The sequence below is a fragment of the Sphingopyxis microcysteis genome (genome assembly GCF_012274265.1).
GTDB classification, from domain to species: Bacteria; Pseudomonadota; Alphaproteobacteria; order Sphingomonadales; family Sphingomonadaceae; genus Sphingopyxis; species Sphingopyxis microcysteis.
This window is the reverse complement of the sequence record NZ_JAANYY010000002.1, coordinates 287,669-343,313: the sequence shown is the minus strand read 5'-3', so window position 1 is coordinate 343,313 and position 55,645 is coordinate 287,669. Positions and strand designations below refer to the sequence as shown.

At 65.6% G+C, this 55,645-nt stretch carries 59 protein-coding genes; 35 read left to right on the top strand and 24 right to left on the bottom strand.

The features are described 5' to 3' along the window. Nucleotides 1-144 precede the first annotated feature (144 nt). Together G9408_RS01535 and G9408_RS01530 are read left to right on the top strand one after the other, a co-directional pair. Nucleotides 145-603 (top strand): outer membrane protein, encoded by a 459-nt coding sequence (locus tag G9408_RS01535; protein WP_168452405.1) that lies wholly within the window; start codon nt 145-147, stop codon nt 601-603. 422 nt (nt 604-1,025) lie between these two features. Continuing rightward, nucleotides 1,026-1,349: a YnfA family protein gene (locus tag G9408_RS01530; RefSeq protein WP_168452404.1), complete on the top strand. Its 324-nt coding sequence runs from the start codon at nt 1,026-1,028 to the stop codon at nt 1,347-1,349. A 125-nt stretch (nt 1,350-1,474) separates the two neighbouring features. Here G9408_RS01530 and G9408_RS01525 read toward each other — a convergent pair whose 3' ends face one another. After that, nucleotides 1,475-2,194, bottom strand: a complete 720-nt coding sequence (locus G9408_RS01525) for an arylesterase (protein WP_168452403.1) — start codon at nt 2,192-2,194, stop codon at nt 1,475-1,477. Between the two features lie 51 nt (nt 2,195-2,245). Here G9408_RS01525 and G9408_RS01520 point away from each other — a divergent pair, with 51 nt between their 5' ends. Further along, entirely contained in the window at nt 2,246-2,917 is a 672-nt protein-coding gene (locus G9408_RS01520; RefSeq protein ID WP_168452402.1) for an ABC transporter ATP-binding protein, read from the top strand. A gap of 160 nt (nt 2,918-3,077) precedes the next feature. Then, a complete protein-coding gene (locus G9408_RS01515; RefSeq protein ID WP_168452401.1) occupies nt 3,078-5,579 on the top strand; it encodes an ABC transporter permease in 2,502 nt (833 codons plus the stop codon). Here the strand turns inward: G9408_RS01515 and G9408_RS01510 are convergent. The 5 genes from G9408_RS01510 to thrS all read right to left on the bottom strand — a co-directional run bounded on the left by G9408_RS01510 (nt 5,576) and on the right by thrS (nt 11,169). Further along, nucleotides 5,576-6,337: a sulfite exporter TauE/SafE family protein gene (locus tag G9408_RS01510; RefSeq protein ID WP_168452400.1), complete on the bottom strand. Its 762-nt coding sequence runs from the start codon at nt 6,335-6,337 to the stop codon at nt 5,576-5,578. The two genes, G9408_RS01515 and G9408_RS01510, sit on opposite strands and share 4 nt — an antisense overlap. Before the next feature lie 121 nt (nt 6,338-6,458). Then, nucleotides 6,459-7,598: a hypothetical protein gene (locus G9408_RS01505; RefSeq protein ID WP_168452399.1), complete on the bottom strand. Its 1,140-nt coding sequence runs from the start codon at nt 7,596-7,598 to the stop codon at nt 6,459-6,461. A 9-nt stretch (nt 7,599-7,607) separates the two neighbouring features. Continuing rightward, entirely contained in the window at nt 7,608-8,294 is a 687-nt protein-coding gene (locus tag G9408_RS01500) for a helix-turn-helix domain-containing protein (RefSeq protein WP_168452398.1), read from the bottom strand. Then, the gene (locus tag G9408_RS01495; RefSeq protein WP_210423157.1) at nt 8,291-9,172 is read right to left on the bottom strand and encodes a metallophosphoesterase; all 882 of its coding nucleotides are present in this window, start codon (nt 9,170-9,172) and stop codon (nt 8,291-8,293) included. The genes G9408_RS01500 and G9408_RS01495 overlap by 4 nt, the downstream gene beginning before the upstream one ends. Next, nucleotides 9,169-11,169 carry a threonine--tRNA ligase gene (thrS, locus tag G9408_RS01490; protein WP_168452397.1) on the bottom strand — a complete coding sequence of 667 codons (2,001 nt, stop codon included), beginning with the start codon at nt 11,167-11,169 and terminating at the stop codon, nt 9,169-9,171. Before thrS ends, G9408_RS01495 begins: the two co-directional genes overlap by 4 nt. Nucleotides 11,170-11,318: 149 nt before the next feature. Here thrS and G9408_RS01485 point away from each other — a divergent pair, with 149 nt between their 5' ends. From G9408_RS01485 to G9408_RS01435, 11 genes are all read left to right on the top strand, one after another. Continuing rightward, complete coding sequence (locus G9408_RS01485) at nt 11,319-11,735, top strand: MerC domain-containing protein (RefSeq protein WP_168452396.1); 417 nt, start codon at nt 11,319-11,321, stop codon at nt 11,733-11,735. 129 nt (nt 11,736-11,864) lie between these two features. Further along, nucleotides 11,865-12,038, top strand: a complete 174-nt coding sequence (locus G9408_RS01480) for a hypothetical protein (RefSeq protein WP_168452395.1) — start codon at nt 11,865-11,867, stop codon at nt 12,036-12,038. 3 nt (nt 12,039-12,041) lie between these two features. Then, complete coding sequence (locus G9408_RS01475) at nt 12,042-12,455, top strand: hypothetical protein (protein ID WP_168452394.1); 414 nt, start codon at nt 12,042-12,044, stop codon at nt 12,453-12,455. Continuing rightward, the gene (locus G9408_RS01470; RefSeq protein WP_053556040.1) at nt 12,452-12,643 is read left to right on the top strand and encodes a helix-turn-helix transcriptional regulator; all 192 of its coding nucleotides are present in this window, start codon (nt 12,452-12,454) and stop codon (nt 12,641-12,643) included. The genes G9408_RS01475 and G9408_RS01470 overlap by 4 nt, the downstream gene beginning before the upstream one ends. A 5-nt stretch (nt 12,644-12,648) precedes the next feature. After that, nucleotides 12,649-13,575: an alpha/beta fold hydrolase gene (locus G9408_RS01465; RefSeq protein ID WP_168452393.1), complete on the top strand. Its 927-nt coding sequence runs from the start codon at nt 12,649-12,651 to the stop codon at nt 13,573-13,575. Nucleotides 13,576-13,652: 77 nt separating this feature from the next. Next, a complete protein-coding gene (locus G9408_RS01460) occupies nt 13,653-13,907 on the top strand; it encodes a DUF6356 family protein (RefSeq protein WP_039572425.1) in 255 nt (84 codons plus the stop codon). Between the two features lie 58 nt (nt 13,908-13,965). Further along, nucleotides 13,966-14,730, top strand: coding sequence for an alpha/beta fold hydrolase (locus G9408_RS01455; RefSeq protein ID WP_168452392.1), 765 nt, complete (start codon nt 13,966-13,968; stop codon nt 14,728-14,730). Between the two features lie 128 nt (nt 14,731-14,858). Next, the gene (locus G9408_RS01450; protein WP_168452391.1) at nt 14,859-15,296 is read left to right on the top strand and encodes an acyl-CoA thioesterase; all 438 of its coding nucleotides are present in this window, start codon (nt 14,859-14,861) and stop codon (nt 15,294-15,296) included. Between the two features lie 9 nt (nt 15,297-15,305). Further along, complete coding sequence (locus G9408_RS01445; protein ID WP_168452390.1) at nt 15,306-15,743, top strand: VOC family protein; 438 nt, start codon at nt 15,306-15,308, stop codon at nt 15,741-15,743. Between the two features lie 74 nt (nt 15,744-15,817). Then, on the top strand, nt 15,818-16,546 hold the full coding sequence (gene gloB / locus G9408_RS01440) for a hydroxyacylglutathione hydrolase (protein WP_168452389.1): 729 nt from the start codon (nt 15,818-15,820) through the stop codon (nt 16,544-16,546). A gap of 64 nt (nt 16,547-16,610) precedes the next feature. Then, entirely contained in the window at nt 16,611-17,057 is a 447-nt protein-coding gene (locus G9408_RS01435; protein WP_137870275.1) for a hypothetical protein, read from the top strand. 86 nt (nt 17,058-17,143) lie between these two features. Here the strand turns inward: G9408_RS01435 and G9408_RS01430 are convergent, their stop codons facing one another. Further along, nucleotides 17,144-17,653, bottom strand: a complete 510-nt coding sequence (locus tag G9408_RS01430) for a winged helix-turn-helix transcriptional regulator (RefSeq protein WP_168452388.1) — start codon at nt 17,651-17,653, stop codon at nt 17,144-17,146. A 195-nt stretch (nt 17,654-17,848) separates the two neighbouring features. On the opposite strand from G9408_RS01430, the gene G9408_RS01425 reads away from it, so the two are divergent. Beyond that, nucleotides 17,849-18,580, top strand: coding sequence for an SDR family oxidoreductase (locus G9408_RS01425; protein ID WP_168452387.1), 732 nt, complete (start codon nt 17,849-17,851; stop codon nt 18,578-18,580). Further along, entirely contained in the window at nt 18,574-19,179 is a 606-nt protein-coding gene (locus G9408_RS01420; protein WP_168452386.1) for a 2-hydroxychromene-2-carboxylate isomerase, read from the top strand. The genes G9408_RS01425 and G9408_RS01420 overlap by 7 nt, the downstream gene beginning before the upstream one ends. A 118-nt stretch (nt 19,180-19,297) precedes the next feature. On the opposite strand, the gene G9408_RS01415 is transcribed toward G9408_RS01420, so the two are convergent. Next, nucleotides 19,298-20,278, bottom strand: coding sequence for a DUF3011 domain-containing protein (locus G9408_RS01415; RefSeq protein WP_168452385.1), 981 nt, complete (start codon nt 20,276-20,278; stop codon nt 19,298-19,300). A 146-nt stretch (nt 20,279-20,424) separates the two neighbouring features. Between G9408_RS01415 and murA the strand changes: the two genes are divergently transcribed. Further along, the gene (gene murA, locus G9408_RS01410) at nt 20,425-21,711 is read left to right on the top strand and encodes a UDP-N-acetylglucosamine 1-carboxyvinyltransferase (RefSeq protein ID WP_168452384.1); all 1,287 of its coding nucleotides are present in this window, start codon (nt 20,425-20,427) and stop codon (nt 21,709-21,711) included. On the opposite strand, the gene G9408_RS01405 is transcribed toward murA, so the two are convergent. From G9408_RS01405 to G9408_RS01390, 4 genes are all read right to left on the bottom strand, one after another. Beyond that, nucleotides 21,698-22,975, bottom strand: coding sequence for an alpha/beta hydrolase family protein (locus tag G9408_RS01405; protein WP_168452383.1), 1,278 nt, complete (start codon nt 22,973-22,975; stop codon nt 21,698-21,700). The two genes, murA and G9408_RS01405, sit on opposite strands and share 14 nt — an antisense overlap. Before the next feature lie 50 nt (nt 22,976-23,025). Further along, nucleotides 23,026-23,982 (bottom strand): DMT family transporter, encoded by a 957-nt coding sequence (locus G9408_RS01400; protein WP_168452382.1) that lies wholly within the window; start codon nt 23,980-23,982, stop codon nt 23,026-23,028. Next, nucleotides 23,979-24,989 (bottom strand): threonine aldolase family protein, encoded by a 1,011-nt coding sequence (locus G9408_RS01395; protein WP_168452381.1) that lies wholly within the window; start codon nt 24,987-24,989, stop codon nt 23,979-23,981. Before G9408_RS01395 ends, G9408_RS01400 begins: the two co-directional genes overlap by 4 nt. A gap of 108 nt (nt 24,990-25,097) precedes the next feature. Continuing rightward, a complete protein-coding gene (locus tag G9408_RS01390) occupies nt 25,098-26,315 on the bottom strand; it encodes an argininosuccinate synthase (protein ID WP_168452380.1) in 1,218 nt (405 codons plus the stop codon). A gap of 153 nt (nt 26,316-26,468) precedes the next feature. Here G9408_RS01390 and G9408_RS01385 point away from each other — a divergent pair, with 153 nt between their 5' ends. Further along, nucleotides 26,469-28,538, top strand: a complete 2,070-nt coding sequence (locus G9408_RS01385; RefSeq protein WP_168452379.1) for a S46 family peptidase — start codon at nt 26,469-26,471, stop codon at nt 28,536-28,538. A gap of 59 nt (nt 28,539-28,597) precedes the next feature. Here G9408_RS01385 and G9408_RS01380 read toward each other — a convergent pair whose 3' ends face one another. Next, on the bottom strand, nt 28,598-29,095 hold the full coding sequence (locus tag G9408_RS01380; RefSeq protein WP_168452378.1) for a DUF1579 domain-containing protein: 498 nt from the start codon (nt 29,093-29,095) through the stop codon (nt 28,598-28,600). Nucleotides 29,096-29,319: 224 nt separating this feature from the next. On the opposite strand from G9408_RS01380, the gene G9408_RS01375 reads away from it, so the two are divergent. Next, on the top strand, nt 29,320-30,279 hold the full coding sequence (locus G9408_RS01375; protein ID WP_168452377.1) for a helix-turn-helix transcriptional regulator: 960 nt from the start codon (nt 29,320-29,322) through the stop codon (nt 30,277-30,279). A 47-nt stretch (nt 30,280-30,326) separates the two neighbouring features. Continuing rightward, the gene (locus G9408_RS01370) at nt 30,327-30,764 is read left to right on the top strand and encodes a DUF1801 domain-containing protein (protein WP_168452376.1); all 438 of its coding nucleotides are present in this window, start codon (nt 30,327-30,329) and stop codon (nt 30,762-30,764) included. A gap of 197 nt (nt 30,765-30,961) precedes the next feature. On the opposite strand, the gene G9408_RS01365 is transcribed toward G9408_RS01370, so the two are convergent. The 3 genes from G9408_RS01365 to G9408_RS01355 form a co-directional block, all read right to left on the bottom strand. Then, complete coding sequence (locus tag G9408_RS01365; protein ID WP_168452375.1) at nt 30,962-31,732, bottom strand: molybdopterin-dependent oxidoreductase; 771 nt, start codon at nt 31,730-31,732, stop codon at nt 30,962-30,964. After that, complete coding sequence (locus G9408_RS01360; protein WP_168452374.1) at nt 31,729-32,562, bottom strand: cytochrome b/b6 domain-containing protein; 834 nt, start codon at nt 32,560-32,562, stop codon at nt 31,729-31,731. Before G9408_RS01360 ends, G9408_RS01365 begins: the two co-directional genes overlap by 4 nt. 151 nt (nt 32,563-32,713) lie before the next feature. Further along, complete coding sequence (locus G9408_RS01355; protein ID WP_168452373.1) at nt 32,714-34,417, bottom strand: class I adenylate-forming enzyme family protein; 1,704 nt, start codon at nt 34,415-34,417, stop codon at nt 32,714-32,716. A gap of 77 nt (nt 34,418-34,494) precedes the next feature. Between G9408_RS01355 and lgt the strand changes: the two genes are divergently transcribed. From lgt to G9408_RS01325, 6 genes are all read left to right on the top strand, one after another. Further along, nucleotides 34,495-35,370, top strand: a complete 876-nt coding sequence (lgt, locus tag G9408_RS01350; RefSeq protein ID WP_168452372.1) for a prolipoprotein diacylglyceryl transferase — start codon at nt 34,495-34,497, stop codon at nt 35,368-35,370. Continuing rightward, the gene (locus G9408_RS01345; protein ID WP_235957431.1) at nt 35,363-36,427 is read left to right on the top strand and encodes a class I SAM-dependent methyltransferase; all 1,065 of its coding nucleotides are present in this window, start codon (nt 35,363-35,365) and stop codon (nt 36,425-36,427) included. Before lgt ends, G9408_RS01345 begins: the two co-directional genes overlap by 8 nt. Further along, complete coding sequence (locus tag G9408_RS01340; RefSeq protein ID WP_168452371.1) at nt 36,424-36,942, top strand: GNAT family N-acetyltransferase; 519 nt, start codon at nt 36,424-36,426, stop codon at nt 36,940-36,942. Before G9408_RS01345 ends, G9408_RS01340 begins: the two co-directional genes overlap by 4 nt. Next, the gene (gene pgeF, locus G9408_RS01335) at nt 36,939-37,700 is read left to right on the top strand and encodes a peptidoglycan editing factor PgeF (RefSeq protein WP_168452370.1); all 762 of its coding nucleotides are present in this window, start codon (nt 36,939-36,941) and stop codon (nt 37,698-37,700) included. The genes G9408_RS01340 and pgeF overlap by 4 nt, the downstream gene beginning before the upstream one ends. A 119-nt stretch (nt 37,701-37,819) precedes the next feature. After that, nucleotides 37,820-39,226, top strand: coding sequence for an SLC13 family permease (locus G9408_RS01330; protein WP_168452369.1), 1,407 nt, complete (start codon nt 37,820-37,822; stop codon nt 39,224-39,226). Nucleotides 39,227-39,407: 181 nt separating this feature from the next. Next, nucleotides 39,408-40,733 (top strand): cystathionine gamma-synthase family protein, encoded by a 1,326-nt coding sequence (locus tag G9408_RS01325; protein WP_137870294.1) that lies wholly within the window; start codon nt 39,408-39,410, stop codon nt 40,731-40,733. 123 nt (nt 40,734-40,856) lie between these two features. On the opposite strand, the gene G9408_RS01320 is transcribed toward G9408_RS01325, so the two are convergent. Next, nucleotides 40,857-41,576, bottom strand: coding sequence for an HAD family hydrolase (locus G9408_RS01320; protein ID WP_168452368.1), 720 nt, complete (start codon nt 41,574-41,576; stop codon nt 40,857-40,859). A gap of 89 nt (nt 41,577-41,665) precedes the next feature. On the opposite strand from G9408_RS01320, the gene G9408_RS01315 reads away from it, so the two are divergent. From G9408_RS01315 to G9408_RS01290, 6 genes are all read left to right on the top strand, one after another. Further along, nucleotides 41,666-42,772 carry an ABC transporter permease gene (locus G9408_RS01315; RefSeq protein ID WP_168452367.1) on the top strand — a complete coding sequence of 369 codons (1,107 nt, stop codon included), beginning with the start codon at nt 41,666-41,668 and terminating at the stop codon, nt 42,770-42,772. Next, entirely contained in the window at nt 42,772-43,638 is an 867-nt protein-coding gene (locus tag G9408_RS01310) for an ABC transporter ATP-binding protein (RefSeq protein WP_168452366.1), read from the top strand. Before G9408_RS01315 ends, G9408_RS01310 begins: the two co-directional genes overlap by 1 nt. Next, on the top strand, nt 43,638-44,579 hold the full coding sequence (locus tag G9408_RS01305) for an MlaD family protein (RefSeq protein ID WP_120215577.1): 942 nt from the start codon (nt 43,638-43,640) through the stop codon (nt 44,577-44,579). The genes G9408_RS01310 and G9408_RS01305 overlap by 1 nt, the downstream gene beginning before the upstream one ends. An 8-nt stretch (nt 44,580-44,587) precedes the next feature. After that, nucleotides 44,588-45,187, top strand: coding sequence for an ABC-type transport auxiliary lipoprotein family protein (locus G9408_RS01300; protein ID WP_168452365.1), 600 nt, complete (start codon nt 44,588-44,590; stop codon nt 45,185-45,187). A 376-nt stretch (nt 45,188-45,563) separates the two neighbouring features. Further along, nucleotides 45,564-45,803 (top strand): hypothetical protein, encoded by a 240-nt coding sequence (locus G9408_RS01295; protein ID WP_120216892.1) that lies wholly within the window; start codon nt 45,564-45,566, stop codon nt 45,801-45,803. Nucleotides 45,804-45,851: 48 nt separating this feature from the next. Continuing rightward, on the top strand, nt 45,852-46,607 hold the full coding sequence (locus tag G9408_RS01290; RefSeq protein ID WP_168452364.1) for an alpha/beta fold hydrolase: 756 nt from the start codon (nt 45,852-45,854) through the stop codon (nt 46,605-46,607). On the opposite strand, the gene G9408_RS01285 is transcribed toward G9408_RS01290, so the two are convergent. The 7 genes from G9408_RS01285 to G9408_RS01255 form a co-directional block, all read right to left on the bottom strand. Next, nucleotides 46,558-47,598: an alpha/beta fold hydrolase gene (locus G9408_RS01285; protein WP_235957430.1), complete on the bottom strand. Its 1,041-nt coding sequence runs from the start codon at nt 47,596-47,598 to the stop codon at nt 46,558-46,560. The two genes, G9408_RS01290 and G9408_RS01285, sit on opposite strands and share 50 nt — an antisense overlap. Before the next feature lie 59 nt (nt 47,599-47,657). Next, nucleotides 47,658-49,322, bottom strand: coding sequence for an MFS transporter (locus G9408_RS01280; protein ID WP_168452363.1), 1,665 nt, complete (start codon nt 49,320-49,322; stop codon nt 47,658-47,660). Nucleotides 49,323-49,440: 118 nt separating this feature from the next. Then, nucleotides 49,441-50,832, bottom strand: a complete 1,392-nt coding sequence (locus G9408_RS01275) for a DEAD/DEAH box helicase (RefSeq protein ID WP_168452362.1) — start codon at nt 50,830-50,832, stop codon at nt 49,441-49,443. Between the two features lie 234 nt (nt 50,833-51,066). Continuing rightward, a complete protein-coding gene (locus G9408_RS01270) occupies nt 51,067-51,822 on the bottom strand; it encodes a sulfite exporter TauE/SafE family protein (RefSeq protein ID WP_168452361.1) in 756 nt (251 codons plus the stop codon). Next, entirely contained in the window at nt 51,822-52,253 is a 432-nt protein-coding gene (locus tag G9408_RS01265; protein WP_168452360.1) for a DoxX family membrane protein, read from the bottom strand. Before G9408_RS01265 ends, G9408_RS01270 begins: the two co-directional genes overlap by 1 nt. 1 nt (nt 52,254) lies before the next feature. Further along, nucleotides 52,255-52,788 carry a rhodanese family protein gene (locus G9408_RS01260; RefSeq protein ID WP_168452359.1) on the bottom strand — a complete coding sequence of 178 codons (534 nt, stop codon included), beginning with the start codon at nt 52,786-52,788 and terminating at the stop codon, nt 52,255-52,257. Next, entirely contained in the window at nt 52,788-53,117 is a 330-nt protein-coding gene (locus G9408_RS01255) for an ArsR/SmtB family transcription factor (protein ID WP_210423156.1), read from the bottom strand. Before G9408_RS01255 ends, G9408_RS01260 begins: the two co-directional genes overlap by 1 nt. 64 nt (nt 53,118-53,181) lie before the next feature. On the opposite strand from G9408_RS01255, the gene G9408_RS01250 reads away from it, so the two are divergent. Then, nucleotides 53,182-54,048, top strand: a complete 867-nt coding sequence (locus tag G9408_RS01250) for an MBL fold metallo-hydrolase (RefSeq protein WP_168452358.1) — start codon at nt 53,182-53,184, stop codon at nt 54,046-54,048. A gap of 66 nt (nt 54,049-54,114) precedes the next feature. After that, nucleotides 54,115-55,587, top strand: a complete 1,473-nt coding sequence (locus tag G9408_RS01245) for a glycerol kinase (RefSeq protein ID WP_168452357.1) — start codon at nt 54,115-54,117, stop codon at nt 55,585-55,587. Nucleotides 55,588-55,645: the final 58 nt, after the last annotated feature.

Below are 55,645 nucleotides of genomic sequence, written 5' to 3'. Positions count from 1 at the left end.
TATACCGTGTGGTAAAAATAACACAGGTAAGAAAATTGTCACATTCTGAACGATCCGTTCATTGAAGCGACAGCTGCGAACGCCATTTAGGCGGTGGACCGCGACCCAAAGGGCGTGGCCATGTAAAAGCAGAAGGAAAACAAAATGAAGAAATTCGCAGTTGCAGCCGCTCTCCTGACGGCCATCGTTGCAACCCCCACCATGGCAGCCGAAGGCGGCGAAGGCCGCGTCGAACTGCGCGGTGGCCTGATCACCGGCAACGGCATCGACGAAGGCACCATCGGCCTCGCCGCCGGTTATGACTTCGACCTTGGCTCGGCCGCGTTTGTCGGCGCCGAAGTTGCGGGCGACAAGGTGTTGATCGACGGTGCGGACGTCCAGTTCTCGGCCGGCGGCCGCGTCGGCGCCAAGGTTGGCGCGAACGGTAAGGCCTATGTCACCGGTGGTTACACCTTCAGCGACATCGACGATCCCTATGTCGGCGCCGGTTACCAGCACAAGCTGGGCCAGAACCTGTATGCCAAGGCCGAATATCGCCACCAGTTCATCGACAATTTCGGTGACTTCGACACCTTCGTCGCAGGCGTCGGCTTCGCTTTCTGATCCTTCGGACAGCGATGAAACAGGAAGGGGCGGCCTGCGGGTCGCCCCTTTTTTTTGGGGGGAGCGCGATTGGGGCGCGACCGGAAGCAGACCTTCATTATATCGTCATCCCGGCGAAGGCCGGGATCTCGCCGGTGCGGTAAACCGATAGGGTGAGATCGTGTTTCAGAGTCACGTGCCTCTGAACACCCTTCGCCGGGATGACGATGGTGTGGCAATAACCGAAGTAAGACGTCGCCCCCGCGAAGGCGGGGGCCGCTGTCGGTTTGCGCAGCGACGCGGGAAAAGGCCGACGGCGGCCCCCGCCTTCGCGGGGGCGACGGTTTGGGTATATCCGCTCACAGCCCCAAAGCCGACAACCGCGCGCGCCCTCCCCAAACAATCCCCTTCCCTTTCCACAGGCAACCCGGCACGATCGACCGATGACCGCCTTTGCCTATATCGCCGCCGCGCTCGCCGAAATCGCCGGCTGCTTCGCCTTCTGGGCATGGCTCAGGCTCGACAAGCCAATTTGGTGGCTGGTTCCCGGAATGGTGTCGCTGGCGCTATTCGCTTATCTGCTGACTTTGGTCGATGCCGAGCATGCGGGGCGCACGTACGCCGCCTATGGCGGGGTTTACATTGTCGCGGCGCTGCTATGGCTATGGGCGGTCGAGGGCGCCAAGCCCGACCGATGGGACCTGATCGGCGCCGCGGTGTGCCTGGGCGGCGCGGCGATCATCCTGTTCGGGCCGCGGGGCGGTTGAGCCCTTGTTCCTCCCTGCGGCGAAGCCATGGGGAGGTGGCAGCGCGGAGCGCTGACGGAGGGGCTTTGGCGCTACCGTCGCGGCCCCTCCACCATCCCCATGGCTTCGCCACAGGGAGGATAGGCCTACCCCGCATCCGGCAGCGCCTGCTCGACCAGCGGCGCTAGCGCTTCCGCCACCACCGTCACCCCTTTCGCATTGGGGTGCAGATTGTCGCCCAGCATCAGCGTTTTGTCGGTGACGACATTGTCGAGGATGAAAGGATAGAAGCTGGCATCATATTTGGCGGCAAGTTCCGAATAGATCGGATTGAATTTTTTCGCATAATCGCTGCCCAGATTGGGCGCCGCCATCATCCCCGTCAGCAGCACCGGAATCTCGCGCTTTTTGAGCTCGGCGAGCATCGCGTCGAGGTTGGCGCGCGTCTGGTCGGGGCCGATGCCGCGCAGCATGTCGTTGCCGCCCAGGCCCAGCAGCACCAGCGCCGGTTTCACCTTCGCATTGTCAAGGACATAGGTCAGCCGCTGGCGTCCCGCCGCGGTCGTGTCGCCCGACACCCCGGCGTTTTGTACCCGCGCGACAACGCTGTCTGCGGCCAGCGCCGCCTGCAATTGCGGCGCCAAGCCCTCCTTCGGCCCAAGCTGGTAGCCCGCGTAAAGGCTGTCGCCGAACGCGATCACGAGCGGAGCGTCGGCAGGGATTGCCGCCGTTGCCTGGGCCGCAACCTTGTCGTTGGTCGAAGCCGCCGGGGTTTCCGCCGATCCGCACGCGGCAAGCGGTTGGCAAAGCGCCAGCGCGCAACCATATATGGCGTAAGAGCGCCATCCGGCCGTTCGTTTTTCCAAAGGGTTCTCTCCTTGCCCGACACTCGACCCCCGCAGGCCGTGGCGCCTGATATGGCGATCGCCGCCCATAATGTGACGCTGACCCTTGGCACCGACAAGTCCCCGGTGGAAATTTTGCGCGGCGTCGATCTGGAAGTACCGGCAGGGGCGTCGGTCGCGCTGCTCGGGCCGTCTGGTTCGGGCAAAAGCTCGCTGATGGCGGTGCTCGCGGGGCTGGAGCGCGCCAATGGCGGCAGCATCCGCGTTGCCGGGCTCGATTTTGCCACGATGGACGAAGACGAGCTGGCGCGCGCGCGGCGCGGGCGGATCGGCATCGTGCTCCAGGCGTTCCACCTGCTGCCGACGATGACGGCGCTGGAAAATGTCGCGGTGCCGCTCGAACTGGCGGGGATCACCGACCCGTTCGGGCGCGCCGCCGCCGAACTCGAGGCCGTCGGGCTTGGCCACCGCCTGACCCATTATCCGGCGCAGCTGTCGGGCGGCGAGCAGCAGCGCGTCGCGATCGCGCGCGCGATGGCGAGCGAACCCGCAATCATCTTTGCCGATGAGCCCACCGGCAACCTCGACACCGCGACGGGCCATGCGATCATCGACTTGATCTTCGCGCGCCGCGAGGCGCTCGGTGCCACCCTGCTCATCATCACCCATGACCCCGAACTCGCCGAGCATTGCGACCGTGTTGTCGTGATGCACGATGGGCGGATCGAGGAACGGGCGGCGTGAAGTCGAGGCTCACCAAATCCTCCCTGTGGCGTAGCCATGGGGAGGTGGCAGCGGCGGAGCCGCTGACGGAGGGGCTTTGCCGCAATCGTCGCGGCCCCTCCACCATCTGCTTCGCAGACGGTCCCCCTCCCCATCGCTTCGCGACAGGGAGGATCAGCTGATGCTCCCCCTCGCCTCCCTCTGGCGGATCGCGCGCCGCGACCTCGCGACCCGCATCCGCGGGCTGCGCCTGCTCGCCGTCTGCCTGTTCCTCGGCGTCGCAACTCTGGCCGCAATCGGCAGCCTGACGCGCGGCATCACGTCCGAGCTGGAAGTGCGCGGACAGACGATCCTGGGCGGCGACATCGAATTCGGTATCCCGCAACGCGAAGCGACCGCCGAAGAAATGGCGGCATTCCGCAAGGCAGGAACGACATCGTCCACCGTGCGCATGCGCGCGATGGCCAACGCGCCAGAGGGCGACGCGCTATTGTCCGAACTCAAGGCGGTCGATGACGCCTATCCGCTCTATGGAACCTTGCGGCTGGAAAGCGGCGCGCGCCGCGGCCCACCCCCCGCGGGCAGCATCTGGATCGGTCAAGATCTTGCGTCGCGGCTCGACCTGAAAGTCGGATCGCGCGTAAAGTTTGGCGAAAAAGCGTTCCTGATCGATGGCGTCATCGCCGACGAACCCGACCGGCTGGGCGAAGGCTTCACCCTTGGCCCCGTCGCGATCATCGGTATGGGCGACCTGCCCGCGACGCAGCTGATCCAGCCGGGCAGCCTGTTCGAAAGCAAATATCGTGTCCGCCTGCCCGCCAGCGCCAACGCGCAAGCGGTCGGCGAGGCGCTGACCGCGCAATTCCCCGGCGCCGGCTGGGACATCACCGACAGCAGCAACGGCGCCCCCGGGACCCGGCGCTTCATCGAACGCATGGGGCAATTCCTGTCGCTCGTCGGCCTCGCCGCGCTGGTCATCGCCGGGATCGGCGTCGGCAATGGGGTGGCAAGTTATCTGGCGGGCAAACGCCCCGGCCTGGCGACGCTGAAAGTATTGGGCGCCGACAGCGCGACCGTTCTGCGCATCTATGGCTTGCAGATTTTGGCGGTTGCGGCGGTGTCGATCTTTGCGGGTCTGGTCGTCGGCGCGCTGGCGCCCTTCGCGATCGGGGCGATTGCGGGCGATGTCCTGCCTGTGCGCCCCGGCTTGGCGCTCTATCCGCTGCCGCTTGGCGTCAGCGCCGCCTATGGTCTGCTGATCGCGATCGCCTTCGCGCTGCCCCCGCTCGCGGCGACGAAGCATATCCCGGCGGCAGGGCTGTACCGGGCGACGGTCGACAAGGCGGCGCGGATCGACCGCCCCGCGCTGATCGCTGTCGCGGTCGCGCTGCTCGCCATCGTCGCGCTTGCTGTCGGTACCGCGCGCGAGCCGCTGTTCGCGCTCGGCTTTATCGGTGCGGCGATTGCCTTGCTGCTGATCCTCGTTACGCTAGGCTGGGTGGTGCGCCGAACCGCAAGCCGCCTGCCGCGTCCGCGCCGCCCGTTGCTACGGCTCGCCTTGGCCAATCTGCACCGTCCGGGCGCATCGACCGGCGCGCTGGTCGTCGCGCTCGGGCTGGGGCTGACCCTGTTCGTCACTCTCGCCGCGATCCAGACCAGCATCACCAACGAGATCGCGCGCACCGTGCCGCAGCGCGCGCCGAGCTTTTTCGTGCTCGACGTGCCGCGCGAAGGCGCCGCGCAGTTCCGATCGATGGTCACCAACGCCGCCCCCGACGCGCAGATTAACATGATCCCGGCGCTGCGCGGCAGCGTCACCGAATTTCGAGGGGTACGCGTCGACGAGCTCGCCGAACTGCCGGAAGGTGCGTGGGTGCTGCGCGGCGATCGCGGGCTGACCTATAGCGCCGCGCCGCCGAATGGCAGCGAGCTGGTGGGCGGCAAATGGTGGGCCGCCGACTATAAGGGACCGCCGCTGGTCAGCGTCGAGCAGGAGGTTGCGACCTCGCTGGACCTCAAGATCGGCGATACGCTGAGCGTGAATGTGTTGGGCGTCGACGTGCAGGCGAAGGTCGCGTCGTTCCGCACCGTCAATTGGGACAATTTCGGGCTGAATTATGTGATGGTCTTTTCGCCCGGCACCTTCGACGCGGCGCCGCACAATATGGTCGCGACGGTGGCGGTCGACGACAGGGCCGAAACCGAGCTAGCGCGCAGCATCCCGCGCGCTTTCCCCTCGGCGTCGCTGATCGCGGTACGCGATGTGGTGTCGCAGGTGACGATTTTGCTGACCCAGATGAGCCAGGCGATCGCCGCGGCGGCGAGCATCGCAATTCTCGCGGGCATTGCAGTGCTGATCGGCGCGATCGCCGCCAGCCGCGAACGGCGCGTGTACGACAGCGTGATCCTGAAACTGCTCGGCGCGACGCGCCGCCAGATATTGGGGGCGCAGGCGATGGAATATGCGGTGCTCGCGGCAGTGCTGGCGGTGCTCGCGCTCGGGCTGGGGCTGATCGCGGCACGCTATGTCGTCGTCAGCCTGTTCGATTTCACCTTCGCCCCCGACCCGCTGATCGTCGGCGCGACGCTGGTCGGCGGCGCTGGATTGTCGTTCCTGATCGGGATTGCGGGCAGCTGGCCGCTGTTGTCGGCGAAACCGGCGCAGGCGCTGCGGAGCCTTTAATTCAGGATCCGCACCACCGCTGCGACCGCCGCGACGCCCAGCACAACCGCGACCATCGCCTGCCAGACATGCGGCGCGACGCTGCCGAAATGGCGTCCGCCGATGCGGTTGCCGAGCCACATCGGCGCGAACAGCAGCAGCGACAGGATGAACAGGCGTCCGGAGGCGATCCCGACCCACAGCGCGGCGAGAGTCCCGGCGATCGCGGTCGCAAAGAAGATCAGCATCATCGATGCCCGCGCGACGCTGGGGGGCAGCGAGCGGCGGAGATAAAAGGGAACGACCGGCGGTCCCGGCATTGCGGCAAAGCCGGTCAATATGCCCGATGCGATCCCGGTACCGCCAACCGCTACGCGGCCCGGTCGATGCCCTTCCGGCTGCTTGGGAAGCAGCACCGCGACAAAGGCGCCCACGGCCACCAACGTGATCAACAGCCGCGCGACATCGGGCGTTGTCGCATCGAGCGCGATCATCCCGATCGGGGTGGTCACCATCGCGATCAGCGCGATCGGCACCGCGGTCGACCGGTCGGCGTCGGCAAGGATCACCTTCAGCCCGACCGGCCCGATCAGCAGTTGCAGCAGGATGCCAAGCACCACCGCCTCCCCCGGTGCGATGATCAGCCCCAGCAACGGCACGAGGATGATCGCCATGCCGAAGCCGGTGAGCCCGCGCACATAGGCGGCGCCAAAGGTCATCGCCGCCGCGCCAACCAGCGTGAGCGGCGCAATCCCCGTCAGACTTTGCAGATCATTCATCGGGCTGCGGCCGCGCCGTACGGGATAGAGCAATTAGGCAGTGGAGTCCTCCGCGCGCCCGAACGGGCTGCGTTGGCCGATAGGGCATCAAAGCGATGCCGCCTAGCCCCTGGCGATCGGTTCAGGCCAGCGGCCACAGCCCCGTCACCGGGCGCTCGAGCACCTGCGCGGCGACGGCGTGCAGGTGGCCCGGGGCAAATCGTCCGCCGCGCACCGCGTCGGCCAGCCAATCTTCGATCGACCCGCCAGTGTCGATCCACCGGTCGCGGCGCAACATGCCATAGATGGCACCCGCAAGGACGTGGATGCCATCGTCGGCCTTGCGCCAGCGGTCCGCGGGATTACGCGCGACGCCCAGCGCCTCGGCAATCAGCTGATCGAGCGCCTGAGCAATATCCTCGTTGAGCAGGCCTTCAAGCGTGGTGTAGCCCCATTTCGGGTCGTGGTCGGCGACTATGCGCGGGATCAACGGGTCGCGAGCCAGCACCGCCAGCGCAGCCTGCGCCGCGGCACCATCCATCGGTACCGGCGGATGGAGCATTTCATGGGCGGCGTTGCGCACCGTGGTCGGCGTGTTCCAGTCCGCTGCCTGCAGAAAGGTCTGCCCCTGCACCTTGATCCCATGCGGTTTGCAGAACTGCAGCAACACCACTTCAATCAGCGGATCGAAAACGCGCCCGGTGAGCTTTTCGTGCCAGCGAATGACGTCATAGTCAGCAAGATCGCGGTCGAGTTCGGCGATACGTCGTGCGATACCCCCGGCCCGCTCGTCGCGAAAGGCAGCAAAGCCGGCGGCCTGCATTGCTTCGAACACCGTGCGCAGCCGGGGACCAGCCGCCATGAACCAGCGCCAGTCCTTCTCGTTCCAATAGGGGCTGGCGCGGTAGGCCGGCAGCAGCCGTGCCTGGGGCGCGGACATATTCGCAATCAGACTCGCCAGATCGCCGTCCGCCCCGTTCGAAAACAGCACCGACAAATTGGGTCCGAGCAACCCGAAGCCGCTGCGTTCGGCCTCTTGCGCCAATGCCGGGACATCGGCGCGGACTGCGGCGGCAAGGCGCGGCGCAAAGACGTCCACGTCGGCTTTGTAATAGGGCAGATAAAGCTCGCCGCCCGCCAGCGGACCAAGAAAGGCCAGCGCGTCGAACCCCTCGGAAGCCCGGACTTTCCAGCGCGTGCGCATCGGTGGACGCTGTGCATAGGCAAGCGAGGGAATGGCGAAGCTGCCGAGCGATGCGGCGAGGAAGAATCGGCGATCCATCCAGCCGGATTAACCGGTCTGTTTGCCCCGCGCTTGAACGGACTTTGCCCGTATGACGACGGGCGGCACCCCGGTCATCGCGCCAACCGACCGGGTGAAATGCGCCTGATCGGCAAAGCCCTGATCGGCAGCGAGGTCGACAAGGCTCCCGTGCCAATCGGCGAGCGCAGCGATCGCGCGCCGCGTCCGCGCTTCGAGCCGGAAGCGCTTCGGGCTGACCCCGTATGCGCGCGCAAAGCCGCGGCTAACCGAGGCCGGATCGAGCTTCATATGTCGCGCCCATGGCGCCAGCGGCGTGTCAGGGTCGACTCGGAGCACTGCCGCGAGCAGGTCGGGCCAGTCATTGGATAGGCCGACGTCGGCGTAGCAATGCGCGCGCACATGCTCGGCAGCAGCAACCGGATCGCGTTCGGCGATCCGCGCCACGATGTCGACGTCAGCGATCGTCCCCGCTCCCGGCGCCAGCCCAGGAATGGCGGGCAGGTTGAGCACCCGCGCGCCGCGATTGCCAAAATGGTCGAAATGCGCGGTCCAGCGACCGTGGACGACCACAGTTCCGGGACGAGCAGCAAACCGTCCCTCATCGCCCGCCTCATGATAACCGCCGCTGAGCACGACCGCGATATAGCCGTCGGCGTGGCGGTGCCGCGGCAGGCACTCGTTGGCCGCGTGCACACCGATGCCCATCCCGCTCATCTGGGCATTGTCCCGGCAGCCATTGACGGCGGACCCAGCGTCACCAGCCAAGCATCGGGCGGCGTCAGATAGCGGAGCGGCAACAGGCTGGTCCCGAGCCCTGCCCCGACGAACACGCGCTGCCCCTTGTCGGTCATGTCGCCGCACGCGAAGCGGTCGCCATAACGCGAGACATAGGTCAGCGCGCCGATGAAGGGGAAGCGGATCTGGCCGCAGTGGGTATGCCCGGCGAAGATCGCGGCGACCGGGCGCTCGACGTCGGGGATGATGTCGGGGCTGTGCGTCAGGAGCAACGGCACGCCCGGTCCCGCGCGCTCCATCGCCGCCAGCGTCGCGGGAACGTCGTCATGCCCCGAATAATCGTCATCGACCCCGCCGACAATGAGCGGGCCAAGCTTCACCGCGTCATTCTGCAACACGCGCAGGCCGTGCTTTTCCAGTTCGCCGCGTAGCGCGTCGGGTTTGAACCAATGGTCGTGATTGCCCGGCGCGACCACCACCCCCAGCGGCGCGCGCAGCTTGCCGAGCGGCGCAACAACCTCTGCCGCCGAATAGATATGTGTCGCGCTGCGCTTTTCGCTGACCAGGTCGCCCGCGATCAGCACCAGATCGGGGCGCAACCGGTTGAGCTCGGCGACGATGCGCGTCAACCGTTCAGGGGGCATGTCCGGACCAGCGACGTGGATGTCCGACAGGAGCAGCAATTTCAGCGGCGGCTGCCCCGCGGGCCAATCGGCGACCGCGACCGAGGCGGTGCGGATCACGGGATCGCGCGTCGCATTCCAATAGCCCTTGGCGAGGAGCGCCACCCCGAACAGCGCCAGCAGCAGCAGCCAGCGCCGCCACCGGCGCGGTCGACGTTCAGGCGTGGCGATCAATGGCGCAGGTCGGGCGGGGTCGCTTCGCCCTTGAGCAGCGCAATCGCCTCAGCCAGCGGCATGACGCGCTGGCCTTCCTGCCCGAGGGTGCGGATCGCAACCGTGCCTTCGTCGGCCTCGCGCTTGCCGACGACGAGCAGGTGCGGGACCTTGGCCAGGCTATGCTCACGGACCTTGTAGTTGATCTTTTCGTTGCGCAGGTCGGTTTCGACGCGCACCCCCGCCGCGGTCAGCTGCGCGGTGACATCGCGGGCATAATCGTCGGCATCGCTGACGATCGTCGCGACCACCGCCTGCACCGGCGCCAGCCACACCGGCAGCTTGCCCGCGAAATGCTCGATCAATATGCCGATGAAGCGTTCGTAGCTGCCAAAGATCGCGCGGTGCAGCATCACCGGGCGGTGACGCTCGCCATCCTCGGCGATGTACGACGCATCGAGGCGATCGGGAAGCACGCGGTCGGACTGGATCGTCCCGACCTGCCACGTCCGCCCGATCGCGTCGGTCAGATGCCATTCGAGCTTGGGCGCATAAAAGGCGCCCTCGCCCGGCAATTCTTCCCAGCCATATTCGGCGGTGTTGAGCCCCGCCGCCACCACGGCGGCGCGCAGCTCGGCTTCGGCCATGTCCCACATTTCCTCGGTCCCGAACCGCTTTTCGGGGCGGAGCGCGAGCTTGATAGAATAGGTGAAGCCGAATTCCTTGTAGATCCGATCGGCGAGCGCGCAAAAGGCCTGCACCTCGCTGACGATCTGGTCCTCGCGGCAAAAGATATGCGCGTCGTCCTGGGTAAACTGGCGCACGCGCATCAGCCCGTGCAGCGCGCCATGCGGCTCGTTGCGGTGGCAGCAGCCATTTTCATAGAGGCGCAGCGGCAGGTCGCGGTACGATTTCATGCCTTGGCGGAAAATGAGCACATGCGCCGGGCAGTTCATCGGTTTCAGCGCCATCCAATCGGCGTCGTCCGAAACGATCGGGCCTTCGTCTTCGACATTCGGAACCTCGTCGGGGATGACGAACATATTCTCGCGATATTTGCCCCAATGGCCCGATTGTTCCCACTGGCGCGCGTCCATCACCTGCGGCGTCTTGACCTCGCGGTACCCCGCGCCGTCGATCGCGCGGCGCATATAGGCCTCCAGCTCGCGCCAGATCATATAGCCCTTGGGGTGCCAGAACACCGACCCATGCGCTTCGGCCTGCAGGTGGAACAGGTCCATCTCCTGCCCCAGCTTGCGATGGTCGCGCTTCGCGGCCTCCTCGAGCCGGACGAGATGTTCGGCGAGCTGTTTCTTGTTGAGCCAGCCGGTGCCGTAAATGCGCGAAAGCTGCGCGTTTTTCTGGTCGCCGCGCCAATAGGCGCCCGACACGCGCGTCAGCTTGAACGCGGCGGGGTCGAGCTTGCCCGTCGAGGCAAGGTGCGGGCCGCGGCACATGTCCATCCAGCCGTCTCCCGAACGATAGACGGTCAGTTCCTCGTTCGCGGGCAGTTCGGCGGCCCATTCGGCCTTGAACGTCTCGCCGTCGGCCTGCCATTTGGCGATCAGCTTGTCGCGCTCCCAAACCTCGCGCGCCAGCGGCAGGTCGGCGGCAATGATCCGCCGCATCTCTTCCTCGATCAGCGGCAGCTCCTCGTCGCGGAACGGGCCATGCTCGGCGGTCGGTGCGAAGTCGTAATAGAAGCCGTCGCCGGTCGAGGGACCAAAAGTGATCTGCGTCCCGGGAAACAGCTTCTGCACCGCCTCCGCCAGCACATGCGCAAAGTCGTGGCGCACCAGTTCGAGCGCATCGGCCTCGTCGCGGCTCGTCACCAGCGCGAGGTTCGTGTCTTCCTCCAGCGGACGCATGATGTCGCGCAGTTCGCCATCGATCTTCGCAGCCAGCGCGGCCTTGGCGAGGCCGGGTCCGATCGCGGCGGCAATCTCGGCCGGGGTAGTGCCGCGCACGACTTCTCGGGCAGAGCCATCGGGAAGGGTGACGCGGATCATCTGGGACATCGGGAAAATCAGCCTTTCTGGGCAAAATTGCCGGGTTCCTTTGCCAGCATGCGGTGGGGGCGGCAAGGGGCGGATTCACAATCGGGCTTGCAATGATACATTGTATCACTATCTCGCACCGCAAGCCCCTCCCGCGAAAGTTTCCTGCCATGTGTATCCCCGCCGCGCGCCCGCGCCTTGCCGACCTGCTGGGGATCACGCTGTCATTGACCTGCCTCGTCCATTGCCTCGCGCTGCCGCTGCTGGTCCTGCTAGCGCCCGCGCTCGGCACCTGGTTCGCGATACCCGAATGGGTGCATGCCGCGATCCTGATGCTGGCGCTGCCCGCGGCGACCTTTGCGATGACGGATGGTTGGCGGCGGCACCGGCGGGCGCTGCCGGTGCTGCTTGCCGGAGCGGGGCTTGGCCTGTTGGCGGCAGGGCTGGCGGCGCACGAGGGATGGCTGGCGCTGGCCGACCCCGAAGCCGCCGACCGGTTACTGACGTCGATGGGCGCGATGGTGCTCGCCACCGCGCATGTGCTCAACTGGCGCTGGCGCCACAATTTTCGCGAGCATCTTCGCTGATACCAGCGCGCGCACCGGGGCAACAACGGGTTTGCGTGATTGGCGAGCTTGTCAACTAGTCAATAACACTTGACAGCCGCGAATCATGATGTCAATGTTCCTTTACTGATTAACAAGGGAGCTTGACCAATGCCACCGATGTTGCGCGCCTTGCCTTGGGCAATCGCCATCTTCGCCATCGCCCTGCTCGGCGCGGCCGACCTGATCCCCGCCGACGTGGCAAACACGCTGGTGACGGTGCTGCCGCTGATGATGGTGGCGACAATCACCGGTTCGCGGCGCTGCCGCCCGCTGGAGCGCTGAACCATGGCCCACAACCCCGCCCAGCGCCGCTACATGCGCCGGATGATCCCGCTGTCCCTCGTCTATATCGCCACGGTGATGCTGGCGAGCTGGCTCATTCCCGACGATGCGGCGGCCACGCCGCTGACGGTGGCGATCGCACTCGTTCCCGCGCTGGCAACCTCGGGCTTCATCTGGGCGATGGCGCGCTATGTGGCGGAACTGAAGGACGAATATGTTCGGATGCTGGAAATCCGCAAAATGCTGGTTGCGACCGGCCTCACGCTGGCGCTCGCCAGCGGCTGGGGCATTTTGGAGCTGTTCACCAACGTGCCGAGGGTGCCGCTATTCTATGTATTCCCGGTCTGGTGCCTGGGGCTGGCGGTCGGATCGCTGGTCAACAAGGTCACCATCGGCGACGCGGGACCGTGCGCGTGAAAAACCGCCTGAAAGTCCTCCGCGCCGAGCGCGACTGGAGCCAGGGCGATCTGGCCGAGCGGCTGGAGGTGTCGCGCCAGTCGGTCAACGCGATCGAAACGGGCAAATATGACCCCTCGCTCCCCCTCGCCTTTCGCATCGCCGACCTGTTCGGCCTGCCGATCGAAGAGATTTTTCTGAAAGACTGAAGAACATGAAACAGCGTATCGCCATTTCCGCCGTTTTCGCCGTTCTCGTCGGCCTGATAGCGAGTCCCACCAACGCCGCCGAGCCCTGCCCGACGGGGCTGGTCGAAGGCAAACGGATCACCATACTGATCGAGGGCAACGGCCCCGACGTCGTACTGATCCCCGGTCTGTCGAGCCCGCGCAGCGTGTGGGACGCCACCGCCGACCGGCTGAAAAGCTCGCACCGGCTGCACCGCGTCCAGATCCGCGGTTTCGGCGACGCGGCGGGGGTCAACGCCGATGGGCCGGTGCTCGACCCGATGATGCGCGAGCTTGCCGACTATATCGACGACTGCATCACCGATCGGGGCCGCGCCGCGCCCGCAATCATCGGCCATTCGATGGGCGGCCTTACCGGGCTGATGATCGCGGCGCGCGCACCGGGCGAAGTCGGTCGTCTGATGATCGTCGACGCGCTGCCCTTCATCGGTACCCTGTTCAACCCTGCCGCGACGGCAGAAAGCATGAAGCCGCAGGCCGAGCAGATGGCTGCGATGATGCGCGCGCAATATGGCCAGCCGGTGCCGACAACCCCCGTCACCGATCCCGGCCCGGCCAGCATGGCCGCCAGCATGTCGAACAGCGCCGCCGGACGTACCGCCGTCGCCGGTTGGATGCGTCAGGCCGATCCGCGCGTCACCGCGCAAGTCTTTTACGATGTCATGACCACCGATATGCGCGGCGAAATCGGAGCGGTCGGGGCGCCGGTCGCCTTGCTCTATGCGCAGGACGATGCATTGATGACGCCGGAGCGCGCAAAAGCCGCGTTCGAGCTCCAATATACGGGGCTCGTCCGTTTCTCTGCGCACATGGTACCGGACAGCCGCCATTTCATCATGCTCGACCAACCCGCGGCCTTTGCCCGCGCGATCGATGCTTTTCTCGCCCAATGAGCGCCCACCGGCACCCTGCCCTTGCGAGCCGCTCGACCGCCCGCTAGGGCGGCGACAGCCGTGAAGGAGTCCCGCCCGTGTTCAAGCGCCTGTTCGTCGATCATCCCAAGAGCGTCGATGAAAATTATATCGAACATTTCGGCGTTGCGTCGAAATTCGGGGTGACGATGATCTATGGCGGGCTCTGCGCGCTGGTTCACGCGGTTGTTCCCGGCTGGTGCATCACCACGGGCAGCGACACGATCAAACGGCTCAACCATATCATGGTCGAGCAGCGGCGCGCCAAGGGCCAGGCCGTGATGCAGATGAGCACGATCGACTGGGTCATCTGATCCCGGTGCGCTTCGTCCACGCGCCCCATTTTCCTTTCGCGTCGAGCGGGATTAGAGAATGACCGCGCCCGCCGCCCCCGACTATCTCGACCGCGCGGGCCGCCCGCGGCTCGCTTATCGCCATACGCCGGGCACCGGTCCGACGATCATCTTCCTGCCCGGCTATATGTCCGACATGGCGGGCGGCAAGGCGACCGCGCTGTTCGACTGGGCCGCCGCGGAAGGCCATGCCTGCTTGCTCCTCGACTATGCCGGATGCGGATTGTCGGACGGGTTGTTTGCAGAGCAGGATTTGCTCGACTGGCGCGGTGATATACTCGACGTCATCGATGCAAAGGTCGATGGGCCGGTCGTTATTGTCGGATCGTCGATGGGCGGCTGGTTGATGCTGCTGACCGCGCTCGCGCTGGTCCAGCGCGACGGGCCGAGCCGTGTCGCGGGGCTGGTCGGCATCGCCGCGGCGCCCGATTTCACCGATTGGGGTTTCAGCGACGCGGAGAAAGCGATCATCCTTGCCGAGGGCGCGCTGGTCGAGGAAACCCCATATAGCGACCAGCCCTATGTGACGACGCGCGGGTTTTTCCAGTCGGGCGAGGCGAACCGGTTGCTGAAGGGCGAGATCCCCCTCGCCTGCCCGGTGCGCTTGCTGCACGGACAAGAGGATGGCGACGTGCCAGCCGATATCAGCCTGCGCCTTGCCGCGGCGCTCGCCAGCGACGATGTGCAAGTCACGCTCGTCAAGGGCGGCGACCACCGCCTGTCGCGCGATACCGACATCGCGCTACTCATCGACACGGTGGCGCACTTGGCAACCGCAAACTAAAGTTTGATTGAAAAGACCTTGTTCCCCCGCGAAGGCGGGGGTCCATCACCGGCCGGTGCAACCTTGAACGGGCCGGAGATGGGTTCCCGCGTTCGCGGGGACACAGACGAGGCTATCCAGAGGACAATATGGCCCGCAACGACTTCAAATTTCACGTCACCAAGCGCGTTCGCTACGCCGAGATTGACGCGCAGGCGGTGGTGTTCAACAGCCGCTACCTCGAATATTTCGACATCGGGATCACCGAATATTGGCGCGCCGTGGGGGTCTATGACCGCTGGCCGCAGCGCGACAGCCCCGAATTTCACGTCGCGCGCGCCGAGGTCGATTACAAGGTGCCGATCCTGCTCGACGAAGAGATCGACATTTGCGTGCGCTGTTCGCGCGTGGGCCGAAGCTCGATGACCTTCCTGTTCGAACTGCACGGCGCGGGGCAAGACGATCTGCGCGCGACCGGACTGGAGGTCAGCGTCCATGTCGCCGAAGCGCAAGGCGCGCCGACCCCAGTGCCCGATGAATTCGTAAATCTGTTCGAAGCATTTGAAGGACAGAGCCTGCGCGCGTAGGATGGCCGGATGACCCAATATCTCCACACCATGATCCGCGTCACCGACCCCGACGCGACCGTCGCCTTTTTCAAGCTTGTCGGGCTCGAGGAAGTCCGCCGCTTCGACAGCGAGCAGGGGCGCTTCACGCTGATCTTCCTCGCCTGTCCGGGGCAGGATGGGGTCGCCGAGGTCGAACTGACCTATAATTGGCCGCCCGAAGACGGCAGCGCGCCCGAACAATATGCGGGCGGCCGCAATTTCGGCCATCTGGCGTACCGCGTCGAAGATATCTACGCGACGTGCCAGCGACTGATGGACGCCGGGGTGACGATCAACCGCCCGCCGCGCGACGGCCATATGGCATTCGTCCGGTCGCCCGACGGCATTTCGGTCGAACTCCTCCAAAATGGTCACTTACCGCCGCAGGAACCCTGGTCGTCGATGCCGAACGTCGGTAGCTGGTAAGACGGCGCGACCAAGGCGGCGGCGCGGCGCCTCCGTCTTGCAGGCATGAGGCCGGTGAACGAAAGGAGCGACGCATGACTGCACTCGAAATCGTCCGCATCCCGGTGCTCAGCGACAATTATGTCTGGCTGGTCCACGATTCCGCTAGCGGTGGGACAATGGTCGTCGATCCCGCAGTTGCCGATCCGGTACTAGAAGCCGCGGCCGAGCGCGGCTGGACGATCACCGACATCTGGAACACCCATTGGCATCCCGACCACACCGGCGGCAACGCCGCGATGAAGGAAGCAACCGGCTGCACGATCACCGGTCCCGCCGCCGAATATGCTCGCATCCCGACGCTCGACGTACAGGTACAGGGCGGCGACACGGTGCGACTGGGCAATCACATCGCGAGTGTGTGGGACGTCCCCGCCCACACGGCAGGCCACATCGCCTATCATTTCGCTGACGACGGCGCGATCTTTGTCGGTGACACGATGTTCGCGATGGGCTGCGGTCGCCTGTTCGAAGGCACCGCGGACCAGATGTTCGCGAACATGCAGAAACTCGGCTCGCTTGACGATGCAACGCGCGTCTATTGCGCGCACGAATATACGCTGTCGAACGCGCGCTTTGCGGTGACTGTCGACCCCGACAATGAAGCGCTGGCGGCGCGGCTGGCGGCGGTCGAGGCGGCGCGCGCGGCGGGGGAAGCGACGGTGCCGACGACGATCGGCGCCGAACGCGCGACCAATCCCTTTTTGCGCGCGACGAGCGCCACCGAACTCGGGCGTATCCGCGCGCTGAAGGACGCGGCCTGATGCTGCCGCTTCAGCGCCCGTTCATCTGTCAGTAATATATTCAGCAATCTCAAGGAGCAATGCCATGGCCATGCTGAACCCGATGCGCGCCGTACTGCTGATCGCAGCGGCGCCGCTGGTCGCCAGCTGCGCGCCCGCGGGCACCGCCGAACCGGGCGCCGCGGCGCTGACACCCAAGCAGGCCGAGCGGCTCGACAAACAACTGGCGGGAAAGATTCCGGGCGAACCGATGCGGTGCCTGCCCAATTATCGCAGCAACGACACGATCCGCGTGTCGGACAATATTCTTCTTTATCGGTCGGGCGGCAATCTGGTGTATCGCAACGACCTCAAAAGCAGTTGCCCTGGCCTCGCCCGCGACAGCGATATCATGGTCGTCCGCCAGTTCGGATCCTCGACCTGCGAAGGCGATTTCTTTCATCTGGTCGATCGGTCGAGCGGCATTCGCGGTCCGACCTGCGTTTTTGGCGAATTCGTCCCCTATCGCAAACCGGCGGGGGACGCTGGCTGAACCCGCGGTTCAGCCGCAGGCGGGGACCGGTTTGCGCCGAGCTCTTCGGGTCGCACCCCCGCCTGCCATTAAATTAGCCGCCCGCTTTACCGGCGAGCAGATTCCGATCGACCCCGGCGCGCCTGCTCGGCCCTGAGCTCCGGTGACGGCTCGCCCTTCAAATCGCCATAGCCCAGCGTTTCGCCGCACCCCGGACACACCAACGCGGTCCCCACGTCGCTCCCGCAGGCACGGTGGATATAGCGCATCGCCGATCCGCCGCCGGTTTCGCCGTCGCGATACGCCCAGCGTTCGGCCCAGCCGCGCATCGCATAAAGCACGCCGAACAGATCCTTGCCCTTGGCGGTCAGCCAATATTCGTGGCGGACGGGGCGCTCCTGATACGCGCGCCGCTCGACCACGCCCTCGCTCTCGAGCCGCTTGAGCCGCGCCGATACGAGCTGCGGGCCGAGCCCGGTATTCGCGGCGATGACTTCAAACCGCCGATTGCCGAAAAACAGATCGCGGAGAATGAGCAGCACCGCGCGGTCGCCGAGCAATTCGGCCGAGCGGCCAACGGGGCAGAAGGTGTCGGATAGATCGGTGCGTTTGGGCATCGGGTTAATCTACCTTCCGTCATTGCGAGCGAAGCGAAGCAATCCAGGGGAGCGTAATCCGCTCTGGATTGCTTCGCTTCGCTCGCAATGACAACATTCTTGCGCGCAATCTCAATAGCTCTCTTTGGTGTCCCCAAAAACCTCTTGTCACTATGATTATCATAGTTACTATGAACCGCAAGAGGAGAGTCGCTTATGCCCAATCCTGCAGCCGTCATCATTGGCGCCGGCGACGCCACAGGGGGCGCCATCGCCCGCGCGTTCGCCGCCGAGGGTCTGACCGCCTGCGTCAACCGCCGCGAACGCAACGCCGATCAGCTGGAAACGCTGGCGCAGTCGATCCGCGACGACGGGTGTCAGGCCCGCGCCTTCCCTGCCGACGCGCGCGACGAAGCGGCGATGATCGCGCTGTTCGATCAGGTCGAAACCGAGGTCGGCCCGGTCGAGGTCGCCGTGTTCAACATCGGCGCCAATGTGAACTTCCCGATCGCCGAGACGACGGTGCGCGTTTACACAAAGGTCTGGGAAATGGCGTGCCTCGGCGGTTTCCTGATGGGGCGCGAGGCGGCGAAGCGCATGGCGCCGCGCGGCCGCGGCACGATCATCTTTACCGGCGCCACCGCAAGCCTGCGCGGCGGGTCGGGCTATGCCGCTTTTTCGGGCGCCAAGGGCGCGCTGCGTATGCTTGCGCAGGCGATGGCGCGCGAATTGGGGCCGCAGGGCATCCACGTCGCGCACACCGTCATCGACGGCGCGATCGACACCGACTTCATCAAGGGTCGCCATCCCGATTTCGACAATGCCAAGGCGCAGGATCTGATCCTCAATCCGGCCGCGATCGCCGCCAATTATGTGATGCTCCACAAGCAGCCGAAAAGCGCCTGGACGCACGAACTCGACCTTCGCCCCTGGGGAGAAAAATGGTGACAAGGACCTTAGAACTCATCTTCGATTTCGGCAGCCCCAACGCCTATCTGTCGATGAAGGCGCTGCCCGAACTGCTCGACCGTACCGGCGCCGACCTCGTCATCACCCCCTGCCTGCTCGGTGGCATTTTCAAGGCGACGGGCAACAAGGCGCCGATGATCCAATATGCCGACGCGCCAGCCAAGCTTGCCTATGAAAATCTCGAGATGCGGCGCTTCATCGAAAAACATGGCCTGACCAAATTCCGCCTCAACCCGCACTTCCCGGTCAACACACTGACGATCATGCGCGGCGCGATCGTCGCGGCCGACGAAGGCGTGCTCGACGATTATGTCGACGCGGTGAATCGAGCGATGTGGGAAGAAGGGCTGAAGATGGACGACCCCGACGTCATCGCGACCTTCCTGTCGGCGAACGGCTTCGACGGCCCGGCGCTGCTCGCGCGGACGCAAGAGCCCGAGATCAAGGCCAAGCTGGTCGCTAACACCGAAAACGCGGTCGCGCGCGGCGTGTTCGGCATTCCCACCTTCTTCGTCGGCGAGGCGATGTTTTTCGGCAAGGACCGGCTGGGACAGGTCGAGGAGGCTCTGCTGGCTTAAATCCAGTTCCCGATATCGTCATCCCGGCGAAGGCCGGGATCTCGCCTTCGCGACATGACGCAACGTGGAGATCCCGGCCTTCGCCGGGATGACGGAGAAATAGGGCGCGAAACCCTCGCTACGAAAAATCGAGCTGGATGATGTCGCTTGGCGTCGCTCGGCAGTACATTTCGATGGATTTGGCGCCGTCGGGATAGGTCGCGGTCATCGCGGCGCGGATCCGCCAGCCGCCATTGCCCTGTTCGAGCGAGACGAGCTTGTCGTAGGACAGCTTTGTCCCGCCGGTTATCCCGATCTGGCGCGCCGCGTCGGTCATGCAATTTTGCACCGACGGCCGCGACGCGCTCGGCAGGCCGCTGAGGTTCGCGCTCAGTGTAGCGGGCCCGCGCGGCGGGTGCGTCGTCGCGCTTTCCTCGGTCGTCCCGTCCGCGGCCTTCTTCTTTTTGCTGAGCAGCAGCGCAAGCAGCCCGCCGGCAACGACGACCCCGCCGATGATCAGTCCCGTGCTCGGCCCCTTGTCCTTGTCGGGTCGGGTCGGCTGGACATCGCGGTAACCATAAGCGAATTCGGCGCGGCAGCCCTTGTCGACCCAGATATAATCGCCGGTATAGCCCCATTGGCGCCCCGCGTTGCACTTGCCCGCGATCTTGCGGGTCAGGTCGACGCGATTGTTCGTCGGGACGTTGCACTGCTGATATTTATAGCTCCACGATTCACAGCGGAGCGTCCCGGCATAATCATCGATCGGCTGCGGCAAAGGGGTCGGATAGCCACCATTGTTGGCATAACCATAGCCGAATTCGGCGCGGCAACCGCCCGACACCCAAATCTGGTTCGCAGTGAAACCCCAATCGCGGCCTTTCGAACAACGCCCCCCGATCACCCGGATCAGGTCCACGCGATTGTCGGTGCGGACATTGCAGCGCTGAAGCTTGTTGTTGCGCGACTCGCAGCGCAGCGTACCCGCATAGCCACCGTTATAGGCCGGGTCCGCCGTGGGGGGTGGATAGGGATAGGTCGATTGCGGCATCGCCGGAACGACCAGCTGGCTGGCGATCAACGCCGAAGATGTGATGATCGTGACGAACCTGTTGCGCATGACGCCCTCCCCCGTGAAAGCCGCTTCGGTTCGCCCTGCCCGGATCGATCCGAACTCGTCCAGAATAGTTTCACATTTCTGACCGGAAAGCCACGGCGAAAGGTGCCCGCGCTTGCGCGTCCGCGCCCTTGCGCTAAAGACTGGCCATGGATCAGATCGTCATTCGCGGCGGCCAGCGACTCAAGGGCCGTATCCCCATCTCCGGCGCCAAGAATGCGGCGCTCACGCTGCTGCCCTGCGCGCTGCTCACCGACGAACCGCTGACGCTGCGCAATCTGCCGCGGCTCGCCGACGTCGATGGCTTTGGTCATTTGCTCAACCAGCTCGGCTGCTCGACGACGATCGAAGGATCGCGGCCCGAGGATTTCGGCCGCGTGATGACCGCGCGGACAACGACGCTGACCTCGACCGTCGCGCCCTATGACATTGTTCGCAAGATGCGCGCGTCGATCCTCGTGCTCGGCCCGCTGCTCGCGCGCGCGGGCGAAGCGACCGTCTCGCTCCCCGGCGGCTGTGCGATCGGCAACCGCCCGATCGACCTGCACCTAAAAGCGCTGGAGGCGTTCGGCGCCGAGATCGAACTCGCCTCGGGATATGTCAAGGCGAGCGCACCCGGCCGCGGACGCCTGCCCGGCGGCAAATTTACCTTCCCCGTGGTGTCGGTCGGCGCGACCGAAAATGCGCTGATGGCGGCGGTGCTCGCCAAGGGCACCTGCGTCCTTGAGAACGCCGCACGCGAGCCCGAGATCGTCGACCTGTGCAACTGCCTGGTCGCGATGGGCGCGCATATCGAGGGTATCGGCACCGAAACGCTGACCATCGAGGGCGTCGACCGCCTGCACGGCGCAACCTACCGGGTGATGGCCGACCGTATCGAGGCGGGCAGCTATGCCTGCGCCGCGGTCATCACCGAGGGCGATGTCGAACTGGTGGGCGCGAAAGCCAGCGAAATGGAAGCTACGCTTTCGGCGTTGCGCCAGGCCGGTGCGGCGGTCGAAGAGAGCAAGACCGGCATCCGCGTCGCGATGTCGGGGCGCGCCGAACCCGTCACCCTGTCGACCGCGCCCTACCCGGGCTTTGCGACCGACATGCAGGCGCAGTTCATGGCGATGGCGACCCTCGGCAAGGGCGCCAGCCTGTTCACCGAAACGATCTTCGAAAACCGCTACATGCATGTTCCGGAACTCGCTCGCATGGGCTGCGACATCGAAGTGCGCGGACGCAGCGCGGTGGTACGCGGGGTCGATCATCTGGTCGGTGCGCCGGTGATGGCGACGGACCTCCGCGCATCGATGAGCCTGATCATCGCCGGGCTCGCGGCGCAGGGCCAGACCGAGGTCAACCGCGTCTATCACCTCGATCGCGGTTACGAACGGCTGGAGGAAAAACTCCAGGCGGTCGGCGCCGACATCGAGCGGATCAGCGCGGGCTGACGCTTTTTGTCAAATGCTCGGCGCGGCCATAGGGACCGCGCGCTGTGCCTTTGATCCAGTCGCCGAGCAGCTTCAGATAGCCGTCGGTAATGCGCGTTCCGCTCCGCGACCCATCGGCATTGGTTCGAAATTCGAACATGCCATGGTCGGTGTCGGGAAACAGATAAACGTCGACCGGCCTGCCGCCTTTGGCAAGACCGAGCAGCGCGCCGCGTGTTGTTTCGATCGGTGCCTCGCGATCCTCTCCGGCCAGAACCCACAGCAAGGGCGCATCGAGCTTTTTCAGCGCCGCCAGCGCGTCATAGTCCCAGATCAGCTCCAGATTGTCGAAACGCGCACGGCCCACGCGGCGCAGCTCGTCGTTCGACATGCGCAGCATCGCGCCGCTATGCTCGCCCGCGATCGTCGCGGCCCACGCTTTGCCGGCCATGTCGCGTCGCACCGCGTCGAGCTCGTCATAACCCGCGGTAAAATTGGACAGCAGCAATTTGCCGGTCGCCGACGACAGTCGGTTCACAAGCTGCACCGCCTCATCCCCCTGCCCCGCGGCGCGCACTTCCGACACCAGCTGTTCGCGATCCTCCTCGATCGGCGACGCGACAAGGCCGAAACCGACCGCGACAAAATCGGCCTTCGTCAACGTCGCGGCGCGGGGCGCGACCCACCCGCCCTGACTACCGCCGAAAAATCCCGCGCGGCCGGCCCGGCCCGGCGTCATGCTGCGCGCCTGACCGAGCGCTTGCGCCGCATCGGCGGCGAGCAGTTCGAAATTCTGCGTATATTCGCCTTCCGATGCGCCCGTGCCGCGCTTGTCATAGACGAAGACCGAAATCCCCTGCGCCGCCATCGCATAGCCATAGACCCCGCCGATCGGCGAATTGCGCTCCGACCCATGGACCATGACCACGAGCGGACGTTTGGGATCGGCGGTTGGCGGCTCGATCAGCACCCCCGACAGCTTGGTCCCCACGCTGTTGAATGTCGCAGGCGTTTCGCGAAAAACGATCGGCTTCCACGTCGCCCCGCCGATCATCACGCCGTCGTTGCTGCACGCCAACGGCGCCGTCGCATCCGTGGTGGCGCCACGGCGACCGTCGCGGAACAGGTAGCGCAGCCCCGGCGCCGGGATCGACGGCAAGGGAACGAGGACAACAAAATCGCCATCGGGTGCGGCATAAGTGCCGGGCTGGCAGGAAGTCTGGGCGAGCGCCGGTGCGGACAGGCAGGCGGCGAGCAGGACGAACGGAGTAGCAAGACGTTTCATGTCGCCGTCCTATCGAAACAATACACCCGTGACAACCAAGGGTCGCGAACCTAAGCGTCGCGCTCCACCGGAACCGCGACCATATTGCCGCTGACCGACGGGCGATCGGGCCTTTTCGCCACCGCGATCACCAACCCGATCAGCGCCACCGCACCGCCCGCGATCGACAGCGGCGCCCAGCGATACCCCTCGAACAGCGTCGAAAAGCCCATCGCGATGATCGGGATCAGCACGCTCGACCATGCCGCCTGCCCCGGTCCGACCGCGCGGATGATGTTGAAATAGAGCGGGAAGGTCACCGCGCTGGCGACGACCCCCAGATACAGCACGCCGCCCAGATAGGCCGGTGTCGCCTCGATCACCGGCGGGCCGGTGGTCGCCCACGCAAAGACGGCATCGCCCAGGGCGCCAAACAGCATCGCCCACGCGATCATCACCGCCATCGATTGTTCGCGCGCCACGCTCGATCCCTGCATCACATTCGATGCCGACGCGCTGAGCACGCCGCACAGGGTGAGCGCGGTGCCGATCAGCACTTCGGCGGCCCCGACGTTGGCGGCGCGATATTCGTGCAGGATCATCATCCCCACTCCGACGATCGCGATTCCGGCACCGAGCAGGAAGCGTCCCTCGACTTTCGTCTTCAGGAAGATGCGCCCGAGCAGGGTATTCGGAACAATCAGCAGCGCGAACAGCACCGCAACCAGTCCCGAGGTGATGTGGAGCTCGGCGCGATAGACGAAATTGAAGTTGAGCGCGAACTGAGCGAGCCCGAGCAGCGCCGCAAACCCCCAGCCGAACCCCGAGAGCGTCAATCGTTCGCGACGCCAGGCGGCATAGGCGAACATCGCGGCAGCGCCGACGAAAAAGCGGTAAGCGACCGACCAGCTGGGGGGCACGACGCCGAGTTGCCCGGTAATCACGATCCACGTCGACCCCCAGATCAGGGTGATGAAGAGGAAGGGGAATAGGACGCGCGGGGCCAGCAGGCTGGGCGGCGCGCTCATAGCGCGGCGATCGCGGCTGCAAACGGCGCGACCGCCTGCGCATCCTGATCCCAGCTCGCCACCAACCGCGCCGCGCCTTCGCCCCAATCGTAGAAATCAAAACCGGCGCCGCGCAGTTTGGCGGCCTCGGCAGGCGTCAGCCGGACGAACAATTCATTCGCTTCGACAGGGTGCATCAACCGGTCGCCGCATGCCGCCGCCAGCGTCGCCGCCCCGGCGTTCGCCGCGCGCGCATTGTCGAGCCACAGGTCGTTGGTCAGCATCGCGCGAATCTGCGCCGCCACGAACCGCCCCTTGCTGAGCAAATGGCCGCCGCGTTTTTTCAGCTCGCGGACCCCCGGCCCGCCGCTGCCGCCGAAGAAGACGATCGCCTCGGCCATCATCGCGCCATTCTTGGTGAAGCCGAACGACAGCGCGTCGACCCCGGCGCGCCAGGTCACATCGGCGGGAGCGCAGTCCAGATGGGCGACGGCATTGGCAAAGCGCGCGCCGTCCATATGCAGCTTCATGCCATTGGCGCGCGCGACCTGGCTGATCTCGCCAATCTCGTCGGCGCGCCAGACAAGGCCATATTCGGTCGCGTTGGTGATGCTGATCGCCGCGGGCTGCACCTGATGGACATCCTTGCGGATCCCCGCGATCCGCGCCTTCAGCGCCTCGGCGTCGATCTTGGCGCCGCGCCCCGGCAGCGTCATCAGCTTGGCGCCGCCCGAATAAAAGGTCGGGGCGCCGCATTCGTCGACCTCGATATGCGCTTCCTCGTAACAGAGGATGCCCTGCCACGGCCGCACGAAATGGGCGAGGATGATGCTGTTCGCGGCGGTGCCGGTGGGAATCCACACGACTTCGCAGTCGGTCTCGAACAGCTCCGAAAATGTCGCATCGAGCGACATGCTCAGCGCATCGCCGTCATAGGCGGTGTCGACATGGTTGGCGGCCGCGAGCGCTTCCATCACGGCCGGATGCACCGTTGCCGCATTGTCGGAAAAGAAGCGGGTCGCTGTCACGATTCGCGCCTTAGCGCAGGTCCGCGCGTCATGCTAACCCTTCATTTCCTTCGATATGGTTGCGTTTAATTAACAGGCCAACATTCCTTGTAACGACGCCGTTGCCGATCAACGATCGCGTTTCGCCAGCAGCTTCAGGCGCAGCGCGTTGAGCTTGATGAACCCCGCCGCATCCTTCTGGTCATAAGCACCGGCGTCATCCTCGAACGTCACATGGCGTTCGCTGTACAGGCTGTTCGGCGACTTGCGGCCAACGACGTTGGCGTTGCCCTTGTAGAGCTTGAGCCGCACCGTGCCGCTGACCTTTTCCTGGCTGTGGTCGATCGCCGCCTGCAACATCTCGCGCTCGGGCGCGAACCAGAAGCCGTTGTAGATGAGCTCGGCATATTTCGGCATCAGCTCGTCCTTGAGGTGCGCGGCGCCGCGGTCGAGCGTGATGCTTTCGATGCCGCGATGCGCGCGGGCGTAGATTTCGCCGCCCGGCGTCTCGTACATGCCGCGCGACTTCATGCCGACGAAGCGGTTCTCGACGAGGTCGAGGCGGCCGATGCCATGCTTGCGGCCCAGGTCGTTGAGCGCCGCGAGCAGCGTTGCGGGCGACATCGCTTCGCCGTTCAGCGCCACCCCGTCGCCGCGTTCGAAATCGATCGTGATATATTCGGGGGTGTCGGGCGCATCCTCCGGATTGACCGTACGCGAATAGACATAGTCGGGGGTCTCGTCCCACGGGTTTTCGAGCACCTTGCCTTCCGACGAGGTGTGCAGCAGGTTCGCGTCGGTCGAGAACGGGCTTTCGCCGCGCTTGTCCTTCGGCACCGGAATCTGGTGCTGTTCGGCCCAGGCGATCAGCGCGGTGCGGCTGGTCAGATCCCATTCGCGCCACGGCGCGATGACCTTGATGTCGGGGTTCAGCGCATAGGCCGACAGTTCGAAGCGGACCTGGTCATTGCCCTTGCCCGTCGCGCCATGCGCGACCGCGTCGGCGCCGGTTTCGCGCGCGATTTCGACCAGCCGTTTCGAAATCAGCGGGCGCGCGATCGAGGTGCCGAGCAGATAATCGCCCTCGTAGCGCGCATTGGCGCGCATCATCGGAAAGACGAAGTCGCGGACAAATTCCTCGCGCAGGTCATCGATATAGATATGCTCGGGCTTGATCCCCATCAGCTCGGCCTTGGCGCGCGCGGGCTCCAGTTCCTCGCCCTGCCCCAGGTCGGCGGTGAAGGTCACCACTTCGCAGCCATAGGTGACCTGCAGCCACTTCAGGATGACGCTGGTATCGAGGCCGCCCGAATAGGCAAGGACGACGCGCTTGATGGAATCGGACATGGCGGTACCTTTGGCGAGAGAATATCGCGGGCGCGGCTAGCAGCCTGCCCGCCCCCGCGCAACCGCGATGCGCTACCACAACATTCCCCTTGGCCGCGCGGACCTCGACCGCTAGTATCAGATGATACCATATCTCACGGACGAGGATTTTTGATGCGCCTGACCCTTGCTTTCGCTTCTGCCGCCGCCGCGGCGTTCGCCGTCGCCACCCCCGCTGCTGCCGAGGAAGGGATGTGGACGTTCGACGGCGTTCCCACCGACGCGATTCGGGGCACCTATGGCTGGGCGCCCAACAAGCAATGGCTGGACCGGACGCAGGCGTCGGCGGTGCGGCTGACCGGTGGCTGCTCGGCGTCGTTCGTTTCGGGCGAGGGGCTGATCCTGACCAACCACCATTGCGTCATCAGCTGCCTGCAGAATCTGTCGACCGCCGACAGCGACCTGGTGGCGGGCGGCTTCAACGCCGCCGACCGCGCGCGCGAACGCAAATGCCCGGGGCAGCAGGCGGAAGTCGTCACGTCGATCACCGACGTCACCGGCGATATTCAGGGCGTGATCGGATCGCTGACCGGCGAAGCGCTGGTCAAGGCGCGCGACGCGCGCATCGCCGAACTCGAGTCGGCCGGCTGCACCGACCGCGCCAAGACGCGCTGCCAGGTGGTGACCTTGTTCGGCGGCGGCCAGTACAAGCTGTATCAATATCGCAAGTATAGCGACGTCCGCATCGCGTGGGCGCCCGAGTTTCAGGCGGCCTTCTTTGGCGGCGACCCCGACAATTTCAACTTCCCGCGCTACGCGATGGATGCCGCCTTCCTGCGCGCCTATGAGGATGAGAAGCCGGTCGCGACGCCCACCCACCTTAAATGGAATCCGCGCGCGCCGCAGGATGGCGAGATCACCTTCGTCGTCGGCAACCCCGGTTCGACCCAGCGCCTGCTGACCGAAACGCAGCGCGAATTCCAGCGCGCCGAACGCCTGCCGCTGACGCTCATCCTGTTGTCCGAATTTCGCGGTCGCCTGATTGCCAATATGGAGGGCGATGCCACCAAGACGCGCGAAGGCGGCGACGAGCTGTTCGGATATGAAAACAGCTTCAAGGCGCTGTCGGGGCAGCTGCGCGCGCTCAACGATCCGGCCTTTACCGCCAAGATGGCCGCCGAAGAAGCCGACCTGCGCGCACGGGTCAAAGGCAATGCCGAAATCGGTGATCCCTGGTCCGAAATCGACAAGGCGATGGCCGAGCGCCGCAACACCTATCTCGACAGCGTGTTCCTGCAGAGCGGCCCTGCCAGCTATTCGACGCTGGCCGGGTACGCGATGACGCTGGTGCGCGCCGCCGCCGAACGGGGCAAGCCGAACAGCGAGCGCCTGCCCGGTTTCACCGACTCGGCGCTGCCGCTGACCGAAAAGCGGCTGACCGATCCGGTCCCGACCTATCCCTGGCTGGAAGAACTGGGCGTCAGCTTCTGGGCGAGCAAGGCACGCGAATATCTGGGCGCCGACAATGCCGACGTCAAAATGCTGCTGGGCAAGGAAAGCCCCGAAGCGCTCGGCAAACGGCTCGTCGAAGGGACGAAGCTCGCCGACCCCGCCTATCGCAAGCAACTGTGGGAGGGCGGCGCGGCCGCGATCGCAGCGTCGGACGACCCGATGATCCGTTTCTTTGCCCAGCTCGACCCACGCGCCCGCGCGATCAAGACGGCGTTCGACCGCGACTATGACGCGCCGGTCACCGCGGCGCAGGCACGATTGGCAAAGGCGCGCTTCGCCGCCTATGGCGACAAGCTCTATCCCGACGCGACCTTTACGCTGCGCCTGTCCTATGGCCAGGTGAAGGGATGGACCGAGCGCGGCAAGCCGGTCCCCGCGACCACCGTGATGGGCGGCACATACGACCGCGCGACGGGTCAGCTGCCCTACAAATTGGCCGACGGGTTCGTGAAGGCCGAGTCGCGGATCGACAAGAATATCGTCTATGACTTCGTCACCACCAACGACATCATCGGCGGCAATTCGGGTTCGCCGGTGATCGCCCGCGACGGCAGCGTGATCGGCACCGCGTTCGACGGCAATATCCATTCGCTCGGCGGCAACTTCGGCTATGACGGCACGCTGAACCGCACCGTCGCGGTGTCGACCGCGGCGATCCAGGAAGGGCTAGAGAAAATCTGGCCCGCCCCGGCGCTGGTCGCCGAACTCGCGGGCAAGCGCGCGAAGCGCTGATCGCACGATCGACGCGGTGGGGCCGGGGCCAATCCGCCCTGCCGCGTCAGCCCGAACTCTCAGCCGACGCGCGTCCAGTCCATGAACCAGCTGTCGTCCCATGTCTTGCCACCGTCGCGCGACGTCCCCTGAAACCATCGGCAGCTGGTCGGCGTGATCCGGTCCCACACGCCGCGATAAAGCTCGGGCCCGCTCGCGCCCTCGCCTTCCGACAGGAAGGTGCCGACGCCGCCCTCGAACACGCCGAGCTGGCCCGGCACCGTCACGACCCCCGATTTGGCGTTGACCCAATGGTCGGACCAGATTTTCTTTTCAACGTCGAGCAGGCGCAATCCCATGCCCGAAAAGCCGCGCGCCGGGATGCGCAGTTCCTCGACGCTGGCTATGCCGCCCAGAATCGCGACGACGGTCGCTTCGCCGGGAAATTCGATCCAGGTTTCGCCTTCGCGGAATTTATTGTGGATGCGCCATTCGCCGGTCAGGAAATCGAAATCGCCGGGCTTGCCGACAGGCGCCGGGTTGATCACGGCGGCGGCAGCGGGGATCAGGCTGGACATAATGGCTCCTGTTGCAAAAGTGATCAGGGTTCGCCGGTCAACCGTCGCCTCCGCAAAGGCGGGGGCCGCCTGCAGTGGCGCGCCTTCGGCGCTGCAAAGACCGACAGCGGCCCCCGCCTTCGCGGGGGCGACGGTAAAATCGGACATCGGGCTTTTCCTCCAGCACCATAGGTAGACCCATCATCCTGACATTTTTTGTCAGTTATTTTCTGCTACCGTAAATAATGCGTGCGAGCCGCCTCCTTTCGATCCTGATCCTTCTACAACTGCGGGGGCGGCTCACCGCGGCGGATCTCGCCGCCGAATTCGAGGTGTCCGAACGCACCATCTACCGCGACATCGACGCGCTCTCGGCGGCGGGCGTCCCGGTGTACGGCGACCGCGGCCCCGGCGGCGGGTTCCAGTTGCTCGACGGCTATCGTACCCAGCTCACCGGTCTGTCAGCCGAGGAGGCCGAAGCGATGGCGATGATCGGGCTGCCCGGTCCCGCGAGCGAACTCGGGATCGGGGCGGCGACGAGCGCTGCGCATAACAAGCTGATCGCGGCGCTGCCGGGCGATGGCGGCGCGCTGGCCGACCGGATGGCGACGCGCTTCCACCTCGACGCGGTCGACTGGTATCGCAGCGGTGAAAACTTGCCGCACCTGCCCGCGATCGCCCGCGCCACGCTCGACCAGCGCACCCTGTCGATGCGCTACGACAGCTGGCTGGGGGTGCGCGACTGGACGGTCGATCCGCTCGGCGTCGTCCTGAAAGCCGGGATATGGTATCTGGCGGCGCGCGGCGGCGGCAAGACGCGCATCTTTCGTATCGCAAACATCGACCGGCTGGCGGTGGGCACCACATCCTTCGAGCGCCCGGCCGATTTCCACCTCGCGCGTTGGTGGCATGCCGAACAGGCGCGGTTCGAGGCCGAATTGTTCGCGACGCGCGCCACCGTTCGCGCCTCCCCCGACGGGTGCAAACGGCTGGCGGCGCAATCGCCGCGCGGCGCCGACGCCGTCGCCGCGGCTGACGCCCCGGCCCCCGACGGCTGGCGCGCGATGGAAATGATGGTCGAAGACAGCGACCATGGCGCGCGCGACATGCTCGCGCTCGGCGCCGAGGTCGAGGTTGTCACTCCCGCCAGCTTTCGCCGCCGCATCGCGGGGTTGGCAGCGCAGATCGCGGCGCGCCACCGGTGACTGGATTCTGCGCGCCAAGCCGCTAATCTCACGGGGGGAGACACGTCATGGGCAAAGCCGAGATCAAGACCAAGGCGACCGAGGTGTCGGTCGCCGACTTCATCGCCGCGGTTCCCGAAGCGCGGCGGCGCGAGGAGGCGGCGGTGATCGACGCGATGCACCGCCGCGTCACCGGGCTGGAGCCGAAGATGTGGGGGCCGTCGATCATCGGCTATGGCAGCTATGACTATGTCTATGACAGCGGCCATTCGGGAACGATGTGCCGCGCCGGGTTCAGCCCGCGCAAGGCGGCGCTGACGCTGTATCTGATGGGCCATTACTGCGACCGCCAGCCCGAGGCGGACCTTCTGTTTGCGCAGCTTGGCAAATATAAGGTCGGAAAATCATGCCTTTACGTCAACAAGCTCGCCGATGTCGATTTGGACGTGCTCGAAAAGCTGGTTGTGCTGAGCTGGGACGTCATGAACGAGCGCTATCCGGCGTAACGAAGTTTAACGGCTCGGATTATTGGCTTTCCCATTGCGGATGAAAATAGCGCTTTCCTACAATATTTGGCCATGGAATAAGCTGACGGAAGAGTCGCGTCGCGCCCATCGCAGCGTCCGATTGAGCGCGCCAAGCGGGGATCGCCATTGGGCTGAACTTTACTGAACTTTGCCGTCCTGGCTGGTGACGGCGCGGTTCAAATCCCCGCATACCATTCGTAATCGATGCGATCTTCCCAATAACCGCCCTTGCCCGCGCCGATGCCATCGAGGCTGGCGACCGCTTCGATCGCGTTCACATATTTGGCGTGCTTGTAGCCGAGCTGGCGCTCGATCCTGAGGCGCAGCGGAGCGCCGTTGGCGATCGGCAGCACCGCATCGTTGAGCGCCCAAGCGAGGATCGTCTGCGGATGGCGCGCGTCGACCATGTCGCAGCTTTCATAATAGAGCGCGTCGCCGAGCCGGTCGGCGCAGCGGAACACGATATAGCGCGCGCTGTCGCGGACCCCGGCGGCGGCGAGGATGCGCGACAGCTGGACGCCGGTCCATTGGCCGATTGCGCTCCAACCTTCGACGCAGTCGTGGCGGGTGATCTGGGTGCGCTGCGGCATCGTGCGGATGTCGGCCATCGAAAGCGACAGCGGCCGCGCGACCAGTCCGGTGACCGCCACGCGCCAGTCGGCGAAGCCGCTCGCGGCATGCGCGGCATAGGCGGCGCCCGCGGGCAGCCGCGTGCCATTGGGCCGGAAGTAAGGCGACAGGTCGGCGCGGCTATATTCGCGCGCCAGGGCGTTGCGATCGATGAGCGCGCGCTGGCTCGCGCGGTTCATCTCCTCGCCCATCGACAATATCTTGCGCACCGCAGGCGCGTCGTTGATCGCGTCGCAAGCCGACAGCAGCGGCAATGTTGCAGCAAGCCCCCCTGCGCGGGCGATCAGCTGGCGGCGCGGCAGAATGATCTCGCTCATGCATCCTTCTCCGGCGGCAGGCGGAACCAGCCGGTCACCATCGACCGCACCTCGTTCACCGGCCCGGCGAGCAGCACCATCAGGATATGGACGAGGAAAAACGCCACCAGTGCCCAGGCGGCGATGAAGTGGATCGACCGCGCCGATTGGCGACCACCGAACAGGTCGAGCAGCCACGGCGCGCTGGCGTTCAGTCCCGGCGACATGGTGAGCCCGGTCGCGATCATCAGCGGCAGCAGGATGAAGATGACCCCGATGTAGCTGAGCTTCTGGAGGATGCCGTACCGCGCCTCCGCTTCGCCGCGCGGAAAGCGCAGCCGCGCGTGGTCTTTGATGTCATGCCAGATATGGCGCGGCGACCATTCGTCGCGGCGGACGTGCAGGTCTTTTTTCAAATGCCCGCCGATCGCGGTCCACAGCATGTAGAGCGTCAGCCCGATCGCCATTACCCAGGCAAAGAACAGGTGCCAGCGCCGCCCGTCGGCAAGGCTGTAGCTGGTCGGGATCGTCGCCCAGCCGGGAAAGGCCCAGGTCTTTTCTACCCCCTCGGCATTGGTCCAGCGGCCGAGCACCCCGGTCGTTTCGACCCGCCAGTCACCGATCCGCAAATAGCCTTCGTCCGCGGTCGAGCCGATCACCAGCCAGGCGCGGTCGAAATTGGCGCCATATTCGCCCCAATAGAGCCGTGGATGGGCATTGAAAATCATCAGCCCGCTCATCAGCATGATGAGCAGGGTGCCAGCGTTCAGCCAGTGCCAGATGCGCGTCGGCAGCCGGTGGCGATAGACGCGCGGCGGTGGTGGGACGGGGGCTGGAGTGGCTTCATTCATATGCTCTCCAACTCCCATCCGACCGTCATCCCGGCGAAGGCCGGGATCCCGCCGGTGCTCTCGTCCGCCAGGTCGAGATCCCGGCCTTCGCCGGGATGACGGAAATTTCAACATCGGCCATGATCTGAGTTCGCTCGCCACCAAAAAAAGGTTACGCGACCTCCGCCGCATATTCGTCGCGATATTTGTTGCGCAAGCTGACCTTGTCGATCTTTTCGCTGCCGAGCTTCGGCAGCGCGTCGGCGACCATCCAGATCTTGTACGGCACCTTGTACGGCGCCAGCCGCTGGCTGAGGAACGAGCACATATCCTCGGCGGTGACGCTGCTCCCCGGCTTGGTCCAGATCACCGCGCCGACAACCTCGCCCAGCCGCTCGTCGGGCAGGCCGAACACCGCGCATTCGTTGGTGTCGCCATGTTCGTAGATCGCCGCCTCGACCTCTTGGCAGCTGATATTTTCACCGCCGCGGATGATGATGTCCTTCTTGCGGTCGACGATGAACAAATAGCCGTCTTCGTCGAGATAGCCGAGGTCGCCCGAGCGGAAATAGCCATTGTCGAAAAAGGCCGCCTTCGACGCCGCCTCGTTGTTCCAATAGCCTTCGAAATTGCACACCGAGCGGATGCAGACCTCGCCGACCTTCCCCTGCGCCAGCTCGTTGCCATCGTCGTCGAGGATCGCGAGGTCGACCAGCGGTTTCGACGCGGGGCCGGTCGACAGCGGCTTGGCGAGGTAGTTTTCGTTGATGATGCCGCAGCCGACCGCATTGGTTTCGGTGAGCCCGTAACCGAGAAGCGGCTTGCCCTCGCCCATTTCGGTCGCGAGGCGTTTGACATGCTCGGGCGGCCGCGGCGCGCCGCCGCCGGCGTAGCTTTTGCACGTCGACAGGTCGTAATTCTTACGGTTGGGGTGGATCAGGATTTCATAGCTCATCAGCGGGACGCCGACGAAATAATTGCATTGTTCGTCCTGGATGAGCCGCATGGCTTCCTCGGCGTTCCATTTCGGCATCAGCACCAGTTTACGCCCGAGCGCGAAGCTTTGCAGGAACACCGGGATTTCGGCGGTGACGTGGAACAGCGGGGTGCAGATCAGCGTCGCGGGCTGGATGTCAGACATCAGCCCGTCTTCGGTCAGCAGATGTACGATGCTGGCGGTTTGCGTCACATAGTTGAAGATCGCCTGCACCACCGCTTCGTGGCGCGAGTATGCGCCTTTCGACTGGCCGGTCGAGCCCGAGGTGAACAGGATCGTCGCCAGATCCTGCCCGGTCAGCTTCGGCAGCGCGGTTGCGGCATTGCCGCCCGCGCCGGTGATCGGGGCAATCGCCTGATCGATCGGCTGCGCGATGTCGAGCGTGACGACCTTGGCGCCATGGTCGACCTCTTCGAGCCGCGCCGCGCGCTGGACGTCGGCGATGACCAGTTTGGTTTCGCTGTCCGCGATCGCCGCCGCCAGCTCGCCGCCCTGCCACCAGCCATTGAGCAGCGTCGCACAGCCGCCCGCGAGCAAAATCCCGATGTACGAAACGCACCAGGTGTTGGCGTTGCGCATCGCCAGCCCGACGCGGTCGCCGCGCTGGACGCCATAGCCCTCGATCAGCCCCGCCGCTACCTGCCGCGCCGCCATATAGACCTGTTTGAACGACAGGCGTTCGTCGCCTTCGACCAGAAAGGTCGCGTCACCGTGCTGCATCGCGAAATAGGCGACATAGTCGGCCAGATTCGTCGGCGCGTTGGTGATGAAGGGAAGCTGTCGGCCGAAGCGTTCGACGGACCCGACCTGGATCGGTCCGCCCGGACCGGTGATCAGATTATAGGCGGCTTCCAGGCGCAAATCGAGCGCAGATGGCATCTTGTATCTCTCCTCTTGGTCTCGCTGGCCTAACCCCTTATGGGGAGGCCTCTCCTGGGGAAGGACCGCGCGACTTTATGTTTCTTTTTGCAACCCTAGCCGAAGCAACGCAATATGTGAACTTCCATGACCTAATGGGAGAGAATAGCGAAGTTGCCTTCAGCATCTTCGGCCTGCCGATCCGCTGGTACGCGCTCGCCTATCTCGCCGGGATTTTCGTCGGCTATTGGTATCTGCTCAAGCTGATCGCACAGCCCGGCGCCCCGATGGCACGGCGTCATGCCGACGACATGATCTTCTACGCGATGCTCGGCATCATCATCGGCGGGCGGCTGGGCTATGTACTCTTCTATAACCTCGGCGAATATATCGAGGAGCCGCTCGGCGTGTTCCGCCTGTGGGACGGCGGCATGTCGCTCCATGGCGGCGTCATCGGCGTGCTGATCGCGATCTGGTATGTGACGCACAAAGAGAAGCTCAATTTTCTGCGCTTCTGCGACTATGTCGCCTGCGTCATTCCGTTCGGCCTGTTCTTTGGCCGCATGGCCAATTTCGTCAACGGCGAGCTGTGGGGCCGCGCCACCGACGTGCCTTGGGCGATCATCTTTCCGGACAGCGGCACGATGGACCCGCGCCACCCCAGCCAGCTGTACGAAGCAGGCCTGGAAGGGCTGCTGATGATGGCGATCCTGACCTTCCTCTTCTGGCGCACCGATGCGCGCTACAAGCCGGGATTCCTGTTCGGCATGGCGGCGATCATCTATGGCCTCAGCCGCTTTGCGGTCGAGTTCGTGCGCGAACCCGATGTCCAGCTCGGCACCCTGTCGTGGGGACTGACGATGGGGCAGACGCTGACCATCCCGATGCTGGTTATCGGTTTCTGGCTCGTTGCCACCGCGAAGGAGCGCCGCCAGCGGGTCGAGCCGGTCGCCGGACCCGACAGCGTTGCGTGACGGACCGCCGACCCCCGAACAGCTGATCGGCGACCTCGCGGCGGCGCGGGCGACGACCGTCGCCGACTATATGGCCGCCGCGAACAGCCATTATTATGCAACGCGCGACCCGCTTGGCGCCGCGGGCGATTTCACCACCGCGCCCGAAATCAGCCAGATGTTTGGCGAGATGGTCGGCGTGTGGATCGCCGACCTGTGGGCGCGCGCGGGCAACCCCGCGTTTCGCTATGTCGAGCTGGGCCCGGGGCGCGGGACGCTGGCCGCCGATGCGCTTCGTGCGATGGCGCGCTTCGGCTGTATCCCCGCGGGGATCGATCTCGTTGAAACCAGCCCGACGCTGCGCGCGGCGCAAACGGCGCGCCTGCCCGCCGCGACCCATCATGACGAGGTCGACGCGCTGCCCGACGATCTGCCGCTGCTGATCGTCGCCAATGAATTTTTCGACGCGCTGCCGATACATCAATATGTCCGCACCGCAGGCGGCTGGCGCGAGCGGATGGTCGAACGTCGCGGCGACGTGTTTGCCGCGGTGCCGGGCGACGCCAACGCGGCGGCCGCGATCCCCGAAATGCTGCGCAGCAAAAATGTCGGCACGATCGTCGAAACCGCCCCGGTTGCCGCGGCGATCATGCAGCGCTGCGCCTTTCGCATCGCGCGGCAGGGCGGCGCAATGCTGGCGATCGATTATGGCTATGTCGGCCCGGCTGCGGGCGACACGTTGCAAGCGGTCAAGGCGCATTGCTTCGCCGACGCCTTCACCGATCCGGGCGAGGCCGACCTGACCGCACATGTCGACTTCGCCGCCCTCGCTGGCGCCGCGGCGGTGCCGGGCGTCCGGATCGGGGCGGTGGCGACGCAGGGCGACTGGCTGCGGCGGCTGGGGATCGACGCGCGGCTGGCATCGCTCGCCGCCGCGGCCCCGACCCGCGCCGCCGAATTGCAGGGGCAGCGCGACCGGCTGGTTGACCCGCAGGCGATGGGCGATTTGTTCAAGGTGATGGCGATTAGCGCGGCGGGCTGGCCGCCACCCGCCGGATTTTCAGGAGATATGGCATGACCGCCCCCCGACGCGCCACGGCAGACGACGCCGCCGCGATCAGCGCCTTTGCCGAGGCGACCTTCATCGAAACCTTTGGCCATATCTATGATCCCGCCGACCTGACCGCGTTTCTGGCCGAGTGGAATCCGGTGCCGCGCGTCCGCGCCCAGATTGCCGATCCGCAATTTGCCATTGCGGTGGAAGAGGATGCGGCAGGCGCGATCGCGGGGTATATCAAAATGGGTCCGCTCGATTTCGACCTGCCCGCCGATCAGCCCATCGACGATGCCGTCGAGCTCCATCAGCTCTATGTCGGCAAAGCCGCGCAGGGCACTGGGGTGGCCGCGCGGTTGACCGACTGGGGGATTGGCTGGGCGCGCGCACGAGCGTCGGTGCTCTACCTCTCGGTCTTTACCGAAAATGCTCGCGCGCAGGCCTTCTACCGCCGCTATGGTTTTTACGACGTCGGTCGCAACGCGTTCCGCGTCGGCAACCATATCGACGAAGACCGTTTTTTCAGGCTCGACCTGTGAGCGCCCCATTTGTCACCGCGCCGCCGCTGGACGGCATCGCACACGGCTTTTTCGGCCGCCGCGGCGGGATTTCAACGGGCGAGCTCGCATCGCTCAATTGCGGCCTTGGCTCGGGCGACGATCCGGCGCTGATCGCCGAAAACCGGCGGCGCGTCGCCGATGCTGTGCTGCCCGGCGCGGCGCTGACCGGCGTTTATCAGGTCCATGGCAATCGCTGCGTCGTCGTCGATGCCACGAGCGACCTTTCCGCACGTCCCGAGGCCGACGCGCTCGCGACGCGCAACCCGGGCATCGTGCTGGGCATCCTGACCGCCGATTGCGTCCCGGTGCTGTTCGCCGACCGCGAAGCCGGTGTCATCGGCGCCGCGCATGCGGGCTGGAAAGGCGCGCTGGCCGGGGTCACCGACGCAACGCTCGCCGCGATGGAAAGCCTTGGCGCGGACCGCGCGAACATGGCCGCCGCGATCGGCCCGTGCATCGGACGCACCTCCTATGAAGTCGATGACGCATTTGTGGAGCGCTTCACCGCCGACGATCCGGCGAACGAGCGCTTCTTCGCCGCGGGCAAGCCCGGTCATGCGATGTTCGACATCGCCGCCTATGTCGCCGCGCGCCTTGCCGCCGCCGGGGTCACCCGAATTGCCATCGGCGGACAGGACACCTATGCCTTGCAGCACGATTATTTCAGCTATCGCCGCGCGTGCCACAAAGGGGAAAATTCCTATGGCCGTCAGTTGTCGGTGATCGGATTGAGGTAGCGACACACTTATCCCGTCATCCCGGCGAAGGCCGGGATCTCACCGGTTCGTCATGTTGCGACGACGAGATATCGGCCTTCGCCGGGATGACAGGTAAGTGGTAGATCGATGGGGGACGGATGACACGGACGCGCCTGTTTGGACTGATCGGCGGCCTGCTGAGCTTCATCGTCATGCTCGCCCTGCCCGCCCCCGCAGGCATGGAAACGACCGCCTGGCACGTCGCGGCGATGACGGTGCTGATGGCGATCTGGTGGATGACCGAGGCGATGCCGCTGACCGTCACCGCGCTGCTGCCCTTCCTGCTCGTGCCCGCCTTCGGGGTGATGGACGCCAATGCGATCGCCAAGGAATATTATTCGCCCATTCTGTTCCTGATCCTCGGCGGCGCCTTTCTGGCGCTGGCGATCGAGCGCGTCGGGCTGCATCGCCGCCTCGCGCTCGCGTTGCTCAAGCGCGCCGCGCCGACCGCGACCGGGCTGCTGTTCGCCTTCATGGCGGCAACCGCGCTGCTCAGCATGTTCATTTCGAACACCTCGACCGCGCTGATCATGGTTCCGATCGCGCTGGCCGTCGTCCGCGCCGGTGGCATTCGCGAGGGCGAGACCGAGGGTTTTGCCGGGGCGGTGATGATGGGGATCGCTTTTGCCGCGTCGATCGGCGGGCTCGGCACGCTGGTCGGCAGCCCCACCAATGCGATCGCGGCGGGGCTGATCGAAAAGACACTTGGGCTGCGCATCTCGTTCCTCGACTGGATGCTCTACGGCGTCCCCGTCGTGCTGCTCGCGACCCCGGCGGCGCTTTTCATCATCGCGCGGGTGCAGCGGCTTTCGGCGCATGCGTTCGATGGTCCGGGCGCCGCCGCCGCGCTCGGCAAGCAGGCGATCTGGTCGATCGCCGAGCGCCGGGTCGTCCCCGTCTTTCTGCTCGTGTTCCTCGCCTGGGTGGCGCAGCCGTGGCTCGAACCCCTGCTGCCCAAGGGGGCACTGACCGACGGCACGATCGCCATCGCGGGCAGCCTGCTGCTGTTCGTCCTGCCCGACGGTACCGGGCGGCCGCTGCTCGTCTGGAAAGAGGCCGATCGCGCGCCGTGGGGCGTGATCATGATGTTCGGCGGCGGGCTGGCGCTCGCCGCGGCCATCACCGCCAGCGGACTGGCGGCGTGGCTCGGCGCCGTGCTGGCGCCGCTCGGCAGCATCCCGACGATCGCACTCGCCGCGATCATCGTCGCGCTGACCATCTTGATCACCGAATTTGCGAGCAATGTCGCAACCGCCAGCGGCATCATGCCGGTGCTCGCGGCGCTGATTGCGGCGACCGGGGTCGATCCGGTCCTGCTCGCCCTGCCCGTCGCCATGGCGGCAAGCTGGGGCTTCATGCTGCCGTCGGGGACCGGACCCAACGCGCTGGCGTGGGCGACGGGCCATATCGCCTTGCCCCGCATGTTACAGTCGGGACTGACGCTCGACATCATCGGCGTGCCGCTGCTCATCGGGGTGATCTGGGCGATGGCTATGATCGCATAGCTCGCAGTCGCGGGCATCACCGTAGCCCTGAGCTTGCCGAAGGGCGCTTCTCGTGAATAGCCGCCCTTCGATAAGCTCAGGGCTACGGTCCCTTCCTACCGGCACTTGCGATCGCGGGGTGACGCGCGGGGCAAAGGGCGCTAGTTGCAAGCGAAACTAATCTGGCCCCAAGGAAATCTTCATGCCCCCGATCGACAATAGCGACCTCACCGGTACCTCGCCGCGCCGCAAGCCCAAGCAGGACGTCACCGAGATTGGCGGGCGTCCGCTGTCCCCGGCGACGTTGATGATGGGTTATGGCTATGACCCGATGCTGTCCGAAGGATCGCTGAAGCCACCGGTGTTCCTGACATCAACCTTCGCCTTTGAAAGCGCGGCGGCTGGGAAGCGCCATTTCGAGGGGATCACCGGCAAGCGTCCCGGCGGCGCCGACGGCCTGGTCTATTCGCGCTTCAACGGGCCGAATCAGGAAATCCTGGAAGCCCGCCTCGGCGTCTGGGAAAAGGCGGAGGATGCGCTGGTGTTCTCCAGCGGCATGTCGGCGATCGCCACGCTGCTGCTCGCGCATGTCAGCATGAACGACGTCATCGTCCATTCGGGACCGCTCTATGCCGCGACCGAGACGCTGATCGCGCGCATCCTGTCGCGCTTCGGCGCCACCTATGTCGATTTCCCCGCCGAAGCGTCGCGCGAGGACATGGACGCGATCCTCGTCCGCGCCAAGCAGATGGCCGCCGATCAGGGCGGCAAGGTCGCGATGGTCTATCTGGAAAGCCCCGCCAATCCGACCAACGCGCTGGTCGACGTCGAAGCGATGCGCGCCGCGACCGACGCCGCCTTTGCCGCCGATGCGCGGCCGCCGATCGCGATCGACAATACTTTCCTCGGCCCCTTGTGGTCGAAGCCGCTGGCGCATGGCGCCGACATCGTCCTTTACAGCCTGACCAAATATGCCGGCGGGCACAGCGATCTGGTCGCAGGCGGGGTGCTGGGATCGAAGCATTGGCTCGGTCCGATCCGGATGATGCGCAACACGATCGGCACGATCTGCGACCCCAACACCGCGTGGATGCTGCTGCGCAGTCTGGAAACGGTGGAACTGCGTATGAGCCGCGCGGGCGAAAATGCCGAAAAGGTCTGCGCCTTCCTCCGCGATCACCCCAAGGTCGAGGGGCTGGGCTATCTCGGCTTCCTGCCCGACGGGTCGCAGAAGGATATTTTCGAGCGCCATTGCACCGGCGCCGGCTCGACCTTTTCGCTGTTCATCAAGGGCGGCGAGGCAGAAAGCTTCCGCTTCCTCGACGCGCTCAAGATCGCCAAGCTCGCGGTGAGCCTGGGCGGCACCGAAACACTGGCCAGCCACCCCGCCGCAATGACGCACCTGTCGGTCCCCGACGCGCGCAAGGCAGCGCTGGGGATCACCGACAATCTGGTCCGCATCTCGATCGGGATCGAGGACGCCGACGATCTGATCGCCGACTTCGCGCAGGCACTGGACGCGGTTTGACTATATTTGGTCGGTTTTGGATTGCGCCCCTGCGAAGGCAGGGGCCCATCGCCGATCGGTGCAAGGTTGGACCGGCTGGTGATGGATCCCCGCCTTCGCGGGGAAACGGCAACTGATTAAGAGTCAGCGCTTCCCCCGCCAGTCGACCACTGACCACCCCATTTGCGGCGCCAGTTTCTTCAGCCCGCGCGATGGCGTCGTTGCGACCGCTTCATCGGCAAAACGCAGCATCGGGTGGTCAGACACATGGTCCGAATAAGCGCGGATATGCACGGCATCGCGCGTGATCGCATTGGCCGCCATCCAGCCGTCGATCCGCGCGAATTTGGCGTCGCCATAGCAATTGTCGCCCGATAGCCGGGCGTGAATATGATCGGCGCCGTCGGGTTCATCGAGCCGCGTCGCCAGCACATCTTCAATGCCCAGTCGCTTGGCGATTTCATCGACGTAAAGATGGAAAGACGCGGTCGCGAGCAGCAGCCGGTAACCCGCCGCGCGGTCGGCGGCGATCTGTTCGAGCGCCGCGGGATGCAGCCCGCGCGCCACCACCTTGTCGGCATAGCTTGCGGCGAGCGGCGCAATTTCGGCGCGCGCAAAGCGCCGTCCCACCAGCAGGCGCAGGTTGATCGCCTTCAGCCGCGACCGGTCGATCAGGCGCAGCGCATAGGCAGCCCCGGCCAGGCCGACCAGCGGTAGCAACAATAGCCGCCATTGCTGCCGCCGCCGTGCAACATGCATCAGAAACCCGCTGTAAGTCCCTGAACGCGTTATCGTCCTGTCCATGTCGTACATCGCCACGCGGTGCGGGTAGTCGGGTGGCGGAGCGAGCGGCGGGGTTTCCATAGGACCAGCATAGTGTGCCCCCGCGCGGCGGCCAAGGGGGCGGGATTCGCTTGCCGTCATGGGGCAAATAATACAATGTCCTCCGCACGATGGTGGCCAAAGCGGATTTCGAACAGAGCGAGGGCGCGGACGGCGCCGACATCCGCTTCACCGGTCGGCTGACGCTGGCGCGGCTCGGCGATCTGCCGGCGCGACTCGATGCGCTGGGACCGATCGCTTCGCTCGATTTGTCGGCGCTGGAACGGATCGACACCGTCGGCGCATGGATCGTCACCCGTACGGTCAAGGAACATGGCGCAAAGGTCACCGGCGCCAGCCCGGCGGCGCAGCGGCTGCTCGATGCGCTGGCGAGTGACAAGAGCGAATATCGCGTCCACCGCGACCGCCGACCCGCGCTGATCCGGATGCTGGAACAGGTCGGGATCGCCAGCCGGTCGGTGTGGCACGAGCTGATTGGGATCATCGGTTTCTTCGGGGCGATGATCATGGCGCTCGGCACCCAGTTGCGCGCGCGGCGACGGCTGCGGTGGAACGCCATCGTCACCCGCTTCCAGACGGTTGGCGTCGATGCCCTGCCCATCATCGGCCTGATGACGTTCCTGATCGGGATCGTCGTCGCGCAGCAGGGCGCGGTGCAGCTTCGCCAGTTCGGGCTAGAGGTGTTCACGATCAACCTGGTCGGTCGCGCATCGATCCGCGAGCTCGGCCTGCTGATGACCGCGATCATGGTCGCGGGCCGGTCGGGATCGGCCTTTGCGGCGCAAATCGGCACGATGAAGCTCACCGAAGAAATTGACGCGATGCGCACCATCGGCGTCTCGCCGATGGAGGCGATCGTGCTGCCGCGGGTCGCCGCCGCGACGATATTGATGCCGCTGCTCGGCTTCTACGCCAGCATTTGCGCGATCATCGGTGGCGGCGTGTTTTGCTGGATCGGGCTCGACATCGCGCCGCTCACTTATATCCAGCTGCTGCGCGACATCATCCCGATGACCGATTTCTGGGCGATGCTGATCAAGGCGCCGGTGTTCGGCATCCTGATCGGGGTTACCGGCTGCTACGAAGGGATGCAGGTGCGCCAGAATGCCGAGGAAGTCGGGCAGCGCACAACCTCGGCCGTGGTTGCGGCAATCTTTCTCGTCATCGTCCTCGACGCGATGTTCGCGGTCTTCTTTTCGTCGATCGGGTGGAACTGATGAGCGACGAAATCGACGAACAGGTCGCTGAGGAGCTTGCCGCCGCCGACGCGGTGCGCCCCGATGCGTTCGATTATGCGATCCGTATCCGCGGCCTGGTCAACCAGTTCGGCGACGCGGTGATCCATGACGGGCTCGACCTCGACGTGCGGTCGGGCGAGATTTTGGGCGTCGTCGGCGGATCGGGCACGGGCAAATCGGTGCTGATGCGCTCGATCATCGGCCTGCAAGCCCCCGCGGCGGGCGAGATCGAGGTTTATGGCAAGACATTGGACGCGATCGCCAACGAAGAGGAATCGCGCGACCTCCGCCGCCGCTGGGGCGTGATGTTCCAAGGCGGGGCTTTGTTCTCTACACTCAGCGTGGCCGAAAATATCCAGGTGCCGCTGCGCGAATATTATCCGCGCACCGACCAGAAACTGCTCGACGAAATTGCGGCCTACAAGGTCGCGATGGTTGGCCTGCCCCCGGACGCCGGGCCGAAATATCCCGCCGAGCTGTCGGGCGGGATGGTCAAGCGCGCTGGCCTCGCGCGCAGCCTGGCGCTCGATCCCGCGCTGCTGTTCCTCGACGAACCGACTGCCGGGCTCGACCCGATCGGGGCCGCCAAATTCGACGAGCTGATCCGCGAGCTTGCCGACACGATGGGGCTGACCGTGTTCCTGATCACCCACGATCTCGACTCGCTCTATGCCACGTGCGACCGCGTCGCGGTGCTTGCCGAAAAGAAGGTGATCGCGGTCGGCACCATAACCGAACTGCTTGCCACCGAGCATCCGTGGATACAGGATTATTTCAACGGCCCCCGCGGCCGCGCAGCCGCCGGCTGCAACATTGCCGCCGAACGGCACGATAGGAAAAGCTGATGGAAACTCGCTCGAACAACGTCCTGGTCGGCGCCTTTGTCCTGTTCTTTACGGCGGCCCTCGCCTTTTTCGTCGTTTGGCTGGCCAATGACACCGGCGGCGAGAAGCGCGAATATGACATATTTTTCAAACAGTCGGTCGACGGGCTGAACAAGGGAGCCGCGGTGCAATTTTCGGGCGTGCCATCGGGGCAGGTCCGCGAAATCGCCCTGTGGCCCGAGGATCCGCAATTTGTCCGCGTGCGGATCGAGGTCGACGAGGGCGTCCCCGTTCTGCAAGGCACGACCGCCGCGATCGAGGGGGTCGGCTTCACCGGCGTCTCGCAAATTTCGCTCGACGGCGCGGTCAAGGGCGCGCCCGCGATCACCGACAAGGGGCCGGCGGGCAAGCCCGTCATCCCGACCCGCGTCGGCGGCCTCGGCGAATTGCTCAACACCGCGCCGCAATTGCTGCAGCGGCTGTCGACGCTGACCGAGCGCCTCGCCGAACTGGCTGACGACGAAAATCAGGCGAGCATGCGCGGCATCCTGAACAATGTCGAAGCATCGACCGCGATCCTCGCGCGCAATGGCCCCGCGATCGAACGCGCGCTCGCCGACACGCGCATCGCGATCCAGCAGACCGGGGTCGCCGCCGAACAGATCGGCAATTTGGCCGCCGCGACCCAGGGAACGATCGACCGCAATGTCGACCCGGCGATGCGGAACCTGCGCGATACGCTGGCATCAGCGAATGAATCGATGAAGACGCTGGAGGGCGCGATCGCCGACGCGCGGCCCGGCCTGCAAACCTTCAGCCAGACGACGATCCCCGAAGCCAATGCGCTGATCCGCGACCTGCGCCGCACTTCCGCCTCGCTGTCCAGCCTGACCGACAAGCTGGACCAGCAAGGCGCCGGCGCCGTGCTGGGCGGCAGCAAGCTGCCCGATTACAAGAAATGAGGACGATCATGATCCGCCACCTCCGCACCCCGCTCCTCGCCGCCACGCTCGCCGTATCGCTGTCGGCGTGCATCGGCCTCAGCGGCAAGACGCCGCCCTTTCTGTTGACACTCGATGCCGCAGCGGCGCCCGCAGCAGGCGCGGCGCGCACCGCCGCCGACGCGTCGACGCTGACCATCCTGATCCCGACCGCGCCGCAGAAACTGCGCACGACGCGTATCCCGGTACAGCAGGACAATAGCAGCGTGACGTACGTCAAGGACGCGCAATGGGTCGAAGCGCCGCAGCGGCTGTTCCAGCGGCTGGTGTCCGAAACCGTCGCCGCGGGTACCGCGCGCGTCGTACTCGACGAAGGGCAATATCTGACCGCACCGGGCGAGCAGCTCGCCGGGCAGCTTATGGAATTTGGCGTCGACGCGCGAACCGGCGAAGCGGTCGTCGTCTATCAGGCGATGCTGGTGTCGGCGGGCGGCAAGACGGTCAGCCAACGCCGCTTCGAAGCGCGCGAGGCGATCGGCGGCGAGATCGAGGCGAAGCCGGTCGGCGAAGCGCTGACCCGCGCGGCGAACAAGGTGGCGGGTGAGGTTACTGGGTGGCTTGGAGGGTAAACGCTGCGCTTTGAACGGCAGTTAGCGACCGGTTGCGGACGTAAGCAAAAAGCAGCCCCTCCCCTTCAGGGGAGGGGCAACGGAGACTTGGCAGCTTGCTGCCTAGTCGTAGTGGGGTGGGGGCCGTCGGCCTTGCGCAAGGCCGCTGGCCCCTACCCGCTGCGACTAACGAACAAGTTCGCAAGTCTCGCTGCCCTCCCCTGAAGGGGAGGGCTTGTCTTTGCCGCTCCGCTCGCCCCCACCCCCACCATCGTCGACGCCCGTCGCCACGTCCGCTCTTCCCTCCGCTGTCGGATTAACTTACAGTTTACCATAAGCCCGGAGCGACGAATCCCGCTTTTGCGCCAGTGGCATGGCTCTTGCTCGGTAAACTGCGATGCTGAAAAAAATCGGACGCCTGTTCGTCATCAAGACCCGCTTTGAAGCGTGCCTGATCATCTATGCGCTGGCAGTGGGCGCCATGGCGCGCGGCAGCGCCTATCTCCATGAATATCCCGGGATCGGCGGCCAGCTGTTGCTGGTCGCGTGCAGCGGCGCGGTGTTCCTGGCGGGCGCAAAGATTTTCGACTGCCTGCGCTATGAACAGGCGGCGGCAAAGGCAAAACAGGCCGAATAAGCGCCTCCGGCCTTTCGGATGTCATCGGGATATGCCAAGCCCGATGCCATGAGCAGGATCAGCGGCCGCCCGGCCATCAGCACCGAACATGTCTATGGCCTGACGCTGCGCGTGGCGCGCTGGCGGGCCGATGTCGGCGGCACGCCGCTGTTGTTCCTGAACGGTATCGGCGCGGACATCGCCGCCGCTGCGCCGCTGCTGGCGCAGATGCACGGGCGCGAGGTGTGGACGCTCGACATGCCCGGCGTCGGCGGCTCGCCCGACGCGCTGTTGCCCTATGGCGCATCGACGATCGCCGCGGTGGTGATGGAAATCGCCGAGCGGCTGGGTCACAAAATGCTCGATATCGCCGGGTTCAGCTGGGGCGGCGCGCTGGCGCAGCAGATTGCGATCCAGTTTCCGGGGCGCGTTCGCCGCCTGGTGCTGATGGCGACGACGCCCGTGATGGGCGCCCCGGGTATCGGCTGGACCGCACTGTTCGACGACGACATGCTGGCGAGCGGGCTGAAAATCCAGACAGCGACGCCGCTCGGCATCGCGTATCAGACCGCCGCCATGGCGGGGTGGAGTAGCGCGGCGTTTCTGCCGGGGCTGAAGACGGTGCCAACGCTGGTCCTGACCGGCGAGCGCGACAGCGTCGTGCCCGCCTGCTATGGTCAGATGCTCGCCAGCCTGATCGACGGCGCGGTGCTGGAGGTGGTGCCGGGATCGCACCTGTTCCCCTTTACCCACGCCGCCGCCATCGCGGCGCGGATCAGCGCGTTTCTGGACCAGCCGGCGGCGGCGCGGCAAGCCGCCGCGTAAGGAAATCGGCGATCGCCGCCGCGGTCGCATCGGGGTCTTCATCCATCGGCAAATGACCGATGTCCTTGAGCAGGACGACTTCCGACCCCGCAATCCGCTCATGAAAGGTCTGCGCGGCGCTGGGGTTGATCAAGCGGTCCTTGTCACCGAACAGGATCAATGTCGGCGCCTTGATCTGCCCGACCTGCGCCGCCATCGCGGGCTCGCGGTCCAGCCTCGCGCGCAGCACCGTCGCCTCGCGATTGCCCGGAAAGCGCAGCAGTTCCCAATAGCGGTCGATCATCGCTTCATCGACGATCGCCTGCTTCGCGACCGAACCGCGCAGCGATTGTTCGACCAGCGTGCGCGGCGTGATCTGCGTCGCGAGCCAGCGTCCGGCGGGATATTTAAGGATGCGGAAGCCGATATTGGATTCGGGCGCCTTTTCGCCCTTGCGCAGCGGCATCCCCGCAGCGTCGAGCAGCAGCAACGCATCGACCCGCTCCGGTTGCGCCAGCGCATAACGCCACGACACCCAGCCGCCCATCGAATTGCCGCCGAGAATGAAGCGATCGAGTCCCAGCTTGGCCGCGACGACATCGACCGCCGCCGCCATGCCGTCGGCGCCATAGTCCTTGTCAGGCGTCCCGCCGGTCAACCCATGCCCGGGCAGGTCGAGCGTGACGATGCGATAGTCCCCGCCCAGCCGCTGCACCAGCGGTTCCCATGTGTGCAGGCTGCTGTTCGAGCCGTGGAGCAGGATGATCGCGGGTCCGTCGCGTTTGCCCTGGTCGCGGTAATGGATGCGCTGGCCGGCGGGCCCCGCGGCAAAGGTCGCGTTCGGCCCGCCATATTTGGCGATCATCGCGTCGCGGTCGGTATCGGAGGTGCGCAGCGCGAAGAAAAGCGCGAGAATCGCGACGAGCAGGCCGAGCGGGATGAGCACCCGCTTGCGCCGGAACAACGGGCGCCGCGGCGGCGGCGGGTCAAATTCGTCGTCGTCGATCATCATGTCACGCCCCCCTCAAGGCGGGGCGAACCTAGCGCGCCGACGCGCCGCGTCAATGCACGCTATTCGTGGATCGGACGGCGAAAGGTTTCGGGCAGGAACAACAGCCCGATGACGACGGTCAGCGCGGCAACGACGACCGGATACCACAGGCCGTAATAGATATTGCCCGTCGCGGCGACCATCGCGAACGCCGTTGTCGGCAGGAAGCCGCCGAACCAGCCGTTGCCGATATGATAGGGCAGCGACATCGCGGTGTAGCGAATGCGGCTGGGGAAGAGCTCGACCAGCAGCGCGGCGATCGGGCCGTAAACCATCGTCACCAGCAGCACGAGGTAGAAGAGGATCGCGACCACGAGCGGCTTGTTGATGGCCGCCGGGTCGGCCTTGGCAGGGTAGCCGGCGTCAGCCAGCGCGCGTTCGAGGTCCGAGCGGAAGGCCGCGATCGCTCCGGCGCGATCCTCTTCGGCAAGGCGCCACGGGTCGGGCGCGGCGAGGACGCGCGATCCGATGCGGACGCGCGCGGGATCGCCCGTCATGCGCTCGCGCGTGAACGCCGTGTAGGTCGCGCCCGCCTTCGCCAGCGTCGACTTGATGATGTCGCAGCCGCTGCCCTCGAACTTGTTGCGCCCGATCGGGTCGAATTGGAACGAGCAGGCGCCGGGGTCAGCCGCCATGATGACCGCCGCATTTTGCTGCGCCTTCGCCATCGCGGGGTTGGCGGCGCTGGTCAGCATCTGGAACGCCGGAAAGTAAGTGAGCGCCGCGAGCGCGCAGCCCGCGAGGATGATCGGCTTGCGCCCGACCTTGTCGCTGAGCCAGCCGAAGAAGATGAAGAAGGGGGTGCCGAGCGCGAGCGCGATGGCGATCAGGATGTTCGCGGTTGCGCCATCAACCTTCAGCGTCTTTTCGAGGAAGAAGAGCGCGTAGAATTGGCCCGAGTACCAGACGACCGCCTGCCCCGCGACAGCGCCGAACAGCGCGACGAGCACCCATTTGAGGTTCGCCCAGCGCCCGAACGCCTCGGTGAGCGGCGCCTTTGACGTCGTCCCTTCCTCCTTCATCTGCCTGAAGACCGGGCTTTCCTCGAGCTGGAGGCGGATCCACAGCGACACGCCGAGCAGGATCACCGAGATCAGGAAAGGTATTCGCCAGCCCCAGTCGGCAAACGCCGCTTCGCCCATCACCGAGCGGATGACGATGACGACGCCGAGCGCCGCGAACAGGCCAAGCGTCGCTGTCGTCTGAATGAAGCTGGTGAACAGGCCGCGTTTGCCCTCGGGCGCATGTTCGGCGACATAGGTCGCGGCGCCGCCATATTCGCCGCCAAGCGCAAGCCCCTGGACGAGGCGGAGCAGCACGAGCAGGATCGGCGCGGCGACGCCGATCGACGCGTAGCTGGGCAGCACGCCGACGAGGAAGGTCGACACGCCCATCAGGCCCATGGTGACGAGAAAGGTGTTCTTGCGCCCGACGAGGTCGCCGATCCGCCCCAATACGATCGCCCCAAAGGGTCTTACAGCAAAGCCCGCCGCGAAGGCGCCGAGCGCGAAGATGAAGCCGGTGGTTTCGTTGACGCCCGAGAAGAATTGCGCCGAAATGACCGTCGCCAGCAGGCCGTAGAGGTAGAAATCATACCATTCGAACACCGTGCCGAGCGAAGAGGCGAGGATGACCTTGCGTTCGCTCTGGCGGGTGTCGATGGGCGTAGCGACTTGCTCGGTCATTCTCTTCCCCGTTCGCCCTGAGCCTGTCGAAGGGCCGTTCTTCTTTCAGCCACGCTAAAGGAAAGAACGGTGCTTCGACAAGCTCAGCACAAACGGAGAAAGAGAATAATTTACCGCCTCAACCGACGCGCTTGACCGCGCCCTTGTGCGCGCCGACGCTCTTGTTGCGCGGGCGGAAGCGGCGCTTGCGCTGCGGCTGGCCATCGGCGGCGGCGCCGTCGCGGCGCGGGCCGCGGTCGCCGCGCGGCTGGTTGCCGCCGCGACCGCCCTCGCCGCGCCCGGCGAGCGCTTCGTCGCGTTGGCGCTGCGGATTGCGGCCCTTGCTGCCGGTATCGCGCGGCGGCGCCGCGGGCTTGGGCAGGTTGCGCACGAGCTCGTTGAAGCCTTCGGGCAGCGCCATCGGTTCGGACTTGGTTCGCGTCACGCGCTCGATGTCGCGCATATAGGTGCGCTCATCGGGGGCGACGAAGCTGATCGCGATGCCCTCTGCCCCGGCACGCGCGGTGCGGCCGATGCGGTGAACATATTGTTCGGGGACGTTCGGAATCTCGAAGTTGATGACATGCGACACGCCCGACACGTCGATGCCGCGCGCCGCGATGTCGGTCGCGACGAGCAGGCGCACCTGACCCGAACGGAAGGCCTGCAGCGCGGTGGTGCGCTGCGCCTGGCTCTTGTTGCCGTGGATCGCATAGGCTTCGATGCCCGCGCCCTTCAGGTGGCGGACGACGCGGTCGGCGCCATGCTTGGTGCGCGTGAAGATCAGCGCGCGGTCGATGTCCGACGTCTTGATGACATGGTGCAGCAGCGCCTGCTTTTCCTTCTGCTCGACGAAGGTCGAGAACTGGCGGATCTTTTCGGCGGTGGTCGCCTGCGGGGTCACCGACACGGTCACGGGATCTTCGAGGAATTGTTCGGCGAGATGCGCGATTTCCTTCGGCATCGTCGCCGAGAAGAAGAGGTTCTGGCGGCGCGAGGGCAGCAGCTTGGCGATGCGGCGCAGCGAATGGATGAAGCCCATGTCCATCATCTGGTCGGCTTCGTCCAAAACGAAGATTTCAACATCATCGAGGCGCAGCGCGCGCTGGTCGATGAGGTCCAGCAGGCGGCCCGGCGTAGCGACGAGGATTTCGACGCCCTGCGCAAGGTCGCGGATCTGCTTGCCAACGGGCACGCCGCCGAACACGGTCGAGACGCGCAGCTTGGTAAAGCGGCCATAGTCCCGGCAGCTCTGCGCGATCTGCGCCGCGAGTTCGCGCGTCGGCGCGAGCACAAGCATCCGGCAGCTGCGCGGGTTGGTCTTGTGCGGATAGGTGATCAGGTGGTGGATCGAGGGCAGCGAGAAGCCGGCGGTCTTGCCGGTGCCGGTCTGCGCGATACCACACAGGTCGCGGCCCTTCATCAGCGGCGGGATCGCCTGCATCTGGATCGGGGTCGGCTGGCTGTAATCCTTGGCGGCAAGCGCGCGATTGATGTCGGCGTGCAGGCCAAAGTCGTTAAAAGTCGTCATAAAATACTCACATAGGGCGACGCGCAGGCGCATCCGTTCGCATCGAACGGACGGCGCACGGGCCGCGGGTTCGAAACGACCCGCGTGAAAGGGTGCCTCTGGGGACAAAGCGCTGGTCCGGCTCGCCCGCGCCTGAAAATGGGCGGGAAATCACGCTGCCGGTGGTTGCGGCGGATAGGTCCGCCATGCTGCGCTGCACAATATATGGCATGAAAAAGCCCGATTGGCAAGATGCTAGCCAAAAATGATAAACAGACCGACGGCGATCACCAGCAGCGCGAAGGCAAGGCGAAGGATGCGCGCGTGCGCTTCGATGCGGCGCAGGATCGGCATCGCGGCGAGTGTGCCAAGCGCGCCACCGGCGACGAGCGCGGCGAACAGCGACCATATGAGCTGGCCATGCACGGCATAGGTCGCACTGGTCGCGCTGCCGAACAAGGTCACCGACACCAGCGATGAAGCCGACGCGTTGGCCAGCGTCATGCCCGTCGCGGCCATCAGCCCGGGTGCGATCAGAAAGCCGCCGCCGATCCCGAAAAATCCCGCCGCGAGGCCCGCGACCAGGCCCACGGGCGCCAGTTTCCACACCATGACCGGCGTCAGGCGCACCCCCGGATTGCCTTCGTTCTTGCGGGGGATCAGCATGGACAGGGCGATCGCGATCATCGCGGCGCCAAAGGCGCGGATCAGTTGATCGCCGTCGATCGTCATCGCGAGCCGCGCGCCCAGCACCGATCCGAGCAGCCCGGCAACGGCGAACACCGACGCGCAGGGCCATTTGACGCGGCCTGCCTTTGCTTGCGCCAACAACCCCGTCGCGGCGTTGACGGCGACGGCTGCCGCCGACGTCGCGATCGCGGCATGGGTGTCGGCAACCCCGACGACATAGATCAGCCACGGCGTCGCCAGCACCGACCCGCCGCCGCCGAACAGCGTCAGCAGCAACCCGACGAGCAAGCCGCCGAGCAGCGCAAGCAGCAGCGCTTCCATCAGCTTTGCGGGCGCGGCTGCGCGTAGAGGAGCACCAGCGCGCCCAGAATGGTGACGTTCTTGAGCAAGGGGCCGACATGCCCCGGCGCGAGGTGAATCGAAAGGGTGATCGGAACCAGCGTCACGAATAATAGCAGCGCCGACAGACGCTGAAGCAACCCCAATGCCAGCAACAGTCCGAACAGAACGAACACACCGCCGCTCAGCCACAGCAGTATCGCGGGATCGCCGATCATTGCGACTTGATCACGCCAGGGCGATTCCTCGATCCGCTGCACCATCTGGTCCAGCTCGACAAAATGGCCGAGGCCGCCAACGATGAAGATCAAGCTGACCGCGCCGCGAAAAATGGCCTCGGCACGGCGCGCCAGCCAGCGCGGGCGCCACAGGCGGCGGTCCAACGCGGTCAGGAAAGTCCGGGCGGCGCGCATGTCAGGTCGCCCGGTGCCGGTTCCACGGCGCGAGCATCAGCAGCTGGGCCATCCCGCAAAAGCCGCTGAGCCCGGCAAACAGCAACCCGGCACCGACAAAAGCCGACAGGCCGAACCAGACGGGGGCGACCAGGGTGCCGAGCAACGCACCGATCAGGATCAAAGCGCCCGCGGCGATCTGGACCTGGCGCATGATTTCGAGCGGCGCCGAGCGATCGGTCGCCACCGGAAGGCCTGCGCGCCGCCAGCCGTCGATCCCGCCCGCAAGCACGAACGCCTCGCCGGTGACGCGCGCGGCGAGCCGGTCGCACGCGCCCGCGGTCCGCATTCCCGAGCGGCAGGTAAAGATGACGTCGGCGGCGGGTTCGATCGCGAGATGCGCCTGTTCCCAGCCGGAGAGCGGCTGCGACACCGCGCCTGCGATATGCGATCGCGCATATTCGTCGGCCTCGCGGATATCGACCAGAATGGCGCGCCCGCCCGCCATGCGCGCATGCACCTCTGCCGGGGTGAGGCCGGTGAGTTTGGTGGTCATTAGGACTTCCTCATTTCAGGGGGGCAGAAAAGTTCGGCGAGCGTCTCGATCACCCGCATCGCGGCGGGGTCGTCGAGCCGGTAAAAAATCGCCTGCCCTTCGCGGCGCGTTGCGACGATGCCCTCGGCGCGAAGGAGCGCGAGGTGCTGCGACAGCGCCGATTGCGACAGGCCGACGCGCGACTGGATATCGCCGACGGCCAATTCGCCATCGGCGAGCTGGCAAAGGATCATCAGCCTTTTTTCGTTGGCGAGCAGACGCAGCAATGTCGCGGCGCGGCCAGCGCTGGCTTCGAAGAGGCTGAGGTCGAAACGGGTCAGGTCGAACATGGCGCCAATATATTAGTTGATTCTAATTTAGCAAGCACTAATATATTGGCAAAGGAGACTCACCATGACCCCCGCCCCCGACGTCACCGGCTTTTTCGACGAGGACACGAATACGATCAGCTATATCGTCGCCGATCCGCAGAGCGGCACTGCGGCGATCATCGACCCGGTGCTGGGTTTCAGCCAGCGCGACGGGCGCACCTCGACCGCCGCCGCCGACCGCCTGCTGGCCGAGATCGAAGCGCGCGGGCTGCACCTGGCATGGATCCTCGAAACGCACGCCCATGCCGACCATCTGACCGCGGCGCATCATATTCACGAACGCACCGGCGCCCCGATCGTCATCGGCCGCCATATCGGCGACGTCCAGCGCATCTTCGCGCCGCTGTTCGCCGCCAGCGACGTCGTTCCCGACGGCAGCGCCTTTTCGCGGCTGGTCGACGAAGGCGACAGCTTGCCGCTCGGCGAACTGACGATCGGAGTGATCCACACGCCGGGGCATACGCCGGCGTGCGTGACCTATAGAATCGGCGACGCAGCCTTCGTCGGCGATACGCTGTTCCAGCCCGACTATGGTACGGCGCGCGCCGATTTTCCGGGCGGCGACGCGGCGACGCTCTATCGGTCGATCCGCAAGATTTTCGCGCTGCCCGCCGAAACGCGCATTTTCACCTGCCACGACTATCCGACCGGGGACCGCAGCGAACCCGAATGGGAATCGACCGTCGCCGAGCAGCGCGCGGCGAACATCCATGTCCATGACGGGGTCAGCGAAGCCGATTTCGTCGCGATGCGCAGCGCGCGCGACAAGGGGCTGGCCGCACCGCAGCTGATCCTGCCATCGTTGCAGGTCAACATCCGCGCCGGCGAACTGCCGCCGCCCGACCCCGACGGGCGACGCTATCTGCGCATCCCGCTCGACACGATCTGACCCGCGCCCCGCTCTTGAGTCGCCTGCGGCGCTGCGGCAAGGTTACGGCCAAAGCGGGAGAGCATCATGGCGGACAAGATCATCGTAATCGACGAGGGGACGACCTCGACCCGGACGATGTTGTTCGCCGCCGACGGCACCCCCCTGGGCAGCGCGCAGCGCGAGTTTCGGCAGCATTATCCCGGCCCCGGGCTGGTCGAACATGATGCCGCCGAAATCTGGGAGGCGACGCTCGCCTGCACCCGCGCGATGATCAAGAAGGCCGGGGGGGGCGACCGGGTCGCCGCAATCGGGATTACCAATCAGCGCGAAACGGTGGTGTTCTGGGACCGCGCCACTGGCGAGCCGCTAGCGCCCGCGATCGTGTGGCAGGACCGCCGCACCGCCGACGATTGCGCGGCACTGAAGGGTGCGGGGCATGAGGCCGCGGTGCAGGAGGCGACCGGGCTGCTGCTCGATCCCTATTTTTCGGGGAGCAAGATCGGCTGGGCGCTGAAGCATTGGCCACAGCTGCGCGAGGCGGGCGACCGGCTGGCGGTCGGTACGATCGAATCCTATCTCGTCTATCGCCTGACCGGCGGGGTGCATGTGAGCGATGCGAGCAACGCGTCGCGCACCTTGCTCATGAACATCAATGGCGCGGGCGGTTGGGACGCGGGGCTTTGCGACCTGCTTGACGTCCCGATGTCGCTACTGCCCGAAATCACCGGCTGCACGACCAGCGTCGGCACGACCGATCCCGCGCTGTTCGGCGGCGCAATCCCGATCTGCGGCATGGCTGGCGACCAGCAGGCGGCGACGATCGGCCAGGCGTGCCTGTCGCCGGGGCAGACCAAGGCGACCTTTGGCACCGGCGCCTTCATCCTGTCGGCAAGCGGCACGACGCGCCCGCATTCGGCCAATCGCCTGCTCGCGACGGTGCTGGTGCAGGAAGGCGACGTACGCTCCTATGCATTGGAGGGATCGGTGTTCGTCGCCGGCAGCCTGATCAAATGGCTGCGCGACGGGCTGGGACTGCTCGCGAGCGCGGGTGAGAGCGAGGGGCTGGCGCGATCGGTCGCCGATAATGGCGGGGTCTATCTGGTCCCTGCCCTCACCGGGCTTGGTGCGCCGCATTGGCGGCCCGATGCGCTCGCGGCGATCTCTGGCCTCAGCTTTGCCAGCACCAAGGCGCATGTCGCGCGCGCCGCGCTGGAGGCGCAGGCGTATCAGGCGCACGACCTGAAAACCGCCTTCGCCGCCGACGGGGTCGACTGGGCGGACCTGCGCATCGACGGCGGCATGGCGGCAAACGACTGGATGGCGCAGGATCTGGCCGACATGCTGGACCTGACCGTCGAACGCCCCGATTTTGTCGAAAGCACCGCGCTTGGCGCGGCGATGCTGGCGGCGACGGGCGCGGGGCTCTACCCCGATCTGGCGAGCGCGGCGAAAGCGATGCGCGGCACCACCACGCGCTTCACCCCCGCGCTGGATGCCGAAAAACGCAAAACGCGCCTTGCCGGGTGGCAAAGCGCGCTTGCAAAGATTTTGGGCTGATCGGCGTCCCCGCGAAGGCGGGGACCGCAGTCGGCCTTGCGCTATGTCGATAGCGGCC

Coding starts and splice junctions, on each gene's coding strand:
- G9408_RS01385 (WP_168452379.1), top strand. CDS start 26,469: ATGCGCCTGACCCTTGCTTTCGCTTCTGCCGCCGCCGCGGCGTTCGCC.
- G9408_RS01255 (WP_210423156.1), bottom strand. CDS start 53,117: ATGTTCGACCTGACCCGTTTCGACCTCAGCCTCTTCGAAGCCAGCGCT.
- G9408_RS01485 (WP_168452396.1), top strand. CDS start 11,319: ATGTGTATCCCCGCCGCGCGCCCGCGCCTTGCCGACCTGCTGGGGATC.
- G9408_RS01465 (WP_168452393.1), top strand. CDS start 12,649: ATGAAACAGCGTATCGCCATTTCCGCCGTTTTCGCCGTTCTCGTCGGC.
- G9408_RS01480 (WP_168452395.1), top strand. CDS start 11,865: ATGCCACCGATGTTGCGCGCCTTGCCTTGGGCAATCGCCATCTTCGCC.
- G9408_RS01400 (WP_168452382.1), bottom strand. CDS start 23,982: ATGAGCGCGCCGCCCAGCCTGCTGGCCCCGCGCGTCCTATTCCCCTTC.
- G9408_RS01340 (WP_168452371.1), top strand. CDS start 36,424: ATGACCGCCCCCCGACGCGCCACGGCAGACGACGCCGCCGCGATCAGC.
- G9408_RS01250 (WP_168452358.1), top strand. CDS start 53,182: ATGACCCCCGCCCCCGACGTCACCGGCTTTTTCGACGAGGACACGAAT.
- G9408_RS01265 (WP_168452360.1), bottom strand. CDS start 52,253: ATGCGCGCCGCCCGGACTTTCCTGACCGCGTTGGACCGCCGCCTGTGG.
- G9408_RS01275 (WP_168452362.1), bottom strand. CDS start 50,832: ATGACGACTTTTAACGACTTTGGCCTGCACGCCGACATCAATCGCGCG.
- G9408_RS01455 (WP_168452392.1), top strand. CDS start 13,966: ATGACCGCGCCCGCCGCCCCCGACTATCTCGACCGCGCGGGCCGCCCG.
- G9408_RS01325 (WP_137870294.1), top strand. CDS start 39,408: ATGCCCCCGATCGACAATAGCGACCTCACCGGTACCTCGCCGCGCCGC.
- G9408_RS01270 (WP_168452361.1), bottom strand. CDS start 51,822: ATGGAAGCGCTGCTGCTTGCGCTGCTCGGCGGCTTGCTCGTCGGGTTG.
- G9408_RS01260 (WP_168452359.1), bottom strand. CDS start 52,788: ATGACCACCAAACTCACCGGCCTCACCCCGGCAGAGGTGCATGCGCGC.
- G9408_RS01500 (WP_168452398.1), bottom strand. CDS start 8,294: ATGAGCGGGATGGGCATCGGTGTGCACGCGGCCAACGAGTGCCTGCCG.
- G9408_RS01305 (WP_120215577.1), top strand. CDS start 43,638: ATGGAAACTCGCTCGAACAACGTCCTGGTCGGCGCCTTTGTCCTGTTC.
- G9408_RS01315 (WP_168452367.1), top strand. CDS start 41,666: ATGGTGGCCAAAGCGGATTTCGAACAGAGCGAGGGCGCGGACGGCGCC.
- G9408_RS01510 (WP_168452400.1), bottom strand. CDS start 6,337: ATGAATGATCTGCAAAGTCTGACGGGGATTGCGCCGCTCACGCTGGTT.
- G9408_RS01425 (WP_168452387.1), top strand. CDS start 17,849: ATGCCCAATCCTGCAGCCGTCATCATTGGCGCCGGCGACGCCACAGGG.
- G9408_RS01430 (WP_168452388.1), bottom strand. CDS start 17,653: ATGCCCAAACGCACCGATCTATCCGACACCTTCTGCCCCGTTGGCCGC.
- G9408_RS01330 (WP_168452369.1), top strand. CDS start 37,820: ATGACACGGACGCGCCTGTTTGGACTGATCGGCGGCCTGCTGAGCTTC.
- G9408_RS01520 (WP_168452402.1), top strand. CDS start 2,246: ATGGCGATCGCCGCCCATAATGTGACGCTGACCCTTGGCACCGACAAG.
- G9408_RS01435 (WP_137870275.1), top strand. CDS start 16,611: ATGGCCATGCTGAACCCGATGCGCGCCGTACTGCTGATCGCAGCGGCG.
- G9408_RS01390 (WP_168452380.1), bottom strand. CDS start 26,315: ATGTCCGATTCCATCAAGCGCGTCGTCCTTGCCTATTCGGGCGGCCTC.
- G9408_RS01365 (WP_168452375.1), bottom strand. CDS start 31,732: ATGAGCGAGATCATTCTGCCGCGCCGCCAGCTGATCGCCCGCGCAGGG.
- G9408_RS01360 (WP_168452374.1), bottom strand. CDS start 32,562: ATGAATGAAGCCACTCCAGCCCCCGTCCCACCACCGCCGCGCGTCTAT.
- G9408_RS01355 (WP_168452373.1), bottom strand. CDS start 34,417: ATGCCATCTGCGCTCGATTTGCGCCTGGAAGCCGCCTATAATCTGATC.
- G9408_RS01515 (WP_168452401.1), top strand. CDS start 3,078: ATGCTCCCCCTCGCCTCCCTCTGGCGGATCGCGCGCCGCGACCTCGCG.
- G9408_RS01375 (WP_168452377.1), top strand. CDS start 29,320: ATGCGTGCGAGCCGCCTCCTTTCGATCCTGATCCTTCTACAACTGCGG.
- G9408_RS01320 (WP_168452368.1), bottom strand. CDS start 41,576: ATGGAAACCCCGCCGCTCGCTCCGCCACCCGACTACCCGCACCGCGTG.
- G9408_RS01405 (WP_168452383.1), bottom strand. CDS start 22,975: ATGAAACGTCTTGCTACTCCGTTCGTCCTGCTCGCCGCCTGCCTGTCC.
- G9408_RS01380 (WP_168452378.1), bottom strand. CDS start 29,095: ATGTCCAGCCTGATCCCCGCTGCCGCCGCCGTGATCAACCCGGCGCCT.
- G9408_RS01290 (WP_168452364.1), top strand. CDS start 45,852: ATGAGCAGGATCAGCGGCCGCCCGGCCATCAGCACCGAACATGTCTAT.
- G9408_RS01310 (WP_168452366.1), top strand. CDS start 42,772: ATGAGCGACGAAATCGACGAACAGGTCGCTGAGGAGCTTGCCGCCGCC.
- gloB (WP_168452389.1), top strand. CDS start 15,818: ATGACTGCACTCGAAATCGTCCGCATCCCGGTGCTCAGCGACAATTAT.
- thrS (WP_168452397.1), bottom strand. CDS start 11,169: ATGTCCCAGATGATCCGCGTCACCCTTCCCGATGGCTCTGCCCGAGAA.
- G9408_RS01300 (WP_168452365.1), top strand. CDS start 44,588: ATGATCCGCCACCTCCGCACCCCGCTCCTCGCCGCCACGCTCGCCGTA.
- G9408_RS01415 (WP_168452385.1), bottom strand. CDS start 20,278: ATGCGCAACAGGTTCGTCACGATCATCACATCTTCGGCGTTGATCGCC.
- G9408_RS01295 (WP_120216892.1), top strand. CDS start 45,564: ATGCTGAAAAAAATCGGACGCCTGTTCGTCATCAAGACCCGCTTTGAA.
- G9408_RS01280 (WP_168452363.1), bottom strand. CDS start 49,322: ATGACCGAGCAAGTCGCTACGCCCATCGACACCCGCCAGAGCGAACGC.
- G9408_RS01530 (WP_168452404.1), top strand. CDS start 1,026: ATGACCGCCTTTGCCTATATCGCCGCCGCGCTCGCCGAAATCGCCGGC.
- G9408_RS01535 (WP_168452405.1), top strand. CDS start 145: ATGAAGAAATTCGCAGTTGCAGCCGCTCTCCTGACGGCCATCGTTGCA.
- G9408_RS01505 (WP_168452399.1), bottom strand. CDS start 7,598: ATGGATCGCCGATTCTTCCTCGCCGCATCGCTCGGCAGCTTCGCCATT.
- G9408_RS01370 (WP_168452376.1), top strand. CDS start 30,327: ATGGGCAAAGCCGAGATCAAGACCAAGGCGACCGAGGTGTCGGTCGCC.
- lgt (WP_168452372.1), top strand. CDS start 34,495: ATGTTTCTTTTTGCAACCCTAGCCGAAGCAACGCAATATGTGAACTTC.
- G9408_RS01445 (WP_168452390.1), top strand. CDS start 15,306: ATGACCCAATATCTCCACACCATGATCCGCGTCACCGACCCCGACGCG.
- murA (WP_168452384.1), top strand. CDS start 20,425: ATGGATCAGATCGTCATTCGCGGCGGCCAGCGACTCAAGGGCCGTATC.
- G9408_RS01285 (WP_235957430.1), bottom strand. CDS start 47,598: ATGATGATCGACGACGACGAATTTGACCCGCCGCCGCCGCGGCGCCCG.
- G9408_RS01450 (WP_168452391.1), top strand. CDS start 14,859: ATGGCCCGCAACGACTTCAAATTTCACGTCACCAAGCGCGTTCGCTAC.
- G9408_RS01475 (WP_168452394.1), top strand. CDS start 12,042: ATGGCCCACAACCCCGCCCAGCGCCGCTACATGCGCCGGATGATCCCG.
- G9408_RS01420 (WP_168452386.1), top strand. CDS start 18,574: ATGGTGACAAGGACCTTAGAACTCATCTTCGATTTCGGCAGCCCCAAC.
- G9408_RS01245 (WP_168452357.1), top strand. CDS start 54,115: ATGGCGGACAAGATCATCGTAATCGACGAGGGGACGACCTCGACCCGG.